Here is a 54,337-nt window from a genome sequence, read left to right on the forward strand (position 1 = left end):
ATTTCGCCGCGCTCGACGGAGAACGTGACGTCGTCGTTGGCGAGCACCTCGCCGTAGTCCTTCGTCAGCCCCTCGAGTTCGATTGCTGCCATGACGAAGGATTGGATTGCAGATCATATGTATCCCCGCTGGATCAGAGGCGTCGAACGGGGACCTGGCGGCGCGTACAGCCCGGCAGTCTCAGAACTCGGTACAGACCGGGATCCCCATCGTGTCGTACTCGCCGAGGCGCTCCATCACCTCGGGGACCTCCTCGAGCGAGCAGGTCTCCGTGACGATCTTTCCGGGATCGATCTTCCCGCCGTCCATCATCCGAAAGATTTCGTCGTACTCGTTGGGCGGCATGCCGTAGGAGCCGTAGAACTCGCGCTCCTCGGTGACCATGGTGTCGACCGGGATCGAGACCTCGCCGCCCTCCTCGGCGGTCGTCATCCCGATCTGGAGGTGTTGGCCGCCCTTGGCGAGCGAGTCGATCGAGTTGCGGACCGTGTCCGCGATCCCGAGCGCGTCGACCGAAACGTCGACGCCGCGACTCATCTCGGTGACACCCTTTACGGTCTGGGAAACGTCGTCGACGGCCTCGGGATCGACCGTCTCGACGGCACCCAGCTCTCGAGCCAGCTCGAGCTTTTCGGGGATCACGTCGACGGCGACGACGTTCGCGCCGAGGGCGCTGGCGACGTGGACCGCGGAGAGGCCGACGCCGCCGCAGCCGTGGACCGCGACCCAGTCGCCGGGCGTGACGTCCACGCGGTGGACCACTCCGTGGAAGGCGGTCGCGAACCGACAGCCCAGCCCCGCGACCTCGGCGGGATCGACCGACTCGGGCACCGTCACGAGGTTCTGATCGGCGTTCCGCACGGGGTACTCCTCGGCGAACGCGCCCTGCTGGAACGGAACGAACCCCATCGGAACCGACTTCTCGCAGATGTTCGCCCGCCCCTCGCGACAGTACGGACAGGTTCCGTCGCTCAGGTTGAACGGGTTCGTCACGAGGTCGCCCTCGCTGAAGCGCTCGATGCCGTCACCGACTTCGACGACGCGACCGACGGGTTCGTGGCCGAAGATCAGGCCCGGCGTGGGGATCAACCCGATCCAGTCCCAGTCGCCCTGCCAGGCGTGCCAGTCGCTGCGGCAGATGCCGCAGGCTTCGGTTTCGACGACGACCCCGTTCTCCTCGCACTCCGGTCGATCGACGGCTTCGACCTCGAGCGGTTCGTTCGCGCCCTGGAATACCACGGCTTTCATGACCGATCAGACGACGGCGCCCGCCATAAAATTAATTATTGATGGTTATATTTATTCGAGTGGCTATCGCTGCACGGGGGCAAATTTCGCCCGAGATCGGCGCTCAACCGAGCTTCGGCACCCCGTCGAAGTTCACCTTGACCGTCTTCACCTGCGAGTAGTCCTCGAGCGCTTCCTCGGCGAGTTCGCGTCCCATCCCGCTCTCGCCGTAGCCGCCGTGGGGAGCCGGATCGAAGAGGTCGTTGTAGGTGTTGACCCAGACCGTTCCGGCCTCGAGGCCTGCGGCGAACTCGTGGGCGGTCCGGAGGTCGTCGGTCCAGATACCCGCGGCGAGCCCGTAGCTCGTGTCGTTCGCTCGCCGGAGGACATCCTCGGGGTCGCTCCACTCGAAGACCGAGAGGACGGGGCCGAACACTTCCTCGCAGCCGACGGGGTCGTCGTCGCCCACGTCGGTCAGGACCGTCGGCCGGACGAACGGGGCCCCCTCGAGATCGTCGTCGACTGCGGCGTTCTCCCCGCCGGCGAACGGCGTCGCGCCGTCCGCGACGGCAGTATCGACGTAATCACGAACGGTCGCCGCGTGCGAGTGGTCGATCATCGGTCCGATATCGGTCGTCGGCGAGAGCGGGTCGCCCACGGTCAGGCCCTCGATCGCCTCGTCGAGTCGCTCGAGGAACTCGTCTCGAACGTCCTCGTGGAGGTACAGCCGCGAGCCGGCGGTACACTGCTGGCCGGAGTTGAAGAAGATGCTCACGAGCGTCCCCTCGATCGCCCGCTCTACGTCGGCGTCGGGGAAGACGATGTTCGGGCTCTTCCCGCCGAGTTCGAGCGACGTCGGCGTGATCGTCTGGGCGGCGTTCTCGAGGGTGGCGACGCCCGACGCGTGCGAACCGGTCAGGGTCAGCTTGTCGACTCCTTCGTGTGCGGTCATCGCGGCTCCCACCTCCTCGCCGAAGCCCGTGACGACGTTGACCGTCCCACGCGGGAGGACGCGGTCACAGATGCGTGCGACCTCGAGCGTCGACAGCGCGGCTCGTTCGGAGGGTTTGAAGACGACGGTGTTACCGGCCGCGAGCGCCGGGCCGAGCTTCCACGCGACGAACATCGCGGGGAAGTTCCACGCGGAGATGGTGCCGACGACGCCGTAGGGCTCGTGGCGCGTGAAGACGTGCTTCTCGTCGCCCGTCGGGACGACGCGGCCCTTGTCAACCGAGCGCGCGAGCGACGCGAAGTGACGGAACTGTTCGATCAGGATTTCACAGTCGACGAACAGCGCGTGGAGGTTCGGCTTCCCGGTCTCGAGGCTGTCGAGTTTCGCGATGTCCGTCTTGCGATCCTCGAGGCGATCGGCGATCTCCTCGAGGCGTTCGGCGCGTTGCCTCGGCGAGAGTTGGCCCCAGTTTCCCTCGAAGGCCTCGCGTGCGGCCTCGACGGCCCCGTCGACGTCCTCGGCCGTTCCGATCTGTACCGTCGCGAGCGACTCACCCGTCGTCGCGTCGATCACGGCACCCTCCTCGCCCTCGGCGGTGTCGACCCACTCGCTGTCGATCAGGTGGCCGTACCGGTCGCGCGAGAGGACCGTGTCGGCGGCCGACCGGTGGCGCTCGAGGACGTCGTCGCTCACGTCGTAGCGGTCCCGGTCGTAGTACTCCTCCTGCATGGGATTACTGCACCTCCGTCGCAGTCCGGCTACGGTCAGCAATCGGATCCGGTTTCGGCGAACGCACGACCGTTACTCCGGTGAGGTCGCCCGTCGACTCGCTGGCAGCGACTCCCAGTTCCGACGCTTCCACAGGCCGTGTGGAATTGGCACACATTGGATATGAACGTCCTATCATCTCCGGAAATCGTTAGTGTGACCCCTCGGAAACGCGGTTATCTTTAAGCGGTGGTCAAACACGTCTCGATAATTCTCGATGCGGAGCGAAGACACAGATCGGTCAGTAAGTGGTAACCAGTTATCGGAGTGACCGCTTCTGTCTCCGGTAACTGCCAGTAGTGAGACCTGCGAGATACAGAGATTGTACTCAGGAGAGTCTCGGAGGAAGCCGACTATGTCCGCGGCGTATACCCAGACGTTTATGCCATCTCTTGGTGAATGCTAACACGTCTAAATCACCCAGAGATGAGCTTACCGTTCGAAGACCTTCAGTCGCCGCTCGAGGAAATCGAGTTTCTCGCTCGGTCGCCGAACCGCGTCAGGGTGCTCGACGCGCTGAGAGCGGGGCCGATGAATCGACACGATATAGAAGAGGAAACCGGCGTTTCGAGAGCGACCCTCGCTCGGATCCTCGGCGACTTCGAACAGCGAGGGTGGGTAACACGAGATGTTCGGCGATACGAGACGACGCGCGTCGGCGACTACGTCGCGCGGGAGTTCACGGACCTCTTGCAGCGCTTCGAGCCCGTTCCGGGACTCAACGAGGTGGTCGAGTGGTTCCCCGAAGAGGGGCTGGATTTCGACCTCGGCTGTCTCAGCGGGGCGGAGATCATCCGCCCAACCAAGAGCGACGCCCTCGCACCGACGACACACATCACCCAACGACTCCGAACGGCCGACCGCGTCCGAGTCGTCTCCTATTCGCACCTTTCCGACGTCATGGAGGAATGCCGGCGAGGAACCGTCGAGGGATCCCTCAAACTCGAAAGCACTGTTGACCGGGAAGTGCTCAATCGAATCGGAACCGACCCGCGGATGATAGACTACGCGCGGGAGATGGTCGAGTCGGGACGGGCCGAGTTCTATTGGTACGAAGGCACGATCCCGTTCACCGTGTTCCTCGTCGACGACAGGGTGCTGCTGTGCTTGTCTGGTGGGGAGGGGGCTCCACGCGCGGTGATAGAGACTACGGACGAGACGATCCGCTCGTGGGCCGAATCTACCATCGAGACCTATCGCTGTGAGAGTGAAGTACTCGATCCGAGGTCGTTCACCGAGTGAGAGTCGGTTACGCTGTGGGAACTTCTCAGCGCGAATCTATACCACGCTACATCGCCTCCTTTCGATCGAGATCATGACGACTTCGACAGACCGGTGGACGGCGTACGCGAGAGAGCGCTGTATCACAGTTCGTGGGAAAGCGCAGTGGCGAGCGAACGCTGTCGACGGTGTCGAACGAGCAGGATCCAAAACTCCGTGAGGTAGTAACATGCAATCGAAATCCCAGATAGATCACACCTTGGAGAAACGGGACGAAAACGTCCATTCCGACTGGAACAACGACCGAGATCCCGCACTCGTCGTCGATTCCGGCGACGTGATACGAGTGGAATGTCGAGAACCGCTGAACGACCAGATTACACCGGAGAGCGACGTGGAGGACCTTTTAGCGGTGAATATGGAACACGTACACGCTCTCACCGGACCTATTTCGGTCGCCCAAGCATCGCCCGGAGACGTTCTATCGGTCGAATTACTGGAAATCAGCCACGAGGGCTGGGGATGGACCGGGTTCTTCCCGGGAGAAGCGGGAATCGGTCTCCTGTCGGAACGATTCCCCGAACCCGAGCTGTTCGTCTGGGAGCTACAAGACGACACCGGCATCTTTAAAGACGGAATAGAAGTGCCGTTAGCCCCCTTTCCTGGCGTCGTCGGGCTGGCTCCCGAAGCGAACGGGCCGCATACGACGATACCCCCGAGGTCCGTCGGCGGGAATATTGATATAAAACACTTGATAGAAGGAGCGACCGTGTACCTCCCTGTCGAGGTCGAGGGAGGCCTGTTGAGCATCGGGGATTGTCATGCTGCACAGGGGGACGGTGAAGTGTGTTCGACGGGCATAGAGGCGCCGATGGACGTCACGATCAGGGTACACGTCCACCACGACAAGGAGATCCGGCAACCCCAATTCGAATCGACTGGCCCGTACACGCCGAGCGGCGAAGACGAGTTGATGTATGGAACCGCTGGCATAAGCGACGACTTGATGGACGCCAGTAAAAAGGCAGTCTGGCACATGATCGAGTACCTCTCCGAGGAATACCACTTGTCGAAGAGCGAAGCGTACATCCTGTGTTCGACGTGTGTCGACCTGAAGATTAACGAACTTGTCGACGAACCGAACTGGGTGGTGTCAGCGTACGTATCGGAGGGATTGTTCCCGTGAGACCGTCGACGCCGGCGTCGGACATCGACTCTCGGACAATGAGCTCGAAACGTTGCCGACCACGACCGAACCGGAGGGTGATCCGTCTCCGACCGCAATCCGCTTCGAGAGCGTGCACTCGCCGGATTGGCAGCTGGAGACGGAGTAATCCAGCATGACTCCAGAGGCACCGTTTCCAGACGAGCGGGCAAAACGGGTGTGGTCCCTCGGATTCTATTCTGAGATCGCCCCGAATTTTCTGGGTATGGCGGCGCATCTCGTCGAGGCTGCCGAAATCAGTGCGACCGACACTGTCCTCGATGTCGGCTGTGGGACGGGAAACGCCGCAATCACTGCTGCGCGCCGTGGAGCGAGCGTTACGGGGTTCGACATTGTCCCGAAGATGCTCGACGAAGCCCGTGAGAACGCACGGATTGCTGACGTCGAAGACGTCGCCTGGCGGGAAGGTACCGCGACGGATCTTCCATTCGAAGATGACGCGTTCGACGTCACCCTCTCGTGTCTCGGCCATATGTTCGCAGAGCCGCCCGATGTCGCCGGTCGAGAACTGCTCCGTGTGACACAGCCGGGTGGTCGGATCGCGTTCACCTCGTGGGTGCCCGAGGGCCCCGTTCCCGCCATGGGCGCAGTCTTGGCCGACTATCTTCCGCCGGATCCCGATACGCCGGAGCCGCCGTACCTGTGGGCCGACCCTGATGTTGTGCGCGAGCGGTTGGATGACGGAGTCGGAGATCTTTCGTTCGAGACCGGAACGATCCTGACTCCGGTACTCTCACCGGCGCACTATTGGGAGAAGGCAATCACGGAATCCGGGATATTCATCGTGGCGCTTGACGCCATCAATGAGGCCGATCACCCGTCACTCCGCGAAGAGATGATCGAGACGATCGAGCACTTCTTTGTCGGGAGTCAGAATGCGATTCCCATGAGGTACCGACTCACGAAGGCGACGGTCAACTAATCGAATCGATCTCTATCTCTGTTGATTAGGGACGCAATTGGGGTCGTCTGTCCCTATCGATCTTCCGTCCTCGATGGAACGATCAGAGATCGAGAGATATGCGCTTCGGATTCAGAACCACTCCATCAATGGTCTCTCTATGTGCCAGGATTTAGAGGCAACGACGTCGCTGTTCGAGAAAACGGCGGCCGAACCCCGTCCGAATTGACGGCGATCCCGTCTCAGAGCGCGTCGAGGCCGAGCAGGTCGTTCTGTACCCGTTCACCGACCCGGATCTCGCTGTCCGCCCGCGGGTACGAACAGCAAAGCAGCACGTAGCCGTCGGCCTCCTGTTGGGGGGAGAGCGCCGTCCCCTCGCTCCCGTCGAGTTCGCCCTCGAGCAACTCGCCGGCACACGAGGTACACATGCCGTTCCGACAGGAGTGGGGAAGCTCGAGGCCGGCGCGTTCGGCCGCGTCGAGGACGTACTCGTCCGGGGCGACCTCGACGGTTTCCGACCGGTCCTCGAAGTGAAACGTGATCTGGTACATCGTGACGTTAGATTCGCTGGCGGAGTTTGTACAGTTCCAGCGCCTCCAGTCGCGGGTCGCCGGTGCCGACTTCGTCGTGCTCGAGGCTGGCGCCGCTGATGCTCTCGTTGAACGAGGTGCTGACGCCCTCGTCATCGAACGTCGAGTCCATGATGTAGGCGACGTTCTCGCGGACCTCCTCGAAGCTCTGCCCGAGTTCCTCGGCGGCGTCTTCGATGGCCTCGACGACCTCGTCCTCCGAGGCGGTGAACTCCGCTCCACGGGACAGCTCTTCGAGTTCTGTATCGTTCGTCGCGCCAGTGTCGTTCGTCGTGTCTACGTCGTCGCTCATGTTATCGCCCTCCATCGACCGCGACGCCGCGTTTGCGCTGGTAGATCTCCTGGTACTCCCGGACCTCCTCGTCGATGTCTTTCTCGAGACACTCCTGGTGTCGGTCGGCGACGACCCCGATGATCTTGCGGTGATCGATGTCGAGGTCGAGCGCCTCGTTGAACTGACCGTCGATGAGGTGGCCCACCCGCATCAGGAGGTCGTTGAAGTCAATCTCGAGGGGGTCTTCGACGGCGTCCGTGAACATGTAGCCGAAGTCAGCGACCGACGCCACGTTCTCGTAGAGGACGTTCTCGATGGCCCGGCCGACGCCCTGAAACTCGGGCTCGCCGGCGCGTTCCTTCGCGAGGAGTTCGCCCAGCGCCTCGACGCCGTGGGTCATGTGGCGCCCTTCGTCGGTGCTGATGAACTTGAACCCGTGGTTCAACAGCGGTAACGGGGCGTTCTGCGAGAGTTTGTTGATCGCGTAGAAACCGCCGCGGGCGAGCAGCCCCTCCACGATCATGTGGTACACCGTCAGCGCCTTCGCGATGTCGACCGGATCCTGCGAGTGGGCCGCTCTGGCGGTCAGCTGTCCCTGTCGATCGAAGATTTCGCCCAGCCCGGTCGCCTGTACGATCGGGATCCGAGCGCCCCCGCGTTTGGGGTTCAGGTCGGCGAAGACGTCCTGATCGCCCATCACCTCGTGCATGTAGACGTCGAGGAACTGCGTGTGTTTGTGTTCGGTCAGGGTGAACATCGTCATGTACATCTCCATCTCCTCGTTGTCATCGAAACACGGCGCGCCCACGATGCGCTGGAGGTGGTGACTCGCGTCCTCGCCGACGGCGAACTCGCCGTCGAGAAAGCCCGATACCAGATACCGAATCTGCTTTTGCTCGACCGGTCCGAGCGAATTCCAGATCTCGCGATCCTCCTCGAAGCCGACCTCCTCGAACAACTTCTCGACGTTCCACGTGCCGAGTTCGACCCCCTTCTGGAAGAGGTCGTACCACTTGCTCTGCGTGTCGATCCGTTCGGCCTGAAATCCAGGAGTTGTGCTAACTTGTGACACAAAAGGAGTTCGACAGTCCTAGCAATGAGCGTATCCGTTCGAATAACCGGTCATTGAAGGCACGCGGCCGTGGCCCTACCGCGACCCGCCGCTCAGAACAAGTACCGCGCGTCGGTTTCGCCGGCGACGTCACCCATCGCCCCCGCGGCGTCACCGTAGTGGAGGATGCGAGTGATCTCACCGTCGAGGTCTATCTCATTCGACATCACCGACGCGACGACGTCGGCGCCCTCGAGGAGTTCCTTCCAGGTCTCGTAGGGAGCCGCGAGTTCGAATCCCGGATCGCACCCTGACGGATCTTCGACGAGTTCCGCCCGTTTACAGTCGCCGTCTTCCAGTTCGAGATACGCGTGGACCCGCATGTCGTCGGTGACGTACGTCTCCAGTTGCTCGAGCAGCGACGCGAGGTCGCCCCGAATCAACTCCTCGAGTTCCGGCCAGACGACGGTCGGCACGTCGGCGAGCGCCACTTCCGAGAGGGCGCGCCGGAACCGTTCTCGTTCGCACTCGCCCGCCGTCGACTCCAGTCGTTCGTCGAACGCCGGCGTCGCCGTCTCCCGCAGGCGATCGAACTCGTCGTCGGAGAGCGCATCGATTCGGGCGTAGAAGTCGTCGGTCAATTCGTCGGGGAGATCCCCGAACGCCGTCGCCTCGAGCGGAAGGTTCGTGAGGACGAAGCGGAAGTCGCCGTCGAAGTCGACGCCCCACCCCTCGCTCTCGGCCGCGTACGTCTCGTCTCGATCGAGATTCGCGCGGTAACTCGCTAACCACTCGCCGGACGGAAACCAGTCTGTCATGCATTGAACAAACTGGATTCGACGGCATTAGCGTTCGTTCGCGCATCCGAGGCGATATATGTGTGTGAGGGACGCGGCGAGCCGCGAGAGGAACGGAACGTTCTCGAGCGGACTGCCCGTCCGGATACCAATTCCTCATAAACACCCTCGGATGACGGGAGAAATCACAACAAGAGTTCACAATGAGCACAGTTCTATACCGGGTCCGCAGAGACCCAGTTCCGACAATGAGCACGCAACAACGCCGATCCATCGAACGGTACTTCCCGACCGAACCGTGGCTCGAGGAGTATCGAGAAGCGATCAACGAGAACGACGCCTACGCCGAACACTCGGCCGGCTGGGGGGTCAACTTCGACGGCTCCTTCATCTTCCAGATCGAGGACGTTCCGCTCGAGTCCACCGCGATCGCCGACCTCCCGCCGGAGATCGTCGAGGCCGTCGAGGACGAACTCTCGGCGCTCGACGCCGACCGGATCGAAACGATTCTCGAGGAAGCGCCGGCGAACGTCTGCGAGAGCATCGAGGCCCGCGAGGGATCGCTCGAAGACCGCGTCGCCGCCGAAGTAAAGGAGACGTCGATGGCGGAGATTCCCGATCGGATCTGGCCGGAACTCCGGCCGGAACTGCCGGACCTCCTCGACGAACTGATCACGCAACTCGAGGAGAACGTGGCCGACGACGGCACCATCTACGCGTATCTCGACCTCTACGACGGCGAGTGCGAGGCGGTGGACACGGTCACCGACCTCGACGACCAAGAGTGTGGGTTCCGCCTCATCGGCGAGTACGGCAAGTGGACGAAGCTCGTCCGCGGCGACGGCGACGTCATCGACATGCTGATGTCCGGCGAGTTCGAGATCGACGGCGACATGCAGAAGATCCTGCAGTACTCCGACGCGGCGGTCGACCTCGCGGAGGTCGCCGCCGACGTCGACTCCCGATTCATCTTCTGAGGCCGTCTACACGACGTACGGTCTCCAGCCACTGGTCGACGGTGATCCGGTGGCGACCTCGTTCGTGGGAGAGACGAGACGTCTCTCTCGAACCGATCGTCTCGAATTTTCGAGCGAGTCTCAACGGCGGGTTTTTCCGGGCGGTGGCTTGCCGGCGCAACCCGAGTGGTCAACCGAACTCCCGCTCCACCTGCAGACGGAGATCACAATGGCATCACCACAGGGCCGACCGGACTCCTCGAGTCTCGCCGAGGTACTCGATCGTATCCTCGACAAGGGCGTCGTCATCGACGTCTGGGCGCGCGTCTCCGTCGTCGGAATCGAACTGCTGACGATCGAAGCCCGCGTCGTCGTCGCCTCGGTCGACACCTTCCTGCACTACGCGGAGGAGATCGCAAAAATCGAGCAGGCCACTGCCGAGGGCGATATGGAGCAACTCGAGCAACTCGAGGTCGATACTCGACCGGAGTCGTCGCCCCAGTCAGCGACCGAGTAACGCTCGAGAGCCACCGTAATCACCGCGATCTTTTTGCGAACCGACGCGGATCAGTACTCGAGGATCAATCCGTACACCAGCCCGAGCGTTCCGCCGTACAGCGCCCACGCGAGGACGCCGAAGAGTCCGTCGCCCGTGAGATTCGGGATCATCGTCGGGACGCCCATCCCGAACGTCAACCAGACCGGCATCACGAACAGGGAGAAGACGACGCCGACGGCGATTCCGTACCCGTTCCCGAGCGCGAGCGTCGTCGTCGTGAGCGCGGACCGCTTGAGCAGCGGGACGAGGACTTTCCGGAGGTAGTCGTTGCGACTCGAGAGCGCCATCACCTTCGAGACGAACGAGTCGATCGAACTCGAGACGAACGCGCTAAACGGCAACGCGAAGAGGACGCCGAGGGCGAACATCGCGAGCCACCCGCCGTCGAGCGTCGGCACGCCGAAGACCGCACCGACCCGTCTGATGGCGTCGGTGTCGTGAACCTGGATCACCAGCGCCGCCTGGAAGCCGCCGGCGAGTCCGCCCGCGATGGCCGCTTCGAACTCTCGAACGTCTACCTCGAGCGCCTCGACGGTCTCGACGAGAGAGTCCAGTGCGTTCCGAAACGACGACGCGTCGGCGTCGTCGCTCGAACCGGCATCGGCTCCGGTAGTGGCGTCGGTGTCTGCCATAGTGGTAGTTATTGACAGTGTTCGCCGCTCGCGCGCCTCAATATTGTTCCGGGGATCCGCGGCGCTTTATACGATCAGCGACAGCCGTACGCGACGGAAACGGGGAGGCGAAAACGAGCCTCGAGCGAGCCGCGCGGTCAGTAGGCGCTCATACCGGTCAGCTCCTTGCCGACGATGAGCTTCTGGATCTCGGTCGTCCCGTCGGGGATCGTCATCACGCGGGCGTCGCGGTAGTACCGTTCCATGCGGTTCTCGAGATCCAGCCCCGCTGCGCCGAGGACCTGGAGCGCGTCGCTGGTCGCCTCGATCGACCGCTCGCAGGCGTAGCCCTTCGCGAGCGACGAGAGCAGTCGCGCGTCGGGGTCGCCGTCGTCCAGCGCCTCGGCGGCGCTCCGGGAGATCCCCCTCGAGGCCTCGATCGCCGCTCGGACGTCGTAGAGCTTCTCCTGGACCAGCTGGTGCTGGCCGATCGGCTCGCCGAAGGTCTCCCGATCCTGGGCGTACTCCAGCGCGTCCTCGAAGGCCGCCTGCATGATCCCGACAGCCATGTACGCCATCCCCGTTCGCATGAACGAAAACATGACGTTGAGGGGCTTGTGTTCGAAGAACAGTTGACTGACGTTCTCGGGGAACGGGACGATCTCGGAGATCGAGTGTCCGTCGGCGATGGCGTCGCCGAAGATCGTCGAGAACCGGTTCTCGACCGGAATGCGGACGTCGTCGAAGACCATCCGTCCGTTCGGGACGCCCTTCCAGCCCAGTTTGTTCATCTCCTCGGTCTCGAAGGAGGCGTTCTCGCGGTCGATCAGGAACATGTCCTGGACGTCCTCGGACGCGTCGCGGGCGATGACGAGGGCGACGTCGGCGATCTGAGCGTTGCCGACCCAGACCTTCTCGCCGTTGAGGACGAACTCGTCGCCGTCTTTTCGCGCGACGGTGTTCGGGTGGGCCGTATCGGAGCCGCCTTCGGGTTCGGTCACGGCGAGGCAGCCGACACACCGGTTCTCCTCGAGTTTCGGTACCATCGCCTCGCGCGTCTCGTCGGCGGCGAAGCGGACGAACAGCGACGGGAACGACATCTGCAGGGCGACGTTCAGACTCGGCCACACGCGGCTGATCTCTTCGGAGGCGATGACGAACCGCCAGACGTCACCGAAGTACCGGTGGACCGTATCCGGCGTGAAGCCGATGCCGAGGTCCTGTAAGTCGTCGAGATACCCCACGAGGTCGTCGCGCGTTATCGGGCCGTTGCGATCCTTCTCGTCGACGATCGGTTCGATTTCGGTCTCGAGGTACGCCCGAAGCTCGTTCCGAAACGCCCGCTGGTCGTCGGTCAAGCGCATCCTAGGACTCCGCGGGGACCTTCTCGGACAGCGAGTTCATGATCGGTGCCAGACGCGTGCCCTTCTGGACCGGGCCGTCCATCTCGTACTTCTGTTGCATGAAGCCCTGAATCGGGTCGACGGTGCCGACGATGAGGCCGACGAGCGTGTCCGCCGGACCGGTGATCTCGAGCATCGGATCGTCGAGTTTCCCCGCACCGCCGTGCATCGTCTGTGCGTCCTTGTCGACCTCGAGGTGGCCCTCCATCGGACAGTCCTCGGCCTCGAAGTTGACGGTGATGTCCTCGGTGATGACGTCTTTGACCTCGGGGGACGTCTCGACGAGGACGTTCATGCCGGCCCAGAGCAGTTCCTGGAACTGGTCCGCGGTCTCGGGGTTCTCGGAGACGAACGACGCGACGTCCATCGACTCCATGCGCGTTACCACGCGACCGAACGTCTCGGGGTTCTCGCGAACGAGGTCCTCGGTCCGCCCCTCCATCGCCGCGAGCAGCTCCGGCAGGTCGTCTTCGAGTTCGTCGTCCGATTTCTCGAGCGATGCTTCGATGTCCTGAATTACGTCGTCTGTCATAGGTGTCGATTCGGGCTCACCGGGGTGAGTCCCGCTGAGAGTGAATAGGGAGCAACCGACGAACAGTTTGATCCGTGGAATACGCGGAGGTTTATATGGTATCTCGTGACAATCGCCGATCGGTACCGACTCGGGACGCGAGTATCGACGGATTGTGTGGATTCGGGTGCGGGTTCCGCCCGCCCGTTCAGTACGGGGACCGACGTCCGGTTATCTCGAGACCTGATTTCGAATCCGGCGGATACTCGGTAAGTGGGTCCCACCGATCTCGATGGCGCCGACGGTGTGCGCTGCGAGATAGACGAGAAGGGCCCCGAAGAAGGTCGCAGGAGTCAACACGAGATGCCAGAGAATCGTGTTTTCGACCGGGTAGCCGGCCGTTCCCAGCAGCTCGCCGGCCAACTCGAGCGCGAACAACACCGCGGGGTGTGTCACGTAGATGCCGACGGCGTACGTTCCCCACGACGGTAACGGAGTGGACCGTCCGAGATCGGGTCGCGAGAGGAGGAAGACGAACAGCGAGAGCGTCAGCAGCGCGGTGGTAATCGAGTAACTCGACGCGTAGACGGTCTGACCGACGCTCTCGCCGGTTAGCACGTATCCAAGTACGTATCGTTCGCCGAGGTGGAGCGCGCCGAACAGGACGGTCGCGCCGAGATACAGCGCGCTTCGTTCGGGCTTCGGGCGCCATTCGCGCGAGGCGATGTGGAAGCCGAGGCTCGTATAAAAGAAGCCGAAGAACAGCGCGTCTCTGACTTCGAACGGGACGTCCACGAGCATCGTATAGCTCGCCCCGAAGAGACCGACGACGTGGAACCCGAGCGAAATCGGCAACAGGTAGTCGGTCTTGTCGAAGACGATGAACGAACAGATGAGGCCGAGCGAAAACAGGAGCGCCGGGAGGAACCACAGGATCTCGGAGACGGAGTTCCCGTAGTAAAGGAGTTCGAGCGGGGTCGTGAACTCCGTCAGTTTCGTACTGACGATGCTCACGAGCGGTCGATTTTCGGCGCTCGAGCGCACGATGGCGCCCGCGAGAAACACCGGGGCGGCGAGCGACAACCCGAACACGTAAATCGAAGCGATCGTGGCCGCTCGTTTGGCGAAGTAGGTAGTCGCATTACGGCGGGTGGTTTTCCGGGCGAAGAAATACCCAGCGGTCACGAAGAAGAACGGAACGGCAAAGCGCGCAGACGAATCTATCACGAAGTTGAACATGTTTCCGTAGAAACCGATTCCGCGAAACAGGTCTGTATGGATCGAGACGACGAACACCATCGCGATGATTCGCATCGAATCGATACTATAGATACGATCGCCCATGACTCGAGGCCACCTTATTTCTGCGTATGATTCTTTCGCCTCAGTTAATTGGTTCGCCGGCGAACAAAAGTGTCGTTGAAAACACAATATCCAGAATATAGTATCTATTTGAGGTGATTGGCAGGAGCCGATTCCTCGAGAGAACACCGCGGCTGGCGTCGGTTCCGCGTCGCTCAGTACCGACGCAGAGACGGCGAAACGTTCAGTCGGCCGGATCGGCCGTTACACCCTCTCGCAGCGCCTTCTTGTCCGTCTTCCCGACGTCGGTCACCGGAATCGTCTCGACGAACGTCACGTCTGCGGGAATCGCGTGTTTCGGCACCTTTCCCTCGAGGTGGTTAATCACGTCCCCCTCGGTCAGCTCCGCACCCGGTTCCGGTTCGACGAAGACGCGCACGCGCTCGCTGCCCGGGCGCTCCGGGTCGGGAACGCCGACCGTGGCCGGTCGCTTGACGCCCTCGAGTCCGTACAGCACCTCGTCGACCTCCTCGGAGTACACCTTCAGCCCCGAGACGTTGATCATGTGCTTGACGCGGTCGACGACGTAGAACCGTCCCTTCTCGTCGACTCTCGTGACGTCGCCGGTGGCGACGTAGCCCTCGTCGTCGAAGGGGTTCTTCTCCGCGTCGAGGTAGCCTTTCATCCGTTGAGGGCCGTCGACCAGCATCTCACCCTCGAGGCCCTCTTCCGCGGCGCGGTCGATCGGAATCTCCTCGCCGGAGTCGACGTCGCGGAGTTTGACCTTCGTGTCGGGGACCGGGAGCCCGATGGTCGGATGATCCAGTCCGTCGTCACCGTCGGACCCGGCGAGGAGTTCGTAGAGGCCGTGGACGTCGAAGTGGGTGATCGGCGACATCTCCGAGAGGCCGTAGCCCTGGGAGACGCCGCCGGCCTCGCGTTCGAACTGGGACTTCGTCTCGTCCGCGAGCGGTGCGGAGCCGGAGATGCCGATGACCTCGGACTCGAACGTCTCGTTGACGAGTTCCATGAACTGGGTCGGCACGCCGAGCATGATCAGCGGCTCGTGAGTCTCGACTAACTCGCTCATCCGGGCCGTATCGCGCGCGTCGGGGACGATCAGCACGTCGAGTGCGAGTTCGAGCAGGCTGTTCGTGATCGAGTAGCCGTAGGCGTGGTACATCGGGAGCGCCATCACGCCGGCCTCGCTGCCGCGCATCATCTGGGCCATCCGCGACTGCGCGGCGACGCCCTGAAGCGCGTTGGCGACGAGATTGCGATGCGTCAGCAGACACCCCTTCGGCAGCCCCGTCGTCCCACCGGTGAAAAGCAGCGTGTGAACGTCCGTCTCGGCGTCGAACTCGACGTCCGGCGGATCGGGATCCGCCGTCGCGATGACCTCGGGGAGCCACTCGACGCCGTCGATCGCTTCGTGGGCTTCCGGCGGGTTGTCCGAGTAGTCGTCGAGCGACGTGAGGATCACGTGTTCGAGGCCGAGTTCGTCTTTGAGCGACAGGATGAGGTCGCGGTGTTCGTCGTGGCCGATCAGCACCTCGGGGTCGCCGCGCTCGAGTCGATAGACCAGATCCTCCTCGGCGTCGAGGAAGTCGTTCGGGATGTGGACGCCTCCGGCCCGCGAAATGGCGTTCGTGGCGACGACGAACTGCGCGGAGGTCGGCAGGATCGTTGCGACCCGGCTCCCGTTCTCGACGCCGCGCTCGCGCAGCGCCGTCGCCAACCGTTCGACGTCGTCGCGTACCTCGGGATAGGTGAACCGACGACCGAACTGGACGATTCCCTGCTCGGGGTGTTCGTCTGCCGCCTCGTAGAGGAAGTGGTGGACCGGTTCGTCCGGATACGGCTCGAGCGACTCCGGGATGCCGAACCGTTCGTACTCCGCGGACCAGCGTGGCGCGTCTCGGGACATTCGTTCTCGTTACCACTCTTGATTCGCTAAAGCGTACTCACTGGGATACGCGGTGGTTGAAGGTCGACGCCGTCGGATTCGCGCTCACCGTCTGCGAGGCCCGCGGACCCGTCGGACGGCGCGGTGTGGAATCGCGACCCCGTCGTCGGCCTCGACATAAACGGCCTGCTATCCGTCGAGCAACGTCCTTCGCCGTCGCCGCTATCCCACGAGATATGGACTTCGGACTTGACGACAAGACCGCGCTCGTCACGGGAGCGGGCGGTCGTATCGGCAGCGTCGACTGTGAAGTACTCGCCGAGGAAGGCGCCGAGATCGTCGCGCTGGACGTCGACATCGACGCGGCCGAGACGGTCGTCGACGACATCGAAGACGCGGGCGGCACGGCCCACGCCCTCGAGTGCGATCTGACCGATCGCGACGAGGTCGCGGAGACGATTTCGGCCGTCGAAGAGGACGTCGACGGCATCGACGTGCTGATCAACAACGCCGGGATGGTCGACGCCCGCGACAGGGTCGAGGACTTCGACGACGAGATCTGGGATCGCGATGTCGCGGTCAACCTGACGGGGACCTACAACGTCACCCGCGCGGTCTACCCCGGGATGAAAGAACGCGAGTGGGGCCGGATCGTCAACATGTCCTCGGTGGCCGGCTGGCAGGGCGGCTTCGGGCAGGCGTCCTACAGCGCGACGAAGTCGGCCCTGATCGGGTTCGGGAAGACGCTCGCCCTGGAAGGCGCCCAACACGGTATCACGAGCAACGTCGTTGCCCCGAGCATCGTTGTCGGCGCGCTCGCGGACCTGCCGGTCGAACAGTTAGCGCAGGTCGACGAACACTTCGCCCGAATCGCCAAGGCGACGCCGCAGCGGCGACTCGGACGCGAGGAAGACGTCGCGAACCTGATCGCGTACCTCTGTTCCGAACAGGCCAACTACGTTACGGGGCAGGTCGTCGGCGTCACCGGCGGCGTCGACCTCTTCAGTTTCTAACCGGCCGCGCCCGGTGCGTTCGGCCCTCGAGACGAACTGTAGCGCGCGCTCGTTGTACGGTTCGAGTACACTAACGTGAGAGATGCAGTTATCCGTCCCCCGTCGCACTGCCGCGGTAGCAGCCGACAACCCTCGTTCTCGGGTCTCGGTTCGCTCGAGCGTTACGGAACGATCTGTGCGAGAATTTTCGCTTCGATCTTTCGCAAGTGGCCGCCGACGGTCCCCCCGGTACAGCCGAGTTCCTCGCCGATGTCTTCGTGTGTTACCGCTCGGGGGACGCCGTAATAGCCCATATCGACGGCGGTCTGGAGGATCTCCTGTTGTCGTTCGGTCAGCTGAGAGAACAATCGGTCCGTGTCCGGTTCGTAGGTGCCCGTCTTGAGGAGCTTGAATCTGATTCCGTCCGGGACGTCCGGAATGGCCTTCTGGAAGCTCCCCACGTCGCCGATCATCGTGACGCGCAGTCCGCCACGACGCGTGTACTCGAGGGGCGTATCGAAGATGAACTCGAACTCGCGGAGCATGCCCAACAGCCCCACGAGCCGTTCGTGAGCCTTGACGTGAGCGTAGGCGTGTATGACGTCGTCGTCTCCCGAGAGCTGATACATGTTGACCATCGACGACTCCTCTAGAATCGTCTCGAGCGCCTCTCGGTCGCCCGATAGCTGGTAGAGGACGACGATCGTGTCGTCGTTGAGGAGATTGATGTTGTGAAGGAGGTCACGCGAAACGTCGGCGTGTTCGGCGATTTGCTGGTCGACGGGGTGCAGTCCCTCGTCGTCGGGAATGATGATGCATTTTGCGTATCTCATCTCGCGACAGTCACCACAATACGAACGTACTTCTTGTTACCGTTTGTCAGAGACATTACGGGCCGTACTGACAGACGTCGACCATTTTTCGGCTACAGTTCCCTCGAGGACGGCGGCGGCGCCGTTTCGTCGAATCAGTAGCGAGTCCGCTCTCACTACTCCGGCAGCGTGGCAGTGAAATCACCGTGGACCGCGATTCCCCGCTCGATGACGTCGTACTGGTGATAGAGCGTCACCCCCTGATCGACCGACGACTCGCTCTTGATGCCGAGTGCGGACGCGACTTTAAGGAGCGGCGTGACGCCGAGGGAGAGCCACCACTGGCGTCGAGCGGACGGGATAATTCGATCGTAGTGGTCGTCGAACGCCACGTCCGCGAATCCGAGGTCCTCGAGTAGCTCTCGAAACTCGCTGACGTGAGCGAGGTCGGGGACGGCCCACCCGTCGAGTACCGTCCGCATCTTCTCCGCTTCCGGCTCCGTCAGGTCGGTTCGGCTCATGTACCCGTCGGAGATCATGAGTCGGCCGCCCGGCTTGAGCACGCGCCGGATCTCCTCGAGTACGCGGTCCTTGCGGTCCGAGTGACACACCGTTTCGATACCGGAGACCGCGTCGAACGTCTCGTCGGGGTACGGTATCTCGTGGTAGTCTCCGACGCCGAACTCGGTATTCGCTGAGACGTCGCGTTTGCGCGCATTCTCCCTGGCTTCACTGACGTGAAGCGGATCGATGTCGATACCGTGAACCTCGGCTCCGCGGTCGGCCGCGACGTGCGTCGGAAAGCCCCCGCGTCCCGTGCCGATATCCAACACCGTGTCCGTCTCGTCGACGTCGAGTTTGTCGGCGTAGACGCTGTTGGAGTTCGTCATAGCCGCCCGATGGCCCGTGTGTTCGTCGTCGTAGAACCCGTAGTGAAGGTTGACGTCGCTCCAGAAGAAGCGATACTCCCACGCGGTTTCGTTGTAGAAGTCGACAATCTCATCCGGTCTGAACGATCGTGCGTGCATGCTCCAACACGCTCCGTTCCGTCCAATAGGCGTTATCCCGCGTTTACACGTCTATTTATATTACAGTTCGCTCGAGCGGCGAACCGTTCGGCCGCGTTCTCGCCGTCCCGACGGTCCGAGTCGGAGGTGTCAAACGGCGGAGATGGTGTCAATGTAGTACTATTTACGGCCGTTTTCAATATAAACAGCCCCGCATCAAAGGAGGAAAAATGATTATAAACCGTGTTGGGTGTGTTCTTGTGTCATATACGATGGACCAGTTACGAGGCCAGTTCGTGAACGAATCGGGTCCAGACCCCGCGAATCGACGTCAGAACGCGAAAATATCGGGCGGTAGGAGGGAGAACGATGTATAGCAAGAAGCGTCTCGTGACCGGCACCGGTGCATCGTTCCTCGTCGTCGCGTTAGTCGGACTCATCGTCCTCTCGTCGGGGACGGCCTACGCGACGGCGATGGCCAGCGCTGGCGGCAGCGGATTCACCGTCGAGGCCGACGAGATCCGATCCGACGAGTTCCTCCTCTATCCCAGCCACGGAGAGGACGACCAGGGCTCGACACCGGTCGTCGTCGTCGAACAACGCGGCGTCGAAATCGACGGACTGGTGCTGACGAGAGAGCAGGAAGTGCCCGGACTCGGAGGGACGATGGAAATCGCGTTCACCGCCGACGAGACGGTCGAAGCCGACGAGCAGTACATCAAACTCACCGGATTAGAAGCGGAGGAAGCGACGTTCGACGGTCAGGTCATCAACGCCCAGCAGAGCGACAATCCGGAAGTGCAGTTCGAGCAGACGGCCGGTGAGAACGCGGACCCCGAAGAGGGACGCCTCACCGACATCAACGGCGAAGGTCCCGGAATGGTACAGGAAGACGTCGAAATCGACATGGTCTATCTCGCCTCCAACGAGATTAGCCTCCCCGGTCTCGAGGTCGACGCCGATTACACTTCCGGCGGCTCCGACGACGGGTGATAACTGATGGCCACTCAAAACGGTCAGGACGACTCCGGACACCTCCCCGACGGCCTCGAGCGCCGATGGGATCGGGCCACCGAGTGGACCGGGAGCCGATGGAGCCGATTCAACGGCTGGCGATCCCAGCGTCCGTTCCTGGGCGGCGTCCTGCTGTGTCTGGCCGGGATACTCATCACCTGGGTACCGATGCAGATCCTGCCCGACCTCATCTTCATCGGCGGACGGATGGCAGGGCTTCTCGCCATCGGCGCCATGTTCGGCGTGTTCGTCTTCGTGTCGGGCGTGTTCGCGCTGACGAAACCGGAACACTCCGACATGATCGGCGTCGTCGGCGTCGTCCTGTCGATCTTCTCGCTGTTCGGCTCACTCGGTGGGCTGTTCCTCGGGATGCTCCTCGGCATCCTCGGTGGCAACCTCTGTCTCGCGTGGAAGCCCGACGACGAAGCGGCCGACGAGGGCGTCTCAGAGCCGAGCAGAGTCGACAAAGCGAGCGCGCGAGTGCGCGAGAGCGTACAGCACCTCGTCGGGAAATCGATCGTCCGACTGCGCGAGGGAGTCGATACCGTCAACCGAAGCGGAACCGACGAGAACACCGGCGAGACCACCTCGAGCAGCGACGGCTCCTGAGAGATGACCCGAACCAGATCACTCCTCGCCGCGGCGCTGGTCGTCCTCGGGAGTCCCGTCGCAGGAGTCGGGGTGGCACCAGCCGCCGCCCAAGAAGACGCACGCGAGAGCGTCACGCTCGAACTAGGTGACATCGAGGGAGCGACCGTCTGTGTTCAGCAGCTCGCGTCTGATACCAATCAGGTGGTCATCCGGGACGCCGGCTACGAAGACGTCACGATCTACCTCGACGAGAACAGACGGGTCGAACTCGAGCAGACGCAATCCGACGCGACGATGATACTCCACACCGACCGGCAAAACGAGGGACTCAACGACCTCTCGGAGGTCGGCGACTGTCTCACGACCGACGAGACGAACGCCGTCGTCGATGCCAATTCGGTCTCCGTACAGGGACTCGCAGCGAGCGGATATACGATCGAAGTCGGTTCGAACGGTGAGATCCCCGAGACCGGTGGGTTCGACGCCGAACGCAACAATAGTACCGAGGAGGACACCGACCGAACGGTGATCGATATCGGTGAGCCGGGCGAGAGCGAGGACGAGCGCGTCGGCAACGCGACCGAACCGGTCGACGAAACCGTCGAGGAAACGGAAGCGGCTGTCAACGAGACCGCCACCGAGGAGGCCGTCGACGACACGCTTGAACACACCGAGGAGACCGTCGACGAGACCGCCAACCATACCGAGGATACCGTCGACGAGACGGGTGATCACCTCGAGAACACCACGGACGACGTGACCGAGACACTGACCGAAAATCCGGACGAGACCGACGACCAACTCGCGGAGACGACCGAGGAGACGGTCGATCACACTGAAGAGACCGTCGACGATACCGTCGACCACACCGAAGAAGCCGTCGACGACACGACGGACGACCTTCGAGAAACGACCGCATCGACGCTGGGCGTATTGGCCCCGTGATAAAACGCCGCGTAATCGGCGCGCGAACTTCTTTCGGAGAGACGATGACTGTCACCCATGGCTGAATACGAAACGTACGACGGTGAAACGTTCGAACTCCCGCTCGAGGCGATCGACGGCTGGATCGTCCTCGGGGCCGTCGTCGCCGGGGCGCTCGTCAATCTCAACGCACTGATGGTGCCGCTGCTCGGTCGTATCGGTGGCGGCGTCGTCGCCGGATTCATCGCTGCGTACGCCGTCGGACGAATCGCGTCCGGCATCGCTCACGCGGCGATCGCGAGTGCGATCGTCGGCGGCGTCGCGGGGACGATCACGGCGTTCATGGGCGTGACGCTCGGCCTGTACAACGAGCCACCGCTGTTGGTACTCGCCTCGCTCGGCCCGATCAGTCCGCTGTTCTCGGGGCTCGGATTACCGAGCGTCGTGCTGATCGTCCTCACGTTCTCAGTTCTGACCGTCGTCGACGGCCTTCTCGGCGGGTTGCTGGGCGCCGGACTGCGAGCGCTGCTCCCGTGGTGATCGGTCCCGTCGTACGCTCGAGGCGTCGCCGAGGACTCGAGACTACGGCAGGCGACCGACCGTGACGAAAAACGGGACGGCCTCCTCGCGACGGTACTCCCGTGACTCCATCTGGTCGATCACGTCGCGGCCCATCTCCCGCCACGCACTCCGAAGGTCGTCGTACGCCGATTCGGTCAACGCTCCCGAGAGCATCGTCTCGCGGTCGTCGGCCAATCCGGCCCCGATCGCCTTTCGCCGCGCCGCGAGTAGCGACGCCTCGCTGTAGGGCGGTGCAACCGTCCGAACGTGGTCGTACCGTCGCGTCTCGCACACCTCGAGTCCCGCCTCCTCGAACGCCTCGCGAGCGCCGGCTCCGAGCGCGACGTCGGTCGAGACGCCCTCGAGGTAGGCCCGTCGGGCCCGCCGTTCGAGTCGGTCCTCGCTCTCGACGCTCGAGTCGATCTCGACGGCGGCGTTGTCGGGTTCGACGGCCGCGACGAGGTCGGTCGAGACGCGTGCGAACTCCTCGAGGGCGGCCGCTGGGTCGGGCAGGTTGATCAACAGCGCCTGACAGACCACGAGGTCGAACGCGTCGTCGGGGAACGGCAGGCGGAGGGCGTCGCCCGCGACGAACGGTGTCGAGTCGTCGCCCGCGTCGTGTCTGGCCGCCACCGCGAGCAACTCGCGGTCGGCGTCACAGCCGACCACCGTAGCGTCATCGGCCGCCTCCTCGCGGAGGACGCGGCTCAACTCGCCGGTCCCGCAGCCGACGTCGAGAATTCGGCTGTGAGCGTCGAGTGCGAGCGGCTCGAGGGCCTCGCGGGAGTCGTCCCACATGCCCTTTCGGGTCCGGTGCAGGTAGTCCTCGGAGAACTCGCGCACGTTCCGAAAAGACGGAGCCAAGCGTAAAAACGGGTCGTTTACCGTCTCGAACGTGTGTGGCTACCACAGGTCACGGAAATTGTGCGTAGCAGTTAAGTTACTGATACGTCGAATCAAGGCGTGGCGGAATTCGAACTCGAGACGACGATCCGCGCGCCGATCGGTCGGGTGTTCGACCTCTCCAGGAGCGTCGACGTTCACGTCGAGACGATGTCGGAACACGACGAGTCAGCGGTCGGCGGCCCGCCGAGCGGACTGCTGGCCGAAGACGACCGCGTGACCTGGCGTGCCCGTCACTTCGGCGTCCCCCTCGAGATGACGGTCGAGATAACCGCCTACGAGAATCCGACGTTCTTCAGAGACGAACTCGTCGATGGTCCGTTCGCTCGCCTCAGCCACGACCACCACTTCACGGAAATTTCACCCGGCGTGACGCGAATGCGAGACGAATTCGCGTTTTCCGCACCCGGCGGCCCGATCGGTACGCTCGCCGCTCGTCTCTATCTCGAGCGATACATGCGTCGATTACTGACGCGGAGAAACGCACGATTGAAGCGCGTCGCGGAATCCGAAGCGTGGAAATCGTTCCTGGACTGAAACCGGTATTTCTGCCTCCGCAAACCGACGAACGAACCTATGCTTCGCGAAGCGCTTTGACCTTCTCGATGTTCCACGCGAAGCCGCGGCCGTCTTCGGTGGGCGTCTCGAGCGCGAACGGCAGGTCCCGCAGGTCGGGGTGGTTCACGATCGCCTTCATCCCGTCCTCGCCGATGTAGCCCTCGCCGATGTGGGCGTGTTCGTCCTTGTGGGTCCCCACGTCGTGTTTCGAGTCGTTGAGGTGGATGTACTCGAGATACTCGAGGCCGACCTCGTCGTCGAAGCGCTGGACGGTCTCGTCGACCGCTTCGGGCGTCGTCAGATCGTTGCCCGCGACCAGCGTGTGGGCGGTGTCGATACAGATGCCGATGTCGGTCTCGGTGCGGTCGATGATCCCCGCGAGGTGCTCGAACTCGCCGCCGAGTTTCGTACCGCTGCCCGCGTCGGACTCGATGAGAATCTGGACGCCCTCGGGGACCTCGAGCTCGTCGATCAGACTCGCCGCGTTGTCGAGGCCGCCCTCGACGCCGGCACCCGTGTGGGCTCCGAGGTGGACGTTGACGTACGGAATCCCGAGACGCTCGGCGGCGTCGAGTTCCGCCTGCATGCTCTCCTTGGACTTTCGTCGGAGGTCGTCTTTGGGGGTACAGAGGTTGACCAGGTACGCCGAGTGGATCACCCACGGCCCCTCGAGGTTCTCTTCGGTCTCTTCCCGAAAGCCCTCGGCTGCCTCGTCGCTGAGTTCGGGTTGAGCCCAGACCTGCGGGGAGGTCGTAAAGACCTGTCCGCAGTTGCCGCCGAAGGCGAGTTGTCGGTGAACCGCGTTCCGCATGTCGTCGTACGGCGGTGTTTCGTCGTCGGACGAGACGCGCGAGCCGGAGATTGAAACGTGTGCGCCGACCTTCATGGACTCCCGTCAGTACCGATTCGTGATAGGGATACTGATTTCGGAGTCGAGAACGAACGCCGCTCGAGTACGCGTCTCACAGCCGGCGCTGCCCGACGGATCACGACTCGAGCGTCGCAATCAGCAGTGGCTGGAAACGTAGCGGCGCGAAAAATGAAGTAGTAGTCAGCGTCGCCCTGAGGCGACGTGAAGCCGATATTATAGACGCTCGACGTTCGTCGCGCGCGGACCCTTGGGGGCCTGTTCGATATCGAATTCGATCTCTGTGCCTTCCTCGAGGTCCGGACCGCCGACGTCTTCCATGTGGAAGAACACGTCGTCGTCTGCATCGTCCGTCTCAATGAAACCGTAGCCGCCTGTGTCGTTGAAGAAATCAACTTTGCCGTTCGCCATTACAACCAATCGTAGGGACACTGCAGGGATAACAGTTGCGAGGGTCGTGGTACCACGGTTGGGGTGTGGACCCACGACCGCGGTGTGGACAGGTGATTCACAGGAACACCGTCGAGCGATGGTGGTCAGATATCCAATAGTATGCCCACGAGTCGATTCTATCGGCGTCCGTCGCAGTAGGATGGGGTGGACAGGCTGTGTCCGTTGCGCGACCGAGTATCGGGAGTGCAGGGCAGTGCGGAGAATGCCGTACAGTGCAGCAGTACAGGGCGACGACGGTGCCGATGAATGCCGATGAACGGTGATCTCGAGCGGCACGTAACCGACCGAGTTCCGTGCTACGTCTTCCCACCACACTGCGAGAGCGGAAGGAAAACCCGTTTAATCGCCCCACTCCTGGGACGGATAATGAGTACGAGTTACCGGATCGGACTGGTCGGCAAACCCTCCGTCGGCAAGTCCTCCTTCTTCAACGCCGCGACGATGAACGACGTCCCCGAAGGCGCCTACCCCTTCACGACCATCGACCCCAGCGTGGGCGAGGCTTACGTCCGCGTCGACTGTGCGGCCCCCGAGTTCGACGAAGAGTGTACCCCCAACGTGGGCTACTGCGACCACGGCACCCGGTTCGTCCCGACGAAACTCGTCGACGTCGCCGGCCTCATCCCCGGCGCCCACGAGGGCAACGGCCTGGGCAACCAGTTCCTCTCGGACTTAAACGAGACCGACGTGCTCGTCCACGTCGTCGACTTCTCGGGCGAGACGGACCTCGAGGGCGAACCCACCGAGGGCCACGATCCGCGCGAGGACATCGCCTTCCTGGAGGAGGAACTCGACCAGTGGTATCTCGGCGTTTTAGAGAAGGGGATCGAACGCTACGCCTCGGGCTACACCACCGAAGACGATGCCATCGAAGAGGAACTCGCCGTCCAGATGAGCGCGTTCAAGACCAACGAGGACGAGATCAAACGGCTCATCCGACGGACCGACGTCGGCTTCGACCCCGAAGAGTGGGAGGACGACGACAAACTCGAGTTGGCCCGGGAGATCCGCAAAGAGACCAAGCCGATGGTCATCGCGGCGAACAAGATGGACACGCCCGAAGCGCAGGCGAACTACGAGGAGATCACGAACGATCCCGACTACGAGCACCTGACGATCGTCCCCTGTAGCGCTCACGCCGAGAAGGCCCTGAAATCGGCGGATCAGGCCGGCGTCGTCGACTACCGGCCCGGCGACGACGACTTCGACATTACGGGCGATATCTCGGGCGAACAGGAACAGGGCTTGGAGCAGATCCGTGAGTTCCTCTCCGAGTACGGAGCGAGCGGCGTTCAGGCGGCCATCGAGACCGCGTTATTCGACGTCCTCGAGGTGACGCCGGTGTTCCCCGGCGGCGCGAACGGCCTCGGGAACGAACGCGGCGAGGTGCTGCCCGACTGCTATCTGATCCCGCCGAACGCGACCGCGGAGGACTTCGCGTACAGCCTCCACTCGGACATCGGCGACGGGTTCCTCCACGCCATCGACTGCCGGTCGAACCGGCAACTCGGCAAGGACTACGAGGTCGAGTCCCGGGACGTGATCGAGGTCATCACGACCAACTAACGGGTGACTCCCCGTCTCGAACGACGTATCGGGTCTCCAACTGGTTGCGGGTCACGGGTACGTAATCGTCACTCCGAGCGGCGACACCGGGTGCGACGGTCGTTCGAACGAGACGAACGAGTTGCGTGACGGCGATCCCGATAGCGCGACGACGATCGTTCATTATTAATTCATCAATTGCGCTCGGCTGTGATCTTCGCAGTACCAACCCGGCTCACCCTCTTCCTTTCCTCGGTGAATTGCTAATTATAAGGCATACCATCGTATTTTGGCGAAAATATGATCGCATCCTCCGGAGACTGCAAAATCGTGATTCATGGAGCTAGATGACGTCAATAAGGCGATTTTGTTCTTACTCCAACAGGACTCCCGTCGGATCACGACACACGAGATGGCGGAACAAGTCGGTGTCTCGGCCAGTACCGTCCGAAACCGGATCGAAACGATGGAATCCGAAGGGATCATTCGGGGCTACCATCCGGAGATCGATTACGACAAAGCGGGTCTCCAGCTCCACATGCTCTTCATCTGTAGCGCACCCAACCTCGAGCGAGAAGCGCTCGCGAATCAGGCTCGAGGCGTGAGTGGTGTCGTTCGTATTCACGAAGTGCTCAACGGAACGGAGAACATTCAGATCGAAGCCGTCGGGACGGACACCGACGACATCGGCCGCGTCGGCGACGAGTTGAGCGAACTCGGTCTTACGGTCGTCAACTCGAAAGTACTCAAGAGTTCCCACATCCAGCCGTTCGATCACTTCGGTGAACAGATCGTCGAGGAGACCAATGACGAAGATGTCAGTTAACGCCGTCGAGATGCTCGAGTACAACTCGGATACCGAAACGTACCGGATCGCGTACGACGCTTCCACGGTGTCACCGAGTCTGGCCGTCGTCGCAGCCCTCGAATCGCTCGGCGACGAGTTCGACCACGAGGTGCCGTTGTACGACGCGATCGATCCCGACGCGCTCGACGGACTGCTGGCACCGTCCGCACCGGATCACCGGTCGGTCAAGTTCTCCTACCTCGGTTTCCGAATAACCGTTTCCAGTCAGGGGTTTCTCGAGGTGCGGTCGAGCGACACCGAGGAACGGGAGGGAGCGTCGAGATGACCGGTCGTCGAACGGTCGCGCGCCGGTTCGCGACGGACCGACAGAATCGGGATGGCCGCGAGCGGCGTCCCTTCAGTTTCGCCGCCGTCGCCGCCGCGTATCCGAGAGACGGTGCGTGGAAGAGCGGTATCTCCTGACCGATCGGCGGCCGACGCCGACGTGTCGGCGGCCTCCCGCTGGCGATCGGGAAACGCGTTCGACCTGTCGCGTTGTATCCGAGAGACATCTATATAATATCTATAATTAAAAGTAATACAAAAAAGCTTACGTAGGTCTGAGTCCCCCACTCGGTCGAGTAGTATGGCGACCTCAAACCGCCCCGTCCACGCCTCGTACGCGCCCTCCAGCGCGACAGCAGTCGAAGTATCGACGTGCCTCTCCGACGACGACGTGTTTCATCTCCTCCAGACCTTCCGACGGCGGGAGACGATCCGGTACCTATTGCACGAAAACGGTTCCGTCAGGATGCGCGATATCGCCGAACACGTCGCAGCGGAGGAACACGGGACGACCGTAGCCGACTTGACCTCGACACAGCGCCAGCGCGTCTACATCCCGCTCTACCAGTCGCACCTCCCGAAACTCGACGAAGCGGGCGTCATCGAGTACGACAAGGCTCGTGGACTCGTTCGTCCCACCGACGACCTCCAACTGTTCCGACCGTCTCTCGAGGCGCCGACGATTCCACTCCGAAAACGGATTTCGAAGGAGCGGACAGTGAGGGGCACGGCAATCAGCCGTATTACGTTGCGGCGCTCGCCGCGAGCGTCAGTTTCCTGCTCGTATTCGCAGTGGGGGAACTGCCGTTTTCCGGGCTGACGCTCGGCGCAATCGTTACGGCGCTATTCGTCCTCGCGACGGTGCTGGATCGAACGCGGGCCATCCGACGCGTCGTGGGTCGCCGCTATCGCTGACAATACCGGAACGACGACGCGGTCCGGAACTGCGTCCAGCGATCGAAACCGCTGCCGATCGTATCCGCAGACTCGGTTCTGCTGCCGGTCCGAACGGCCCCCTCGCGCGATTCGACTGATCGATACCGCCCGTCTCAGTACGCGCACTACCGCCGCCAGATCACGCGCTGGGCGACGTCGTCGAGGCGACTCGAGACGTCCGAAAGCCAGCCGCTCGGCGAGAACGATCGCAACTGCCCTTCGTCGACCTCGATTCGGTGCTCGCCGTAGGGGTCCCGATCGGCTCGCTCGTCGGCGGACCGGTCCGCGTTCGCGACGTCGGTGGCGACCGACATCGAGCAACGGCCGCACGCTTCGCGATCTTTGGTCATGGTCGTTCAGTAGGTGTTACCGATCCTTAAGTGCTATCACGGCCCAAGCAACTGGAGTCTCGTCCCGACGGTGCCGACGGACTTTTGGATACGTCGTGCCATCAGCCCACATGGACCGGCCACGCGCCGAGTCAGCACCGCTCGGCTGGCACGCCCCGGAGGACCGAATCGGTGACAGATATATATGAGTGACCGCACGCGCGACCCCGACGACAGCGATACCGCCGTAGAGCCACCCGAGGACACGGTACCCGGCGCTAATGCCGAGCCCTCCCCGAACGAGATGCTCGAGGCGGTCCCCGACTGGGACGACGAGTACGTCGACCGGGTGAGCGACCGGCTCATGCACAACTACGACCTCGAGAAGGAGTACGCCGTCGAGGGCGAACGGTTCACGCTGTACGGGCAGATGGCGCTCTCGAGTAAGAAGCACTTTCTCCACCCCGCGCTGTCGCTGGCCGAACACGAGTCGACCGAGCACCTGTTCGTCAGGCGGGTCGACCGAGTCGACGATCGGACCCTCGACCGATTCGTCAATCTCGGCGAGCGGCTGGCCGACAAGTGGATCGATCCCGACGAAGAACACTTCTCGACGGACTTTACGTTCGTCGCGGTCGCGCCCTCGATCCCCGAGGCGATCCGCGACCGCGTCTCGGGATTCGACGGCCGAACGCTGCTGAAGTACGGCTACCACGGCCACTACGAGATCAATCTGGCCGTCGTGTCGCCCGAGAACGAAGCGCTAGTCGCGAGCGAGAACGCCGACGTCGCGACCGCCTTCCGGCTCTGGGATCCGATCGAGCGGAACGAGCCCGGCATTCTCGATCTGATCTCTCGACGGTTACAGCTGTAGTCGGTATCCCCACAGTCGAGGTCCGCACGGGCGGATTCTCACTCCTCCTCTCGTTCCAGATACCACAGCCGACGGAGCGTGAGCTGATCGGATTCGAATCGACAAAAAACGGTATCGCGGTCGGAAATCGCAACCCCGGGTCGCGATCGGTTTCAGTCGTCGTCCGAACTCACGTCGGCTGCGACGCCGCCGCCGGTCTCTCGAGCCGACTGCATGTTGTCGTAGCCGATCTTGAACAGCGACAGCGCGAGGTAGATGAGGATCGCGATGATGGCGATCTGAACGACGGCCGAAAGCTGGCCGATCAGTCCCGTCTCCGCCTCGGCGGTGATTCCGAGCAGCCGTCCGGCGAGGATCTGATAGATCCCGACCCAGCTGAGACCGATCACCGTGATGAATCCCATCAGCGCCATCGGACCGCCGGTGGAGAGCAGCTGTTTGGACTTGCTCCAGTTGGCCAGCCAGACGGTGCCGGAAAGCAGCGCCAGCGAGGCCAGCAGCTGATTCGCACCGCCGAACAGCGTCCAGAGGTCCTCCCATCGGCCGCTGCCGAGCAGGAAGAACGCGACGACGGCGATGATCGACGTGTTGACGTAGCGGTTGGCCGCGTACTCCTCGACCTGCGTCTCCGGCGTGCCGACGATCTCCTCTAACATGTACCGTCCCAGTCGGACGGCCGTGTCCATGCTCGTCAGCAGGAAGCTCGCGAGCACGAGCGCCATGAACGGCGCGGCGTACTCGAACGGGATGCCGAGTGCCGTGAGGATGGCGCCGCCACCGGTCGCGAAGTTCGGCAGTGCGAGCCCGATCCCGCCGCCGGCCGCCGGAATCGCGACGACCGTCACCGCACAGAGTGCGACTGCCGCCAGCAGCCCCTCGGCGAGCATCCCACCGTATCCGATCAGTTTGGCGTCAGTTTCTTTGTTCAACTGCTTGGACGTCGTCCCCGAGGAAACCAGCGAGTGGAAGCCGCTGATCGTCCCACACGCGATGGTGAGGAACAGCAGCGGGAACAACGGCATGAGCGGAAGCATCTCCGCGAGCGGGCCGCCCTGGCCGAGGAAGCCGTACCACGCACCGGTCGTGATTTCGAAGCTCAGTTGATTGCCGGTATCGGGGTGAATGGCGTCGCTGCCCATCCCGGTGGCGAACGTGCCGACGATGACCGCGAGCAGACTCCCGCCGACCCCCGTGTACAGGAGGAACGACGAGAGGTAGTCACGCGGCTGCAACAGCATCCACACCGGCAGGATGCTCGCGGCTGCGCCGTATACGAGCATCACCAGCACCCACGCACCGATGTTCGCGCTGTCGAGCAGTTCCGGGAAGAACGCCGCCGAGTCGAGCAACACGAGCGTTCCCTCGGGGTAGTCGCCGGGGACGATCGCGAGCGGGTACTGGATACCGATCCAGACCGACGCGAAGACGCCCGCGACGAAGACGACCGTACCGACCGAGAACGGAAGTCCCAGCTGGTACAGCCAGATCCCGAAGACGAACGCGAGCGTGATGTACAGCAGACTCGCGGTCGCCGCCGACGGGTACGCGTTCAGCACGACCCCGATGACGAGTGCGAACACTGCCACGACCAGGATCGTCAGTAAGAACGCGAACCACAGGAGCATGTTTTTGCCCCGTTCACCGATGTACTCGCCGATGATGTAGCCGATCGACTTCCCCTCGTGTCGAAGGCTGCTCGACAGCGAGATGAAGTCGTGAACCGCGCCCATCAGCGGGTTCCCGATCGCGACCCACAGCACGGCCGGCACCCAGCCCCAGACCAGTGCCGCCGTAATCGGGCCGACGACGGGTGCGCCGCCCGCGATACTCGAATAGTGATGCCCCAGTAGCACCGGCTTCTTCGCCGGTACGTACTCCTGTCCGTCCTGGTACTTGTGTGCTGGCGTCTCCCGACTGTCGTCTAACCCCACGAACTGTGAAAGGTACCGCCCGTACCCGATGTACGCGGCAGTAAACGTCGTCAGCACCAGTGCCACGATCCAGATTACTCCTGCCATGGTATTGTCTCCCTAACCATCTGTTGAACGGGAGCAATATAAATATAATTTATTGTGGTTTCTACTAGCCCTGATCATACGCCCAATCACGGGCGAAACCGGCGATTCGTATAAACGGTCGCGGCAGATGGGGCTGAATATTAGTGCGCTGGCGAGAACGACCGGTGCGCTCAACTCGTCCGCGGCCGATCGTCCCCCACCGAAATCTCGAGGTCACTCGCGACATCCTCGAGAATAGATCCGCGGACCTCCTCGACGCGCGTCTCGATCGTCGCCACGACCGGCACGTCGAACTCCCGCTCGATGTACTCGAGACGTTCGCGCTCCGTCTCGACCCGATCGCGGAGGTAGGTGGCACCGCGTCCCTCCTCGTGGGACTCCGGCTCGGGCGTCAGCCGGTTGACGACGAGGCCGCGCACGGGCAAGTCGGCCTCGCCGAGCGTCTCGAGCGAGCGGCGCGTCTCCCGGATCGAGAGCTCGTCGGGGTTCAACACGAGGTAGAAGGCGGCGTCCTCGCGCAGCACCTCGCCGGCGAACTCGAAGCGCTCCTTGCGTTCCTCGAGTCGCGCGAGGATCGGGTCACCCTCCATCACGCGTCGGGGCTCCTGATTCCCGATCGCGGCCTTCTCGAAGAGATCGATGCTGCGCCGGCGTTTGTCCATCAGCCGGTCGATCCAGCGCTCGAGGAGTTCCGGCAGGGCGAGCAGCCGGAGCGTCGAGCCGGTCGGCGAGGTGTCGAAGACCACTCGATCGTAGGGGTCGGCGTTTCGCATGACCTCGACGAACCGGTCGAAGAGGGCGGCCTCGTAGGCGCCCGGCGTCTGGTGGGCCATCTCGAGTTGGATGTCGACCTCGTTGACCATCGCCGCGCTCAGTTGGGAGTCGAGCTGTCGGCGCAGGTCCATCAGGTGGTCCTGGACCTCCTGTTCCGGATCGATCTCCATCGCCGAGAGCCCGTCGTACCCCTCGACCGGTCGCGGTTCGTCGCTGAACTCCTGGTCGAAGACGTCGGCCGTGCTGTGGGCCGGGTCCGTCGAGACCACGAGCGTCTCGAGTCCGGCCTCGACGCACTCCAGTGCGTAGGCGCTCGAGACGGTCGTCTTGCCGACGCCGCCCTTGCCGCCGAAGAATGTGAAGGTCGCCATCGGCTCAGAAGTGGTACTGGTGGCCCTTGCGTTCGATCACGGATTGCCGGTCCCACATGCGCCGCTCCCAGGCCTGATACTCGTCCTCGAGGTAGGGCAGCAGTTCGGCCGTGTAGTAGGAGACGGGACTCGGAATGCCGAAGGCGTCGGGGAAACACGAGAGCATGAACGCGTCCTCCGTATCTTCGGCCTCGGCCTCGATCTTCTCGTAGGCCGGGTGCGTGAACATCCCGTGAAAGAGCCCGCGAAGCCACTCCTCGAGTGTCTCCCGGAACGAAGCGATCCGATCGGCGAGTGTCATCGTCGGTCATGCTCGGGCCCGAAGGCAAAAAGCTGTCGCGTCTGACACCCCGTCCGCGGGACGCGTCGGCCGCAACACGACGCTTCTTGACCCTCGAGTCACAACCTCCCCGGTATGTCATCAGCATCCGGTGGAATTCCCGTCACCGTGCTCTCGGGGAGCCTCGGTGCGGGCAAGACGACGCTGGTCAATCACCTCCTGCGCAACGCGGGCGAGCGCGACCTCGCCGTCCTGGTCAACGACATGGGCGCGGTGAACGTCGACGCCGAACTGGTCGCCGAGGGCTCCGACCTCGATCTCGAGGACGGCGTCGCCGAACTCTCGAACGGCTGTATCTGCTGTGAACTCCAGGACGACCTCGAGACAGCAGTGGTTCGACTCGCCCGCGAGCGCGACTTCGATCACCTGCTCGTCGAGTCCTCGGGCATCTCGGAACCCGAACCGGTCGCGCGGCTCTTTACGACCACCTCGCGAGTGGCCGCCAGCTACGAGATCGACGCGCTCGTTACCGTTCTCGATACCCGCCTCTTTCTCGACCACTTCGCCGGCGAGGAGGTACCCGAACGGCAGGGGGAGACCGCGGGTGACGGGGACGACACGCGACCGCTCTCGGACCTCATGATCGAGCAACTCGAGGTCGCGAACCTCGTCCTGTGCAACAAGGCCGATCTCTGTGAGGCAGCGGAACTCGAGGAGGCGGAGGCGCTCGTCCACGCGCTCCAGCCCGACGCCGAGATCGTCCGAACGGAGTTCAGTACCGTCGATCCAGACCGCGTGCTCGGCGTCGACCTGTTCGATCCCGACCGGATGGGGGAGATCGCCGGCTGGCAGCGCGCGCTGGCGGACGAGCGCGAGAACGGAGCGGGTGGGGACGAACACGACCACGACGACGGAGATAGCGGCCACTCGCACGCTCGCGGAGCGGACGATCACGAACACGACCTCGGAGAAGACGGACGCGGCCACGATCACCGCCACCCCGACGAGGTCTACGGCGTCGACTCCGTCGTCTTTCGCGCGCGACGGCCGTTCCACCCCGGGCGGTTCGCGTCGTTCCTGCGGGAGCTCCCCGACGGGATCGTCCGCTCGAAGGGAATCGTCTGGATCGCCGGACGGGACGTCAAAATCGACGTCTCCCACGCGGGCCCGTCCGTTCGCGCGAGCACCAGCGGCCCGTGGATCGCCGCCCTTCCGGAGATGCAACGGGATCTCTACCGCTCTAATCGACCCGACCTCGCGTGGCACGACGAGCACGGCGACCGACGGACGGAACTGGTCTTCATCGGGACCGAGACCGACGACGAGCGACTCGAGGCGGCGCTCGAGAACTGTCTGGTCACGGACGAGGAGTGGGAGACGGCGGCGGACCTCGAGAACCCGTTCCCGAGCGGCGAGGACGAAGACGTGGTGGTCCGAGCACCCTGATTACGTCCGCCGTCCGCGATTTACCCGCTCTCTCCGAACTCGTCCGCGAGCGAGTCGAGCGCTCGCGTCAGCTCCCCTTTGCGTTTCCAGGCGGCGATCCGGTCGCCGAAGGGCAGCGGTGCGGCGAGCGAGACCGACGACCGGATCGTGACTCGCGTGCCGTCGGGCACGTCCTCGAGGTCGATCCACGTCTCCATGTGGGAGAACGGCCCCTGCTCTCCCTCCTGCGTGTAGTATATCGATTCGTCGCGGTCCTCGAATCGCAGCGGCAGTCGCATTCCGGGGCCGCTGGCGACGACGACCGTCGCGTCGGCCCGCTCGTCGATCGTCTCGACGGTGAAGCTTCCCTCCGCCTCGACGATGGTCGGCGGATCGAGCCACCGGGATACCACGACCGGCGACGCATCGACGACTCGGGAGACCGTCACCTCGCGCATACCGGTGACCTTCGTGGGGACCGAGATAAATGCCCGTGTCGCCGGAGCCGCGACGGCCGCTTCCGGCAGGGAAACGGATAAGTGGGCGACGTTCCCGTATTCAGCCATGGCAGACCCCGACGCCGAGCCGAACGGGTTGCAGGAGGGACTCGAGTCGTCAGAGGGTGACCCGCGGGTGCTGGTCCTGCTGAACGCGGTGCTGTCGACGCTGTTCGCCGCCATGTTCGTCTGGGGTGCGGACCTCGTCGGAGCCCTCGAGTTCGGCGCCGTGACCGTCGCAGTCGTGGCGGTTGCGGTGTTCGTGCTCACTCACGTCATGACCCGGCCGTGACGGTATGACGCGGCCGTAACGGTATCAGCGCAGACGGGACTCGTGACCGCGACAGCAGCAGAAGGGCCCCGACTCCCGGACCGATACCGAGACGACAAGTACTCACCGCGGGACCTATTTCGGTCGGCTAATGGACGTGCGGACCGCCGCGAACTATCGGCCCACGAAACCCGAACTCGCCGTCTTCGTTTCGGGAGTCACGAGCATGGGTCTCGAGATCTTGGCCGTTCGACTCATCGCCCCGCAGTTCGGCAGCCACATCTACACCGTCGGTGGGATCCTCACCGTCGTTCTCGCCGCGTTGAGCCTGGGCTACTGGCAGGGCGGGAAGCGAGCCAGCACCGCGACGAACCGGGAGATGACGTGGCTGTTGCTCGGAACGGCGATGTACGTCGCCGTCGTGATCTACGCGAGCGACCTCCTCCTGCGATATACGGCGACGATCGCACTGCCGCCGCGGTACGCCGCGCTCCCGGCGGCGATCATCCTCTTCGGGCCGCCGACGTACCTGCTCGGCTTCATCAGCCCCTACGCCGCCGAACTCTCACAGAAGAACGGGATCGGTGAAGCGTCGGGACACGTCTACGCACTGGGGACGATCGGCAGCATCCTCGGCTCGGCCGCGACCACGTTCGTCCTCATCCCCGCGATGAGCATCGACACCATCGGCCTCCTGTTCGGACTCACGCTCGTCGGAACGGCGTTCGCGCTCGACGTTCCCTCCCTCTCGCGGAAACCGGTCCTCGCGAGCGTCGTCGCCGTTCTCCTGCTCGTCGCCGCGACCGGTGCCGGTCCGGTCGCGATCGACCACCGCGGCGACGTCGTCTACCAGACTCAGACCGCCTACCAGGAACTCGAGGTCGTCGACGACGGCGACGTCCGGACGCTGTACTTAGACGGCGCGCGACACAGCGCGGTGGACCTCGAGGATCCCGACCGACACGTCTTCGAGTACACGACGTACTTTCACCTGCCGATGCTCATGACGGACGACGTCGAGGACGTCGACAACGTGCTGTTCATCGGTGGCGGCGGCTACTCCGGCCCGCAGGACTTCGAGGACCACTACGACGCCGACATCGACGTCGTGGAGATCGACCCCGAAGTCACCGACGCCGCCGAGGAGTACTTCGGACTCGAGCACGACGACAACATGACCTCTCACGTCTACGACGGCCGGCAGTTCCTCCAGCAGACCGACGAGACCTACGATCTGATCGTCCTCGACGCCTACAAACAGGATCAGGTGCCGTTCCACCTGACCACCGTGGAGTTCATGACCCTCGTGAGCGAGCGGTTGGCCGACGACGGCATCTTCCACGCCAACGTCATCGCCGCACCGAACGGGCCGGCCGCCGAATTCTATCACGCCCAGCAGAACACGATGGACGAGGCCTTCGGCGACACGTACGCCTTCCGGACCTCCGACTCGAGCGCCATCCAGAACATCCAGATTGTGGGGACGAACGACGCGACCGGGTTCTCCGAGGCCGATTTGGCCGAGCGGAACGAGGAACGCAACCTCAGCGTCGACCTCGCGGACCAGATCGACAATCACCTGGGCGATCCCGATCCCGACGCACCCGTCCTCCGGGACGACCGCGGCGAGGTCGACAGTCTGCTCGATCCGATGCTGGGCCAGCGATACGTCGTCGAGGAGACCGACGGCGGCGCCTCGAGTGCCGGTGGCGAACCGGCTGGAGAATCCCCCTCGATCGCAGTCGATTCGGTGCCGCTCGCGCTCGAGGCCGAGACGGCGACGACCGAGTCACCCGAACTCGCGTCGTAGCCGTCTCGTTTCGAGTCGACACCAGCCGGTGGCCGTCACTCCGGGCGACTGTATTCGGGATCGAACAACTGCGCCGATCCGGGCGCCGGATCGCCCTCGGTCAGATTGTAGCGCGAGAAATCGTCCACACCGGCTTCTCGAAGCAGTTCCTCGTCGTAGACCGCATTCCCGGTGAACTCCGCGGGGTCGCGGCCGAGAATCTCGAGGACGGTGTCGCTGACGATCTCGGGCGTTCGCCAGTCGTCTTCGGTCCCCATCCCGAAGTACCGCGTCGCGCGGGTATCGATCGCCGTCACGGGCCAGAACGTGTTACAGCCGACGTCGTCGCCGCCGAGTTCGCTCGCCAGCGTGAGCGTGACGAACGACATGCCGAGTTTCGACCACGCGTACGGTCCCGACCCGGGGGATCGGTCGATGCCGACCGGCGGCGCGTTGGTGAGCAGCCAGGCGTCCTCGACCTCGCGGAGGTGGTCGGCGAACGCTCTCGAGGTCAGGTACGTTCCCCGCACGTTGACGTCCGTCAGGAGATCGAACCGCTTGGGTGGGAGGTCCTCGACGGACGCGAGCTGGATCGCGCTCGCGTTGTTGATGACGATGTTGACCTCCCCGAACTCGTCGATTGCGCGGTCGGCTGCGGCCTCGACGGCCGCCTCGTCGCGAACGTCGAGTTCGATCGGCAGGGCGTCGACGCCCCGTTCCTCGGCCTCGCGGGCCGTCCGCTCGATCGATCCCTCGAGGTCGCGGTCTTCGTAATCGTCGTCCGCCTCGCTCGTTTTGCCGGTCGAGACGATATTGCAACCCTGGTCCGCGAGGGCGAGTGCGATCGACTTGCCGATGCCGCGTGTCGTCCCCGTAATGAACGCCGTCTGACCGGAGAGATCCGGTTTCTCGAGTGCCATGCGTCCACATCTACCGTCGGACGGATAAGGGTCAGCAAACGGGCAGGTGAAACGCCGGAACCAGTCATACTCCGGCTCGAGTCGTCATCACAGCCGCAAACCCGGACCATCGAACGATGCGGAGAGCGTTCGACAAGCGGCCGGACGCCATAGCAAATCGGCGGACGGCACGACGAGCAACGTCCGCGTGAAAGCCGATTAGGGTGCGAACTCGAGGAGACGATACTCGACCGGAACGGCCACTCGCGCGTCTAACGGTCGGGAATCGCAGAACCAGTCGCGACGATCCGACTCAGTCCTGCCCGCCGCCCGTGACGACGACCGGCCGATCGGTCTCGAGGATCACCGACTGCGTGACGCTGCCGAACACCGCCTTGCCGACCGGCGAGCGTTTCCGGCCGCCGAGCACGATCGAGTCGACGTCGTACTCCCGGGCCGTCTCGAGAATTCCCCCTTCTTCGACCCCGCCGCTTTTCTCGAGGACGGTGACGTCGACGGAGGCCTCCTCGAGTCGCTCCTTCGCGCGGCGGACGGAGCCGATTCTCGAGGCCGACTTGTACTGCTCGAACTCCTTGGGCAGGTTCGCGCTCTCCTCGTCGAAGATGAACAGGACGTACGCTTCGACCGATTGCTCCGCATCCGGCAGCGAGGCGACGTACGTCGCCTGTTGGATCGCCCGACTCTCGTTCGTGTCGACGGGGAGTAGCACGCGGTGCATAGTGTGGATTTCACGCGGTGGACTGATAAAACCGACTTTGACTGTCGGTTCGTTGGAACCGGTTTCGTCGGAAACGACGCGGTGTGACTCGAGTCGGTCGGTTCGAACGCTGACCGAACGCTCGGCCGTACTAGTCGTCGGTCGCGTTCGATGTTTCCTCGCGATCACGGAGCGATCGGCGCCGGATCTTGCCGGTGGTCGTCGTCGGGAGTTCGTCGACGAACTCGACGTGCTGTGGGTACTCGTACTCGGCGAGGCGCGCTCGGACGAGGTCGCGAATCTCCTCCCGGAGTCCCTCGGGGTCGTAGTCGTTCGTGGTGGGCTGAACGTACGCTTTGATCGCCTCGCCGCGAGTCTCGTCGGGGACGCCGATGACGCCTGCCTGTTCGGCTTCGGGATGGTGGAGAATCGCCTCCTCGACTTCCATCGGGCCGACGCGGTAGCCGCTCGTCAGGATCACGTCGTCGGTCCGGGAAACGAACCAAAGATAGTCCTCGTCGTCGCGTTTCACGAGATCGCCGGTGAGGAACCACCTTCCGGAAGAGCGTCGCTCTTCCGACTCCCTGCTCGCTTCGCTCGCGGGGACGACTTCGGTCTGCTTTTCGGCCGTCTTTTCGGGTAGCTTCCAGTACTCGTCGAAGAAGACGCGTCTATCGCCCGGCCTGACCGCGAGTTCGCCCACCTCGCCGGTCGCGAGTTCCTCGCGGCTGTCGGGGTCGAGCACTCGCACCTCGTAGCCGGGAAACGGCTTCCCCATGCTCCCGGGCCGGGTGTCGAACCAGGCGTCCGAGTTGCCGACGACGAGGTTGAGTTCGGTCTGGCCGTAGAACTCGTTGATCGCGACGTTCTCGAAGGTGTCGTCGACCCAGTCGACGACCTCCGAGGTCAGGGGTTCGCCCGCCGACGCGAACGTCCCGAGGGAGAGATCGAACCGGTCCTCGGGGTCGTCGACCGACATCAGCATCCGGAGCGCGGTGGGCGGCATGAACGCCTTGTCCACCTCGTGGCGCGCCATGAGGTCGTAGGCCGCTTCGGGATCGAACCCGTCGCGCGGCCAGCCGACGATCGTACAGCCGTGGTGCCACGCCGCGAACAGCGTCCCGCCCAGCGCGGCGCCCCAGGCCCAGTCGGCGGGCGTCCAGAGCGTCGTTTCACCGGCCTCGAGGCCCTGATCGAAGTAGTTGTACGCCGCCGCGGCCCGGCCGAGCCAGAGGGCGTGGCTGTGGCGGACGCCCTTCGGCGGTCCCGTCGACCCGCTCGTGTACATGATCGCCGACGGCGTCTCGGGGGTAGCGTCGTAGACCTCGAGACCGGGGTCGTGGGTCTCGATAAGGTCGTCGAAGGCGTGGGCGTCCCCCGAAACCGAGTCGTCGGTTCCGAGTTCGATCACGTGCTCGAGGTCGGGACACTCCTCGCGAATCTCGTCGACGGTCTCGCGAACGCTCGGATCGACGACGACGGCGGCGGCCTCGCTGTCCGCGAGCCGATACCGCAGCGCGTCCCGCCCGAAGAGCACGGTGAGCGGAACGGAGACGGCACCGAGCTTCCAGTTCGCTAGATGGGTGATCGGATTCTGGGGTTTCTGCGGGACGACGACGCCGACGCGGTCGCCCGCCTCGACGTCGAGGCTTGCGAGCGCGGCCGCGAGACGATCGGATCGGTCGTCGAGGTCGTCGAAGGAGTAGGTCTCAAGGCCGTCGTCGGGGTCCTCGTACCGGAGCGCCGTCCGACTCGTGTCGTCGTGTTTCCGGAGGAAGTCGACGGCGGGGTTGAACTCGTCGGGGAGGTCCCACTCGAACGCCTCGCGCGCCTCCGCGTAGTCGTCGAACGTCGGCATCACCGTCCAGGTCATGGTCGCGTGTACTGGAGCCACCGCATAGCGTTTTTCGCCGCGTTCCGTCGGCGGTCGATTCTTCGCTATCCGACTGCAATTCCGGCACGAGTACCGTTATGTAGTCCGAACCCCACGGTGGAGTCATGTCAGAGAACACCCTCGAGCGCGCCGTTCTCGAGCGAGCACCGGACGATCGGATTCGGGTGCTCGACGCCGACGGGGCCGTCGTCGCGCCGGACCTCGAGCCGGATCTCGAGGACGAGACGCTGCTCGGGATGTACCGCGATATGCGCTTTTCGCGCCGATTCGACGAGCGGATGATCAGCCTCCAGCGACAGGGGCGGATGGGGACGTACTCCTCGCTGGCCGGCCAGGAGGGCTCACAGATCGGGTCGACCTACGCGCTCGCGGACGACGACATGATCTCCTACCAGTATCGGGAACACGGCGCGCTCGTCGCGCGGGAGTTGCCCTGGGAGTACCTGCTCTACTGGATGGGCCACGAGGACGGCAACGCGGCGATCGACGAGATCAACGTCTTCCCGCTGAATATCTCGATCGGCGCACACCTTCCCCAGGCGGTCGGCTGGTCGTGGGCCGCGAAGCTAAACGACGACGAGCGCGTGAGCGTCGTCCACTTCGGCGACGGGTCGACGTCGGAAGGCGACTTCCACGAGGCGATGAACTTCGCCGGCGTCTTCGATACGCCGACGGTCTTCTTCTGTAACAACAACCAGTGGGCCATCTCCGTGCCGCGAGAGAGACAGACGACGAGCACGACGCTGGCACAGAAGGCCGACGCCTACGGGTTCGAAGGGGTGCAGGTCGACGGGATGGACCCCCTCGCGAGCTACGCCGTCACGAAAGCCGCGCGGGAGAAGGCGCTCGAGGCCGACGGCGACCGGGTCCGGCCGACGCTGATCGAGGCCGTCCAGTACCGCTACGGCGCGCACACGACCGCCGACGATCCGTCGGTCTACCGGGACGACGAGGAGGTCGAACGCTGGCGCGATCGGGATCCGATCGATCGGTTCGGCGCCTATCTCCGGAATCGAGACCTCCTCGACGACGAGCGAATCGAGTCGATCGAGGCGGAGATCGAAGCAACACTCGAAGGCGTGATCGACCGCGCCGAGGACGCCGATGCCGACGTCGACCCCCGAGCGATGTTCGAGTACACGTACGCGGAACCGACACCGCGACTCGAGGAACAGCGAGCGGACCTCGAAGCGCTGCGAGAACGTCACGGCGACGAAGAGTTACTCGATTACGAATGAATATAACAGTTCGCGTATAAAGCGAGCACTGAGACAGCCCAACGACTACCGGGGAGTCCCCGACAGACGTAGACAAGATGCAACTCGAGCAGCCGACTCAGGCTCAGGCCCAGGCCCAAGAGGCCGGGTGGAGCGGAACGATCCCCAGCGCCGTCGACGCGCGGGTCCTCGGACTCGTCGTCGTCGTCGGAGGACTCGCCGCGTCGGTGAACGTTCCCTACGGCGGGCTGTCGATGGCACTCGTCGCGTTCGTCGTCCTCGTGGGCGGCGGCGCCGTCGTCCACCTGCTGGGCGAACGGAAACTGCGCCGGATCACCGACGGCCTCGTCGAACGGTGGGTCGCGGCCGGCGGCCGGATCGACGACGTCACCCGCTCGTCGGACGGCATGCGAACGGAGTGGACGGTTCACACCCCGGACGGCGAGATCACCGTCGGCGGTGTCGCACTGGTCCCGGTCGCCCAGCTCTTCGTCGAGTGGCAGGGCGTCGGCGACACGATGGCCGCCAGCGAGGCGGAGGAGAACATCGACGCGCTGGCTGAGAGCCTCTACGCGGAGATATTCGAGATCGGATCGGCACCGCAGCGGTCGTAATTCACGGTTCCGTTTCGGGACGGAGACGAAGAATACGGGGCAAAATGCGCGTTCTGTCAGCCACACGTGAAGAGCAGCTTTAGTAGCCGCGCCGACTAGTTTGTCGTATGGCAACGAAGTACACCCCATCCGAGCTGATGGATCGGGAGTCGCGATCGAACCGATACTACCGGAACGCGGTCGAGCGACACTGGGATCCCGGCGAGATCGATCTCGAGGACGATGTCGAGAACCTCCTCGAGTACATCGAAGGGGCCGAGGACTACGACGAACGGGCGTGGGACCGGACGCTGAACGGGATCGCCAAGTTCGGCGCGGGCGAGGACGCCGTCACCGAGGACCTCGCGCCGCTGGCGACGGTCCTTGAGAACATCGACGATCAGCTGTTCCTGACGACTCAGCTGTACGAGGAGGCCAAACACGCGGACTTCTTCGACCGGTACTGGCGCGAGGTGATCTGGGCGGTCGAGGACGAACTCGGCTGGGAGCGGTCGAACCCCCGCGCCGACAAGTGGTTCAACGAGCCCTACATCGAGCTGTTCGACCGAAACAAGCGGGCTCAGGACCGGCTGCTCGAGGCGGACACGCCCGAAAACCGCGCGAAGGCGTACTGCCACTACCACCTCACCGTCGAGGGGATCCTCGCACAGACCGGCTACTACGGGATGCAGACGTCCTACGGCGGCGAGTTCGATGAACTGCCGTATCTGCCGGGCCTCGTCGAGGGCTTTACGAAGATCCGCAGCGACGAGGGCCGCCACGTCGGATTCGGCATGAATCAGCTCAAGACGCTCATTCGGGAGGAGGGCGTCGATCCCGAACTGATCGAGGGGACGGTCAACGAACTGCTGCCGCTCGTCCAGGGCATCACCGAGGACGACCGGTTCCAGCCCGACGCCGGCGAGGAGCGCGTCGGCCTGCAGGACGGCGAACTGGCCGGCTACGCGGTCGGAAAACACACCGATCGGATGCACCAGATCACCGACGCCGCGGCCGACATCCCCGACGTCGACGAACTGGTGCGGTTAGAGGGCGACGACTGACGATCGAGGAGTCGTCTCGGCGGCATTCTCACCGGGGTACGATCGGCCGAACAGTTAACTGTTTGACCGTCAATATTTGCCTCAACCATGATGGGTGTACAGTTAACACTTGACAAGATCCTCGAGCGCGCGGTCGACCTCTTTCCGGAGCGAGAGCTGGTCACGAAGCTCCCCGACGGGAGTACGCACCGGTACACGTACGCCGACGCGTACGGGCGGATCTGCCAGCTCGCCCACGCGCTCGACGAACTGGGACTTGAGGACGGCACGCGAGTCGGCGTGGTCGCGACGAACCACTACCGGCACTTCGAACTCTACTTCGGCCCGGCCTGCTCGGAGCGATCGATCCACATGTGCAACATGCGGCTGCCGGATCACCACTTCGTCCACACGATCGACGACGCCGAGGACGAGGTGCTCTTCGTCGATCCGGCGTTCGTCGAGAAGGTCGAGGCGAACGCCGACGAGTTCGAGACCGTCGAGCAGTACGTCGTGCTCGGGAGCGAGGAGGCGGTTCCGGAGACCGACCTCGAGCCGGTGACCGACTACGAGTCGCTGATCGCGGACCACCCGACCGAGTACGACTGGCCCGACATCGACGAGGACGCGGAGTACGGCATGTGCCACACGTCGGGCACGACGGGTCTCCCGAAGGGCGTTCCCTACACCCACCGGGCGATGTACCTTCACAGCGTCATGGGCGGCCACGTCGACGCCAACGCGATCGGCGAGCGCGACACCGTGCTCCCGGTCGTGCCGATGTTCCACGCCAACGGCTGGGGAATCCCCTACGGGGCGACGTTCGTCGGCGCGAAGCAGGTGTTCCCCTCGGTCCACACCGATCCCGAGTCGATCGCCCACCTGATCGACGAGGAGGCGGTGACGTTCTCGGCGGCCGTACCGACGATCTGGCTCGAGATGGCCGAGTACCTGGACGACAATCCCGAGGTCGACATCTCGAACATCGACCGGCTGACGGTCGGCGGCTCCGCACCCCCGGAGTCGCTCATCCGCCGGTACGACGAGGAGTACGACGCGCCGATCCTCCAGGGCTGGGGGATGACCGAGACGTCGCCGTTGGGTACGCTCAGCACCCTCCGAAAGGAGGTCGCGGAGCTGCCGGCCGACGAGCAGTACGAGTACCGCGCGATGGCCGGCTTCCCCGTGCCGGGGATGCAGGTCCGCGTGATCGGTGACGACGGCGAGGAGGTCCCGCGGGACGGCGAGACGATGGGCGAACTCGAGGTTCGCAGCCCCTGGGTGACCGACCACTACCACAACCGTCCCGAGGAGAACGAGCACGCGTTCACGGAGGACGGCTATCTTCGGACGGGAGACGTCGCCGTGCGGAACGAACTCGGCTACGTCGACGTGGTGGATCGGGACAAGGACATGATCAAGTCCGGCGGCGAGTGGATCTCCTCCGTGCAACTCGAGAACGAACTGATGGCCCACGAGGGCGTCGCGGAGGCCACGGTCGTCGCGGTCGAACACGAGCGCTGGCAGGAACGGCCCCTCGCCGTCGTCGTCCCGACGGCGGGTGCGGAGCTCTCCGAAGACGACCTCGAGGCCCACCTCGCCGAGACGTTCCCCGACTGGTGGCTCCCCGACGCCTACGAGTTCATCGAGGAGATTCCCAAGACCTCGACCGGCAAGTTCGACAAGAAACGACTGCGCGACCGCTTCGACGTCGTCCTCGAGGCAGAAGCGGAGGGGGACGCTGAAGCTTAAGCCGTTCCACACGGTCGTCGATGTATGTCAACGAACACCACTAGCGGCGTGAGCTTCGCCGTCGACGGCGAAACGCAACTGATCCTCGACAGTCTCGACGAGTTCGTCGCACAGGAGGTCGAACCGATCGTCGACGACCTCGGCGACACCTACACCAACCCGCGAAAGGGCCACCGCGAGGACGGTCGGTGGACCGACGAGTTGCTCGAGGCCCGCGACGAAATTCGACGCCGGTCTGCAGAGGCCGGCTTCTACGCGATGAACCTGCCCGAGGACGTCGGCGGCGAGGACGTCTCACCGGTCACCTGGTATCGGGCGAAAAAACGCGTCGCATCCCACGGTCCCGGAATGGCTCGCTACGTCCTCGCCGGGCCGGAGGGCCCGAAGCCGCTCCTGTTGCAGGCCGAGGGCGAGCAGCGAGAGCGGTACCTCGAGCCGACCGTTCGGGCGGAGAAGTCCACGGCGTTCGCCCAGACCGAACCCGGTGCGGGCTCCGACTCGCCGAACATGGAGACCACTGCTGAGAGAGACGGGGACGAGTGGGTGCTCGACGGTCGCAAGCAGTGGATCACCAACGCGCCGTACGCGGACTTCGTCCAACTCTTCGCGCGAACGACGCCACAGGAGGAGGCTGGCCGGTACGGCGGCATCACGTGTTTCATCCTCGAGCGCGGGGAGTACGAACTCGGCTCGTTCAACAACGCCGTCGGCTCGGTCGGCTCGCAGGCCGAGATCGTTCTGGACGAGGTGCGGATCCCGGAGGGGCGCGTGCTCGGTGAGGTTGACGGCGCCTTCTACGCGGCGATGGACTTTCTCTCGCTCGGGCGGCTCGAACTAGGTGCAGAAGCCGTCGGCTACAGCGAGTTTTTGCTGGAGAAGACCACCGAGTACGTCACCGAGCGCGAGGCGTTCGGCCGGTCGATCGGGGACTTCCAGCAGGTCTCGGCGAAACTCGCTCGCGGAAAGGCGAAGACGTACGCCGCCGACGCGGCGGGGCTCAAACTGGCCTGGAAGATGGCGCAGGATGAGCGGACCGTGATGGACTCGTCCGTGTTGAAGTGGTTCGCCACGAACGTCATGTGGGAGGTCGCCGATGCCGCCGTCCAGGTCAACGGCGCGAACGGGCTGGCCGAGGAGAACCCGTACATGGACCTGCTCCACCAAGCGCGGATCCTGCGGATCGTCGAGGGCACCGACGAGATCCAACTCAACACGATCGCGAAGTCGATGGGGATCACGGACTGATCGGCTATTAGCAGTTCAGTGGTTCAATTAGGTGTGCGTTCAGCGATCCGTCGAAATCCCACTCGCCGGATGAGTTTTGCTGCAACGACTGTCTACTATAGGGACCTACTGGGTCCCACTGGTTCTATTAAAAGAGACGTATCCGAGAAGTGTTCCAAGCGTTAAGAATAGCCCACCCAAAATCATCAGAAACGGGATAGCACTTTGTTCTACGCCGCTCAGGTGCTCCTCAATTGTCAGCAACCCACCTACTAACGAAATATGTAGTCCGATAAGACTAATATGTATTTTCTCCATGTAATGGGATAGAATAGTAACAAATAAAAATTCATCTGCTTCCGAGGGAACTGCAGGATTCAGATTCGATGATGAGGAGACCTATACAAACTGGGAAAATTCTATTCGTGACGATTTCGATTGTTGGGATGACGATACTACAACACGCAAAATAGTGCCCTCAGAAACTAAAGAGGTCGACGCCGCCCGTGACGCCGATCACCTGGCCGGTGACGTACGACGCCTGCTCTGAACAGAGATAGGTGACCATGTTGGCGACGTCCTCCTCCGTCCCGAGGTGGCGCATCGGGGTCGCTTCAGCGATCCGTGCGTAGTACTCGTCGACGTTCTCGCGGAGTTCGTCGGGATCCATGTCGGCCCAGTCGCCGACGACGATGTTCGGCGCGATGACGTTCGACGTGACGCCCGACTGGGCGCCCTCGAGCGCCATCGTCCGACCCAGCCCGATCATCGCGGCCTTCGTCGCCGAGTACGAGAGCTGTCCGAACCCGCCGTACCAGCCGGCCATCGAGGACATGTTGACGACGCGGCCCCAGCCGCGTTCGCACATCTCCGGAAAGACTTCCTTGCTGACGTTGTACGTGCCGGTCAGGTTGATCTCGACGTCGCGGTTCCAGATGTCGTCGTCGTAGTCGCCGATCCGCGAGCGGGCGTCGACCATCGCGGCGTTGTTGACCAGCACGTCGACCCCGCCGAACTCGTCGCGTACCGCGGCCATCGAGTCGCGGACGTCGTCCGCGTCGGTCAGATCGCACTCGAGGGCCATCGCGTCGCCCGCGTCTGCCGTCTCCTCGATCTCGTCAGCGACCTCGCTCGCCCCGTCGGCGTCGACGTCGAGGACGACGACGTTCGCCCCCTCGTTCGCGAGGAGTCGGCAGTCGGCGCTTCCGATTCGTCCGGCACCGCCGGTGACGACGGCGGTTCTGTTCTGTAATCCGAAGTCCATAGATCGCTGGGTATTCCACCGACGGAGGTAATACTTTGGGAGAGAACGACACGCGCGCTGCTGTTTCGCGAAGCCCTCGGGCCATCCCATACGATGAAGTACCGGTACATCGAGGACTCGGCCATGAGACTCGATGGCGTTCGCGTGCTCGATCTCTCGCGGCTGTTGCCCGGGCCGTACGCGACGCAGTTACTGGCCGATTCGGGCGCCGAAGTCGTGAAAGTGGAGGATACCGATGCGGGCGATTACGCTCGGTCCATGGGTCCACAGGCATCCCGTGGGTTCGGCGCGATCTTCGAGATGGTGAATCGGGGCAAGCGTAGCGTCGCGATCGACCTGAAGAGCGAGGACGGCCGGAACGCGTTCTACCGCCTCGTCGAGGACGCCGATGTCGTCCTCGAGGGGTTCCGCCCCGGCGTCGTCGATCGACTGGGGATCGACTACGAGACCCTCTCCGAGTACAACGAGGAGGTGGTCTACTGTTCGCTCACTGGCTACGGACAGGAGGGTCCCTGGGCGGACCGCGCCGGACACGACCTCAACTACGTCGCGCTGGCCGGACTGCTCGACATGACTCGAGAGTCGCCGGACGAAAAACCGCAGATGCCCGGCTACCCCATCGGCGACATGGCCGGCGGCCTGTTCACGGCGTTCGCCGTCGTCGAAGCGTTGCTCGCTCGCGAACTCGGAACTAGCGGCGGCGAGCACATCGACATCGCGATGGCCGACGTGGTGGCGTCGTTCGCCCAACCGGTCGCCCACCAGGCCCTCACCGGCGACCCCGCCGAACCGCGGCCCGGAGCGACGCCGCTGACGGGCGGCGTTCCGTGGTACGACAGCTACGAGACCGCCGACGGGAAGTGGGTGACGCTGGCGGCCCTCGAGCCCCAGTTCTGGCAGGCATTCTGCGACGCCGTCGACCGGGACGACCTCGTCGACGAACACGGATCGTCGGATCCCGACGTCCTCGAGGCGCTCGAGGACGAACTCCGCGACCTCTTTCGCGAGCGCACGCGAGACGAGTGGGAGACCCACCTCGCGGACGTCGACGCGGCGTTCGCCGGCGTCTACTCGCCCGCCGAGATGGTCGATCATCCCCAGTTTCGGGCCCGAGGGATCGTCGAGCGACCGGACGACGCGCCGTCGCGGATCGGATACCCCGCACGCCATCGCACCGATTCGGAGACCACTGCTGAAACCGTTCCAGCACAGGGCGAACACACTCGCCAGTACCTCGCCGATGCGGGGTACGACGACGGGGAGATCGAGGCGTTGCTCGAGGCCGGCGACGTTCGGTGACCCGTCGCCGCGTTTGCGCGGCACGGTGATCCGCCACAGCAGCCATCACCTTCTCATCGAGTTTTGACCAGGAAAATATTTAATATGTGCCACAACATCGCATTCTCTGGTGAACAGTGAATGAAACGGTACGAAAAACACTACGAGTGTAGAGATTGTTTAACTGAAGTCCATCCGGTTTCCTATCGGGCAAACTGTCCCGACTGCGGTGGGTCGCTTCGCTCGACGACGGCACGGTACAGTGGTTCCACTGGAAACTAGCGCTACCCCCGTTCTCGTGCCCGCTTCTCCGTGAGGACCGCTCGAGTAGTGACGGCCGGTTGCATCGGCGTCTCCGTCCGACAGTCGGTAATAACGTATTACACCGATTAGGGACAAAAGTGGATATGTAAACTAAAGAGGGCGGATTAACACCACATACACCATCTATATTAGGGAATATAGAGCGTATGTGCACAGCAATTATATGGTGCCATTCGGTACCAGTAGTCAAACGATGATCGAAACACCGATCGAACGCGTGCTGACCCGGACTATCCGAGCGATCCAACCGGCGACGTCCGTGAGCGAAGCCGCACAGCGACTTCGCGATCCCGACGTGTCGGTGCTGGTCGTCCTCGAGGACGAAACCGTGGTGGGTATCGTCACCGAATCGGATATCGTCGCCTTCGTGGCCGAAACGCTCGAGCCGCATCCGGTCGAGGCGGTCATGTCCACACCAGTGACCACCATCTCCCCGAGCGAATCGGTCACGACCGCCGCCGAAACGATGCGAGCGAACGGCGTGAAGCATCTGCCTGTCGTCGAGGGCGGGACCTACTGTGGCCACGTCTCGATTTCGACGCTCGCGCCGTACCTCTCGCGTCACCGACTCGAGATCGACTGGCAAGACGACCCGATCCGAATCGGTGCCGACGACAGTTCCGGAATTCCTGTCAGTGAATAGCGAGCGCGTCGGCTTCTCGTCCGCATCTCCTCGTCTTCTCGACGTTCTCTCGTTGCCTTCGTCCGCGAGACGTCTCGAGCGCGACCCGTTCCGCGCGTTTCCCTCTCGAGCACTCACTCGAACAGGTCCTCGTGTCGCCCGGCGAGGTTCGTGTACTCGCCCGACGCGAACTCCTCGAAGATCGCTTCCGCGTCGATCCCCGTCTCCTCGAGCGGCGTGCTCCTGGCGGGGACGCCGCGAGCGAACGACTCCGGCGGGATGTCGTACTCGTCGGGGATCACCGTGCCGGCGGCGACGACGCTGCCCGCCCCGATCGTCGCCCCGGTGTTGACCGTCGCGTTGAAGCCGACCAGCGCCCGCTCCTCGACGGTCGCCTCGTTGAGGACGGCGCCGTGTCCAACCATGACGCGCTCCTCGAGCGTCGACGCGTGGATCGTGGCGTTGTCGCCGACGTGTGCCTGATGACCGACCCGGACGGGACCGATATCCCCCCGGAGGACGACGCCCGGCCAGACGCTCGCCTCGCTCTCGATCCGGACGTCGCCGACCAGCGTCGCGTCTCGACTCACCGACGCGTCGGCGTCGATCGTCGGCCGTTCGCCCTCGAACTCGTAGGTTCGGCTATCGACCATAGGTGGTCGAACCACGATTCCGCTCATAATACTGAATCACGGTCGTCCTGACAGTCAGTCTCGAGTGAGGGGTGGGCGGAACGCAGTGCCGGCGATAGTTCATTCGGCACCATCTAATACCATACAGATACATTTGAGGGTATGCAAGCCCGGCACTTATCCCCTATCGGCCGCCACCTCTACTCGAGAACATGAGTCAGTCACAATCCCCGATTCGAGCGATGTTCGACGTCCAGCGAACCGCAGTCAAACAGAGCCAGCAGCTGTTCAAGCAGGGACTGGCCACCCAGCGCACCGTCGACACGATGGCGCTCACCGGCCTCAAAGGCCAGGAGTCGCTCCAGCGCCAGCAACTCGAACTCGCGCAGGCGGCCACTCACGGCTACGTCAACACGACGGCCGCACTGTTCCCCAGCGACGAGCCCGCCGACGCCCACCGAACCATCGACGAGACGTTCGCACAGCTGAAAACGACTCACGCCGAGTTCTACGACGCCATCGAGCAGGAACTCGAGCGAGACGTCGACTCCGCGACCGAGCTCTCCGGCGAGTTCGTCGACGTCCTCGACGAGCAGACCGAGCAGCTCCTCGAGATGTCCCACTCGATCGAAGACCAGACGGTCGAGAACGTCGACGAACTCTCGGAGCAGCTCCGCGAGCAACTCGAGCAGACCCAGGAGCTCCAGGACGAACTCGAGGACCAGCTCGAGCGCCAGACCGGCGACGTCGCGGACCTGCTCGAACGGCAGGCCGAACAGGTCGAGCAGTTCCAGCAGCAACTCGAGGAGCAAGCCGAAGAGGTCACCCAGCAGCTCCAGAGCCAGCAGCAGGTCGAGGCGCATACGAAGATCGACACCGACGCTGAGCACACGCTCGAGTCCATCGAGGGTATCGACGCCGAGACCCGTGACCAGCTCTCTGACGCCGGTATCTCGACGATCGACGACCTCGTGCGCGCCGACGCGGAGACCGTCTCCGAGGCCGCCGAGGTCTCGACCAGCGACGCCGAGGAGTGGATCGAACAGGCGGAAGCGTAATCGGAGTGAGGAAGACGGTTTCGTTATTCTGATTCTGTTTTGAGGGTCGGATGGTGTAGTTCGTCGGCACTCGTCAGCGTTTTCGGCCCCCAGATCGCCGTAATGAGAACGACGAATCCGATCAAGAGGACGGTGAAGATGACCTCCGCTCGCGGCACCGTCTCGATGGTCTGGACGGTGAAATTCGTCCACGAGTGCAGGAGGATACTGGCGAGGATGCTGAGTCCCGTCCCGTTGTGCACCCACGTGAACGCCACCGAAAGCGGAACGACCCCAAGCATGAACATACTAGTTGCACGCACTTAACACGGCGTGCTGAACAGGGGCTGTTTGCGGTGTTTTCTGTAAAGACGAGCGTTTTGCTGTCGTGGCGGCCTTGATTTTCACACCCTCCCCAGCCAATTTCCCGCTCGAAACCGTTCATCCAGCCATGCTCGTCCTCGGTGACGTCCACGCGTCCGATCCGGACCGTCGCGAGACCCTGCTCGAGCTGTATCGGTCCCTCGAGCCCGATCACGTGTTACAGGTCGGCGACCTCGAGCACTACGACCTGCCGGCGCCGACGTGGTTCGTCGCGGGCAACAACGAGGACCTCGACGTCGTCGAAGCGATGCGGGCCGGCGAGGAGCCGCCGGGAGCGGCCAACGTCCACCTGCTGGCGAGCACCGTCGCGACGGTCGACGGCTGTCGCGTCGCCGGACTCTCGGGCAACTACGCGCCGACGAAGTACGAGTGCTCGCGGGCGGAACTGGAGGGCGGTAGACGTCGCCACTTCACGCACGAAGACGTCGAACGGGCGGCCGAGCTCACCGATATCGACGTGCTGCTTACCCACGAAGCACCGACCGGTCTCCTCTCGTACGGCTACGATCCCGGCTGCGAGCACGTGAACGGCCTCCTAGAGGCGCTTTCGCCGTCGCTCTGTCTGGTCGGCCATCACGAGCGTCACCGCGAGGCCGAGATCGCGGGGACGACCGTCGTGAGTCTCGCTCCCGCCTGGGAACGGTACTACACGCTCGACGGACACGCACTCGAGGGCGAGACGATCCAACTCGAGGCCCACGACGACGATTTCGCCCCTCCGGACTCCCGGTGACCGGACGGCGAGCGTCGAAAATACGCGCCGTACCGACGCGTATAATTACACGTCGGACGGATGATACCAGTAATGTGGTTCGAGTCGGCGTACGTCGAAGCCGTGCGGGACGCCTTTCCCGAGTGGATGGCGTTCTGTTTCGCGTTTCTCTCGTATCTCGGTAGCGTCTGGTTCGTCGTCCCGATCACGGTGTCGCTGTACTGGTTTCACGACCGACACCGGTTCGGCCCGTGGCTGGGCGTCGTCGTCGGGTGTTACGGCCTCATGCACGCGCTCAAAGGCCTGTTCGAGACGCCGCGGCCGGGCGTCGGTCCCGCGATCGCCCCCGATAGTCTCCCGACGCTCGTTGCGGTGGTGTACGCGCCGCTCGTCGAAGTCGGGACGACCAGTTTCCCCAGCGGCCACGTCCTCGCCGCGACGGTCGTCTGGACGATGCTCGCCCTCGAGATCGGCGTCGGCACGACGCGACGATCGCTCGTCAGCGCGGCCGTGATCGTCGTGCTCGTCGGGATCGCTCGGATCGGTGCGGGTCTCCACTTCCCGATCGACGTGATCGCCGGGGCGGTCGCCGGCGTCTGTTACCTGCTCGTCGTGCTGGCTGTACGGCGTCGGGAGCGAGAGTGGGGGAGTCGCGCGACGACGAGTGCGACGTTCGCCATCGGTGCGGGACTGGCGCTCTTGTCGTTCGCGATCGACCCGTACTCGACCCCGGCGGCGCTGTTCGGCGGCGGTCTCGGCGGGTTGGCCGTCTGGCGATACGCGCCGCCGCCCCGGGGTTCCTGGTCAGTGACCGGACGAACCGTCGCTGCCGTCCTCCTGGGACTGACGGCGCTCGCGCTCGTCGGTACCGTGGGAGCCGTCGTCGACGTCACGCTCGGCTGGATGGGCGTCGGATTCGCTGCCGGCGTGATCGTCGTCGGCCTCCCGCGGGTCGTCGCCGCGCCGAACGCACCACTGAAACGGAACCTCGCCGACTTCCGGCGCTGACTGGGGTCCTCGAGTCACGAGACGGACCGCGAAGAACGGAGAAAAACCGCAGATCGCCGAATCGACGTCGTACGCCGCGTGGCCTCAGAACGTCTCGAGGTAGCGGTCGAGTTCCCAGTCGGAGACGTCGACGAGGTAGTCCTCGAACTCCTGGCGCTTGGCTTCGACGAACTTCGACGCGATGTGTTCGCCGAGCGCGCTGGAGATGGCCTCGTCCGCCTCGAGGGCCTCGACGGCTTCGCCGAGGTTCGCCGGGAGGGTATCGATGCCGTACTCGTCGCGTTTCGCCTCGTCGAACTCGTAGATGTTCTCGCGAACCGGGTCGGGCGCCTCGAGGTCCTGCTGGACGCCGTCGAGACCGGCGTGGATCATGACGGCGAGTGCGAGGTAGGGGTTACAGGACGGGTCGGGCGAGCGCAGTTCGACGCGCGAAGCGGCCGGGACGCGAGCGGCCGGTTTGCGGATCAGGGCCGAGCGGTTGCGGTCGGACCAGGCGACGTAGACGGGTGCCTCGTAGCCGGGAACGAGACGCTTGTAGCTGTTGACCGTCGGGTTGGC

The 54,337-nt window shown here is 63.6% G+C and carries 60 protein-coding genes (2 of these 60 only partly in view); 31 read left to right on the forward strand and 29 right to left on the reverse strand.

The window, feature by feature from the left end; genetic code table 11:
- The 3 genes from ACSFC7_RS22225 to ACSFC7_RS22235 form a co-directional block, all read right to left on the reverse strand.
- A protein-coding gene (locus ACSFC7_RS22225) for an ABC transporter ATP-binding protein (protein WP_436344996.1) crosses the window boundary here: on the reverse strand, window positions 1–92 show its 5' portion. It extends 922 nt beyond the left edge of the window; the window shows 92 of its 1,014 coding nt (coding positions 1–92); the start codon lies at window positions 90–92; the stop codon falls past the left edge of the window.
- A gap of 88 nt (window positions 93–180) precedes the next feature.
- Entirely contained in the window at window positions 181–1,248 is a 1,068-nt protein-coding gene (locus ACSFC7_RS22230) for a zinc-dependent alcohol dehydrogenase family protein (RefSeq protein WP_436344998.1), read from the reverse strand.
- Window positions 1,249–1,351: 103 nt separating this feature from the next.
- A complete protein-coding gene (locus ACSFC7_RS22235; protein WP_436345000.1) occupies window positions 1,352–2,908 on the reverse strand; it encodes an aldehyde dehydrogenase family protein in 1,557 nt (518 codons plus the stop codon).
- Window positions 2,909–3,373: 465 nt separating this feature from the next.
- Between ACSFC7_RS22235 and ACSFC7_RS22240 the strand changes: the two genes are divergently transcribed.
- The 3 genes from ACSFC7_RS22240 (at window position 3,374) to ACSFC7_RS22250 (ending at window position 6,315) form a co-directional block, all read left to right on the forward strand.
- Window positions 3,374–4,189: a helix-turn-helix transcriptional regulator gene (locus tag ACSFC7_RS22240; protein WP_436345001.1), complete on the forward strand. Its 816-nt coding sequence runs from the start codon at window positions 3,374–3,376 to the stop codon at window positions 4,187–4,189.
- Window positions 4,190–4,397: 208 nt separating this feature from the next.
- The gene (locus ACSFC7_RS22245; RefSeq protein WP_436345003.1) at window positions 4,398–5,354 is read left to right on the forward strand and encodes an acetamidase/formamidase family protein; all 957 of its coding nucleotides are present in this window, start codon (window positions 4,398–4,400) and stop codon (window positions 5,352–5,354) included.
- Between the two features lie 154 nt (window positions 5,355–5,508).
- The gene (locus tag ACSFC7_RS22250; protein WP_436345005.1) at window positions 5,509–6,315 is read left to right on the forward strand and encodes a class I SAM-dependent methyltransferase; all 807 of its coding nucleotides are present in this window, start codon (window positions 5,509–5,511) and stop codon (window positions 6,313–6,315) included.
- 221 nt (window positions 6,316–6,536) lie between these two features.
- Here ACSFC7_RS22250 and ACSFC7_RS22255 read toward each other — a convergent pair whose 3' ends face one another.
- The 4 genes from ACSFC7_RS22255 to ACSFC7_RS22270 all read right to left on the reverse strand — a co-directional run bounded on the left by ACSFC7_RS22255 (window position 6,537) and on the right by ACSFC7_RS22270 (window position 9,027).
- The gene (locus ACSFC7_RS22255; protein WP_436345007.1) at window positions 6,537–6,845 is read right to left on the reverse strand and encodes a 2Fe-2S iron-sulfur cluster-binding protein; all 309 of its coding nucleotides are present in this window, start codon (window positions 6,843–6,845) and stop codon (window positions 6,537–6,539) included.
- Between the two features lie 7 nt (window positions 6,846–6,852).
- Window positions 6,853–7,176 (reverse strand): hypothetical protein, encoded by a 324-nt coding sequence (locus ACSFC7_RS22260; RefSeq protein ID WP_436345009.1) that lies wholly within the window; start codon window positions 7,174–7,176, stop codon window positions 6,853–6,855.
- Between the two features lies 1 nt (window position 7,177).
- A complete protein-coding gene (locus ACSFC7_RS22265; protein ID WP_436345011.1) occupies window positions 7,178–8,230 on the reverse strand; it encodes a ribonucleotide-diphosphate reductase subunit beta in 1,053 nt (350 codons plus the stop codon).
- A 92-nt stretch (window positions 8,231–8,322) separates the two neighbouring features.
- Window positions 8,323–9,027 (reverse strand): sterol carrier protein, encoded by a 705-nt coding sequence (locus ACSFC7_RS22270; RefSeq protein WP_436345013.1) that lies wholly within the window; start codon window positions 9,025–9,027, stop codon window positions 8,323–8,325.
- Between the two features lie 227 nt (window positions 9,028–9,254).
- On the opposite strand from ACSFC7_RS22270, the gene ACSFC7_RS22275 reads away from it, so the two are divergent.
- Together ACSFC7_RS22275 and gvpA are read left to right on the forward strand one after the other, a co-directional pair.
- Complete coding sequence (locus ACSFC7_RS22275) at window positions 9,255–9,983, forward strand: SCP2 sterol-binding domain-containing protein (RefSeq protein ID WP_436345015.1); 729 nt, start codon at window positions 9,255–9,257, stop codon at window positions 9,981–9,983.
- A gap of 208 nt (window positions 9,984–10,191) precedes the next feature.
- On the forward strand, window positions 10,192–10,479 hold the full coding sequence (gene gvpA, locus ACSFC7_RS22280; protein WP_436345017.1) for a gas vesicle protein GvpA: 288 nt from the start codon (window positions 10,192–10,194) through the stop codon (window positions 10,477–10,479).
- Between the two features lie 50 nt (window positions 10,480–10,529).
- Here gvpA and ACSFC7_RS22285 read toward each other — a convergent pair whose 3' ends face one another.
- The 5 genes from ACSFC7_RS22285 to ACSFC7_RS22305 all read right to left on the reverse strand — a co-directional run bounded on the left by ACSFC7_RS22285 (window position 10,530) and on the right by ACSFC7_RS22305 (window position 16,275).
- A complete protein-coding gene (locus ACSFC7_RS22285) occupies window positions 10,530–11,153 on the reverse strand; it encodes a hypothetical protein (RefSeq protein ID WP_436345018.1) in 624 nt (207 codons plus the stop codon).
- Between the two features lie 137 nt (window positions 11,154–11,290).
- Complete coding sequence (locus ACSFC7_RS22290; RefSeq protein ID WP_436345019.1) at window positions 11,291–12,496, reverse strand: acyl-CoA dehydrogenase family protein; 1,206 nt, start codon at window positions 12,494–12,496, stop codon at window positions 11,291–11,293.
- A gap of 1 nt (window position 12,497) precedes the next feature.
- Window positions 12,498–13,067: an SCP2 sterol-binding domain-containing protein gene (locus ACSFC7_RS22295; RefSeq protein WP_436345021.1), complete on the reverse strand. Its 570-nt coding sequence runs from the start codon at window positions 13,065–13,067 to the stop codon at window positions 12,498–12,500.
- A 210-nt stretch (window positions 13,068–13,277) separates the two neighbouring features.
- Window positions 13,278–14,390, reverse strand: a complete 1,113-nt coding sequence (locus ACSFC7_RS22300) for an acyltransferase (protein WP_436345023.1) — start codon at window positions 14,388–14,390, stop codon at window positions 13,278–13,280.
- A 202-nt stretch (window positions 14,391–14,592) separates the two neighbouring features.
- Window positions 14,593–16,275, reverse strand: coding sequence for an AMP-binding protein (locus ACSFC7_RS22305; protein WP_436345025.1), 1,683 nt, complete (start codon window positions 16,273–16,275; stop codon window positions 14,593–14,595).
- Between the two features lie 215 nt (window positions 16,276–16,490).
- Here ACSFC7_RS22305 and ACSFC7_RS22310 point away from each other — a divergent pair, with 215 nt between their 5' ends.
- Window positions 16,491–17,267: an SDR family NAD(P)-dependent oxidoreductase gene (locus tag ACSFC7_RS22310; protein WP_436345027.1), complete on the forward strand. Its 777-nt coding sequence runs from the start codon at window positions 16,491–16,493 to the stop codon at window positions 17,265–17,267.
- Between the two features lie 161 nt (window positions 17,268–17,428).
- Here the strand turns inward: ACSFC7_RS22310 and ACSFC7_RS22315 are convergent, their stop codons facing one another.
- Window positions 17,429–18,079 carry a helix-turn-helix domain-containing protein gene (locus ACSFC7_RS22315; RefSeq protein ID WP_436345029.1) on the reverse strand — a complete coding sequence of 217 codons (651 nt, stop codon included), beginning with the start codon at window positions 18,077–18,079 and terminating at the stop codon, window positions 17,429–17,431.
- A gap of 155 nt (window positions 18,080–18,234) precedes the next feature.
- Entirely contained in the window at window positions 18,235–19,086 is an 852-nt protein-coding gene (locus ACSFC7_RS22320) for a class I SAM-dependent methyltransferase (protein ID WP_436345031.1), read from the reverse strand.
- A gap of 348 nt (window positions 19,087–19,434) precedes the next feature.
- Here ACSFC7_RS22320 and ACSFC7_RS22325 point away from each other — a divergent pair, with 348 nt between their 5' ends.
- The 4 genes from ACSFC7_RS22325 to ACSFC7_RS22340 are packed head-to-tail and all read left to right on the forward strand — an operon-like array spanning window position 19,435 to window position 22,134.
- Window positions 19,435–20,058, forward strand: coding sequence for a DUF6230 family protein (locus ACSFC7_RS22325; protein ID WP_436345032.1), 624 nt, complete (start codon window positions 19,435–19,437; stop codon window positions 20,056–20,058).
- 6 nt (window positions 20,059–20,064) lie between these two features.
- Entirely contained in the window at window positions 20,065–20,688 is a 624-nt protein-coding gene (locus ACSFC7_RS22330; protein WP_436345034.1) for a DUF6114 domain-containing protein, read from the forward strand.
- Between the two features lie 3 nt (window positions 20,689–20,691).
- Complete coding sequence (locus tag ACSFC7_RS22335) at window positions 20,692–21,615, forward strand: hypothetical protein (RefSeq protein WP_436345035.1); 924 nt, start codon at window positions 20,692–20,694, stop codon at window positions 21,613–21,615.
- A gap of 57 nt (window positions 21,616–21,672) precedes the next feature.
- Window positions 21,673–22,134 carry a hypothetical protein gene (locus ACSFC7_RS22340; protein WP_436345037.1) on the forward strand — a complete coding sequence of 154 codons (462 nt, stop codon included), beginning with the start codon at window positions 21,673–21,675 and terminating at the stop codon, window positions 22,132–22,134.
- Window positions 22,135–22,176: 42 nt separating this feature from the next.
- On the opposite strand, the gene ACSFC7_RS22345 is transcribed toward ACSFC7_RS22340, so the two are convergent.
- Window positions 22,177–22,998, reverse strand: coding sequence for a class I SAM-dependent methyltransferase (locus tag ACSFC7_RS22345; protein WP_436345039.1), 822 nt, complete (start codon window positions 22,996–22,998; stop codon window positions 22,177–22,179).
- Between the two features lie 120 nt (window positions 22,999–23,118).
- On the opposite strand from ACSFC7_RS22345, the gene ACSFC7_RS22350 reads away from it, so the two are divergent.
- Window positions 23,119–23,595, forward strand: a complete 477-nt coding sequence (locus ACSFC7_RS22350; RefSeq protein ID WP_436345040.1) for an SRPBCC family protein — start codon at window positions 23,119–23,121, stop codon at window positions 23,593–23,595.
- Window positions 23,596–23,632: 37 nt separating this feature from the next.
- Here the strand turns inward: ACSFC7_RS22350 and ACSFC7_RS22355 are convergent, their stop codons facing one another.
- Together ACSFC7_RS22355 and ACSFC7_RS22360 are read right to left on the reverse strand one after the other, a co-directional pair.
- A complete protein-coding gene (locus ACSFC7_RS22355) occupies window positions 23,633–24,502 on the reverse strand; it encodes a deoxyribonuclease IV (protein ID WP_436345042.1) in 870 nt (289 codons plus the stop codon).
- Window positions 24,503–24,700: 198 nt separating this feature from the next.
- The gene (locus tag ACSFC7_RS22360) at window positions 24,701–24,895 is read right to left on the reverse strand and encodes a cold-shock protein (RefSeq protein ID WP_006090124.1); all 195 of its coding nucleotides are present in this window, start codon (window positions 24,893–24,895) and stop codon (window positions 24,701–24,703) included.
- Between the two features lie 408 nt (window positions 24,896–25,303).
- Between ACSFC7_RS22360 and ACSFC7_RS22365 the strand changes: the two genes are divergently transcribed.
- The 5 genes from ACSFC7_RS22365 to ACSFC7_RS22385 all read left to right on the forward strand — a co-directional run bounded on the left by ACSFC7_RS22365 (window position 25,304) and on the right by ACSFC7_RS22385 (window position 28,434).
- Entirely contained in the window at window positions 25,304–26,503 is a 1,200-nt protein-coding gene (locus ACSFC7_RS22365; protein ID WP_436345044.1) for a redox-regulated ATPase YchF, read from the forward strand.
- Between the two features lie 316 nt (window positions 26,504–26,819).
- On the forward strand, window positions 26,820–27,308 hold the full coding sequence (locus ACSFC7_RS22370; protein WP_436345046.1) for an Lrp/AsnC family transcriptional regulator: 489 nt from the start codon (window positions 26,820–26,822) through the stop codon (window positions 27,306–27,308).
- Window positions 27,289–27,615, forward strand: a complete 327-nt coding sequence (locus ACSFC7_RS22375) for a HalOD1 output domain-containing protein (RefSeq protein ID WP_436345048.1) — start codon at window positions 27,289–27,291, stop codon at window positions 27,613–27,615. The genes ACSFC7_RS22370 and ACSFC7_RS22375 overlap by 20 nt, the downstream gene beginning before the upstream one ends.
- On the forward strand, window positions 27,612–27,752 hold the full coding sequence (locus ACSFC7_RS22380; RefSeq protein ID WP_436345050.1) for a hypothetical protein: 141 nt from the start codon (window positions 27,612–27,614) through the stop codon (window positions 27,750–27,752). Before ACSFC7_RS22375 ends, ACSFC7_RS22380 begins: the two co-directional genes overlap by 4 nt.
- Before the next feature lie 163 nt (window positions 27,753–27,915).
- A complete protein-coding gene (locus tag ACSFC7_RS22385; RefSeq protein ID WP_436345052.1) occupies window positions 27,916–28,434 on the forward strand; it encodes a DUF7344 domain-containing protein in 519 nt (172 codons plus the stop codon).
- Window positions 28,435–28,675: 241 nt separating this feature from the next.
- Here the strand turns inward: ACSFC7_RS22385 and ACSFC7_RS22390 are convergent, their stop codons facing one another.
- Entirely contained in the window at window positions 28,676–28,900 is a 225-nt protein-coding gene (locus tag ACSFC7_RS22390) for a hypothetical protein (protein WP_436345054.1), read from the reverse strand.
- A 184-nt stretch (window positions 28,901–29,084) separates the two neighbouring features.
- Here ACSFC7_RS22390 and ACSFC7_RS22395 point away from each other — a divergent pair, with 184 nt between their 5' ends.
- Window positions 29,085–29,753, forward strand: coding sequence for a hypothetical protein (locus ACSFC7_RS22395; RefSeq protein ID WP_436345055.1), 669 nt, complete (start codon window positions 29,085–29,087; stop codon window positions 29,751–29,753).
- Window positions 29,754–29,905: 152 nt separating this feature from the next.
- Here the strand turns inward: ACSFC7_RS22395 and ACSFC7_RS22400 are convergent, their stop codons facing one another.
- The 3 genes from ACSFC7_RS22400 to ACSFC7_RS22410 all read right to left on the reverse strand — a co-directional run bounded on the left by ACSFC7_RS22400 (window position 29,906) and on the right by ACSFC7_RS22410 (window position 33,217).
- Window positions 29,906–31,771: a carbon starvation CstA family protein gene (locus tag ACSFC7_RS22400; RefSeq protein WP_436345057.1), complete on the reverse strand. Its 1,866-nt coding sequence runs from the start codon at window positions 31,769–31,771 to the stop codon at window positions 29,906–29,908.
- A gap of 170 nt (window positions 31,772–31,941) precedes the next feature.
- A complete protein-coding gene (locus ACSFC7_RS22405; protein ID WP_436345059.1) occupies window positions 31,942–32,916 on the reverse strand; it encodes an ArsA family ATPase in 975 nt (324 codons plus the stop codon).
- 4 nt (window positions 32,917–32,920) lie between these two features.
- Complete coding sequence (locus tag ACSFC7_RS22410) at window positions 32,921–33,217, reverse strand: hypothetical protein (RefSeq protein ID WP_436345061.1); 297 nt, start codon at window positions 33,215–33,217, stop codon at window positions 32,921–32,923.
- A gap of 114 nt (window positions 33,218–33,331) precedes the next feature.
- Between ACSFC7_RS22410 and ACSFC7_RS22415 the strand changes: the two genes are divergently transcribed.
- Window positions 33,332–34,642, forward strand: coding sequence for a CobW family GTP-binding protein (locus ACSFC7_RS22415; protein ID WP_436345063.1), 1,311 nt, complete (start codon window positions 33,332–33,334; stop codon window positions 34,640–34,642).
- A 20-nt stretch (window positions 34,643–34,662) separates the two neighbouring features.
- Here ACSFC7_RS22415 and ACSFC7_RS22420 read toward each other — a convergent pair whose 3' ends face one another.
- Window positions 34,663–35,079 (reverse strand): SRPBCC family protein, encoded by a 417-nt coding sequence (locus ACSFC7_RS22420; protein ID WP_436348018.1) that lies wholly within the window; start codon window positions 35,077–35,079, stop codon window positions 34,663–34,665.
- A 106-nt stretch (window positions 35,080–35,185) separates the two neighbouring features.
- Between ACSFC7_RS22420 and ACSFC7_RS22425 the strand changes: the two genes are divergently transcribed.
- Both ACSFC7_RS22425 and ACSFC7_RS22430 read left to right on the forward strand, forming a co-directional pair.
- Entirely contained in the window at window positions 35,186–35,410 is a 225-nt protein-coding gene (locus ACSFC7_RS22425; RefSeq protein WP_436345065.1) for a hypothetical protein, read from the forward strand.
- 130 nt (window positions 35,411–35,540) lie between these two features.
- Complete coding sequence (locus ACSFC7_RS22430; protein WP_436345067.1) at window positions 35,541–37,199, forward strand: spermidine synthase; 1,659 nt, start codon at window positions 35,541–35,543, stop codon at window positions 37,197–37,199.
- Between the two features lie 35 nt (window positions 37,200–37,234).
- Here the strand turns inward: ACSFC7_RS22430 and ACSFC7_RS22435 are convergent, their stop codons facing one another.
- The 3 genes from ACSFC7_RS22435 to ACSFC7_RS22445 all read right to left on the reverse strand — a co-directional run bounded on the left by ACSFC7_RS22435 (window position 37,235) and on the right by ACSFC7_RS22445 (window position 40,668).
- Entirely contained in the window at window positions 37,235–38,098 is an 864-nt protein-coding gene (locus ACSFC7_RS22435) for an SDR family oxidoreductase (protein ID WP_436345069.1), read from the reverse strand.
- 292 nt (window positions 38,099–38,390) lie between these two features.
- Window positions 38,391–38,816 (reverse strand): universal stress protein, encoded by a 426-nt coding sequence (locus tag ACSFC7_RS22440; RefSeq protein ID WP_436345071.1) that lies wholly within the window; start codon window positions 38,814–38,816, stop codon window positions 38,391–38,393.
- A 130-nt stretch (window positions 38,817–38,946) separates the two neighbouring features.
- The gene (locus ACSFC7_RS22445; RefSeq protein WP_436345073.1) at window positions 38,947–40,668 is read right to left on the reverse strand and encodes an acyl-CoA synthetase; all 1,722 of its coding nucleotides are present in this window, start codon (window positions 40,666–40,668) and stop codon (window positions 38,947–38,949) included.
- Window positions 40,669–40,793: 125 nt separating this feature from the next.
- Between ACSFC7_RS22445 and pdhA the strand changes: the two genes are divergently transcribed.
- From pdhA to ACSFC7_RS22470, 5 genes are all read left to right on the forward strand, one after another.
- Complete coding sequence (gene pdhA / locus ACSFC7_RS22450) at window positions 40,794–41,927, forward strand: pyruvate dehydrogenase (acetyl-transferring) E1 component subunit alpha (protein ID WP_436345075.1); 1,134 nt, start codon at window positions 40,794–40,796, stop codon at window positions 41,925–41,927.
- 77 nt (window positions 41,928–42,004) lie between these two features.
- Window positions 42,005–42,520: a hypothetical protein gene (locus ACSFC7_RS22455; RefSeq protein ID WP_436345077.1), complete on the forward strand. Its 516-nt coding sequence runs from the start codon at window positions 42,005–42,007 to the stop codon at window positions 42,518–42,520.
- Window positions 42,521–42,627: 107 nt separating this feature from the next.
- Window positions 42,628–43,563, forward strand: coding sequence for a ribonucleoside-diphosphate reductase (locus ACSFC7_RS22460; RefSeq protein WP_436345079.1), 936 nt, complete (start codon window positions 42,628–42,630; stop codon window positions 43,561–43,563).
- A gap of 87 nt (window positions 43,564–43,650) precedes the next feature.
- Window positions 43,651–45,294, forward strand: a complete 1,644-nt coding sequence (locus ACSFC7_RS22465) for a long-chain fatty acid--CoA ligase (protein ID WP_436345081.1) — start codon at window positions 43,651–43,653, stop codon at window positions 45,292–45,294.
- 24 nt (window positions 45,295–45,318) lie between these two features.
- Window positions 45,319–46,539: an acyl-CoA dehydrogenase family protein gene (locus ACSFC7_RS22470; protein WP_436345083.1), complete on the forward strand. Its 1,221-nt coding sequence runs from the start codon at window positions 45,319–45,321 to the stop codon at window positions 46,537–46,539.
- A gap of 457 nt (window positions 46,540–46,996) precedes the next feature.
- On the opposite strand, the gene ACSFC7_RS22475 is transcribed toward ACSFC7_RS22470, so the two are convergent.
- Entirely contained in the window at window positions 46,997–47,782 is a 786-nt protein-coding gene (locus ACSFC7_RS22475; protein ID WP_436345085.1) for an SDR family NAD(P)-dependent oxidoreductase, read from the reverse strand.
- 123 nt (window positions 47,783–47,905) lie between these two features.
- On the opposite strand from ACSFC7_RS22475, the gene ACSFC7_RS22480 reads away from it, so the two are divergent.
- From ACSFC7_RS22480 to ACSFC7_RS22490, 3 genes are all read left to right on the forward strand, one after another.
- Entirely contained in the window at window positions 47,906–49,081 is a 1,176-nt protein-coding gene (locus ACSFC7_RS22480; protein WP_436345087.1) for a CaiB/BaiF CoA transferase family protein, read from the forward strand.
- 120 nt (window positions 49,082–49,201) lie between these two features.
- Window positions 49,202–49,342 carry a rubrerythrin-like domain-containing protein gene (locus ACSFC7_RS22485; RefSeq protein ID WP_436345088.1) on the forward strand — a complete coding sequence of 47 codons (141 nt, stop codon included), beginning with the start codon at window positions 49,202–49,204 and terminating at the stop codon, window positions 49,340–49,342.
- Between the two features lie 235 nt (window positions 49,343–49,577).
- Window positions 49,578–50,027, forward strand: coding sequence for a CBS domain-containing protein (locus tag ACSFC7_RS22490; RefSeq protein ID WP_436345090.1), 450 nt, complete (start codon window positions 49,578–49,580; stop codon window positions 50,025–50,027).
- A 113-nt stretch (window positions 50,028–50,140) separates the two neighbouring features.
- On the opposite strand, the gene ACSFC7_RS22495 is transcribed toward ACSFC7_RS22490, so the two are convergent.
- The gene (locus tag ACSFC7_RS22495; RefSeq protein WP_436345092.1) at window positions 50,141–50,659 is read right to left on the reverse strand and encodes a gamma carbonic anhydrase family protein; all 519 of its coding nucleotides are present in this window, start codon (window positions 50,657–50,659) and stop codon (window positions 50,141–50,143) included.
- A 221-nt stretch (window positions 50,660–50,880) separates the two neighbouring features.
- On the opposite strand from ACSFC7_RS22495, the gene ACSFC7_RS22500 reads away from it, so the two are divergent.
- Complete coding sequence (locus ACSFC7_RS22500) at window positions 50,881–51,696, forward strand: helix-hairpin-helix domain-containing protein (protein WP_436348019.1); 816 nt, start codon at window positions 50,881–50,883, stop codon at window positions 51,694–51,696.
- A 23-nt stretch (window positions 51,697–51,719) separates the two neighbouring features.
- On the opposite strand, the gene ACSFC7_RS22505 is transcribed toward ACSFC7_RS22500, so the two are convergent.
- Complete coding sequence (locus ACSFC7_RS22505) at window positions 51,720–51,983, reverse strand: hypothetical protein (RefSeq protein ID WP_436345094.1); 264 nt, start codon at window positions 51,981–51,983, stop codon at window positions 51,720–51,722.
- A gap of 143 nt (window positions 51,984–52,126) precedes the next feature.
- On the opposite strand from ACSFC7_RS22505, the gene ACSFC7_RS22510 reads away from it, so the two are divergent.
- Both ACSFC7_RS22510 and ACSFC7_RS22515 read left to right on the forward strand, forming a co-directional pair.
- Window positions 52,127–52,792, forward strand: coding sequence for a metallophosphoesterase family protein (locus ACSFC7_RS22510; protein ID WP_436345096.1), 666 nt, complete (start codon window positions 52,127–52,129; stop codon window positions 52,790–52,792).
- 72 nt (window positions 52,793–52,864) lie between these two features.
- Window positions 52,865–53,779 carry a phosphatase PAP2 family protein gene (locus ACSFC7_RS22515; RefSeq protein ID WP_436345098.1) on the forward strand — a complete coding sequence of 305 codons (915 nt, stop codon included), beginning with the start codon at window positions 52,865–52,867 and terminating at the stop codon, window positions 53,777–53,779.
- Window positions 53,780–53,863: 84 nt separating this feature from the next.
- On the opposite strand, the gene glnA is transcribed toward ACSFC7_RS22515, so the two are convergent.
- Window positions 53,864–54,337, reverse strand: partial view of a type I glutamate--ammonia ligase gene (glnA, locus tag ACSFC7_RS22520; protein ID WP_436345100.1) — the 3' portion only. It continues 882 nt past the right edge of the window; only the last 474 of its 1,356 coding nucleotides appear in the window; its start codon lies off the right edge, out of view — the gene reads right to left on this strand; its stop codon occupies window positions 53,864–53,866.

This window comes from Natronorubrum halobium (genome assembly GCF_051351675.1).
Classification (GTDB): Archaea; Halobacteriota; Halobacteria; order Halobacteriales; family Natrialbaceae; genus Natronorubrum.

Coding starts and splice junctions, on each gene's coding strand:
- ACSFC7_RS22250 (WP_436345005.1), top strand. CDS start 5,509: ATGACTCCAGAGGCACCGTTTCCAGACGAGCGGGCAAAACGGGTGTGG.
- gvpA (WP_436345017.1), top strand. CDS start 10,192: ATGGCATCACCACAGGGCCGACCGGACTCCTCGAGTCTCGCCGAGGTA.
- ACSFC7_RS22245 (WP_436345003.1), top strand. CDS start 4,398: ATGCAATCGAAATCCCAGATAGATCACACCTTGGAGAAACGGGACGAA.
- ACSFC7_RS22230 (WP_436344998.1), bottom strand. CDS start 1,248: ATGAAAGCCGTGGTATTCCAGGGCGCGAACGAACCGCTCGAGGTCGAA.
- ACSFC7_RS22375 (WP_436345048.1), top strand. CDS start 27,289: ATGACGAAGATGTCAGTTAACGCCGTCGAGATGCTCGAGTACAACTCG.
- ACSFC7_RS22290 (WP_436345019.1), bottom strand. CDS start 12,496: ATGCGCTTGACCGACGACCAGCGGGCGTTTCGGAACGAGCTTCGGGCG.
- ACSFC7_RS22510 (WP_436345096.1), top strand. CDS start 52,127: ATGCTCGTCCTCGGTGACGTCCACGCGTCCGATCCGGACCGTCGCGAG.
- ACSFC7_RS22235 (WP_436345000.1), bottom strand. CDS start 2,908: ATGCAGGAGGAGTACTACGACCGGGACCGCTACGACGTGAGCGACGAC.
- ACSFC7_RS22405 (WP_436345059.1), bottom strand. CDS start 32,916: ATGGCGACCTTCACATTCTTCGGCGGCAAGGGCGGCGTCGGCAAGACG.
- ACSFC7_RS22315 (WP_436345029.1), bottom strand. CDS start 18,079: ATGAGATACGCAAAATGCATCATCATTCCCGACGACGAGGGACTGCAC.
- ACSFC7_RS22365 (WP_436345044.1), top strand. CDS start 25,304: ATGAGTACGAGTTACCGGATCGGACTGGTCGGCAAACCCTCCGTCGGC.
- ACSFC7_RS22430 (WP_436345067.1), top strand. CDS start 35,541: ATGGACGTGCGGACCGCCGCGAACTATCGGCCCACGAAACCCGAACTC.
- ACSFC7_RS22425 (WP_436345065.1), top strand. CDS start 35,186: ATGGCAGACCCCGACGCCGAGCCGAACGGGTTGCAGGAGGGACTCGAG.
- ACSFC7_RS22460 (WP_436345079.1), top strand. CDS start 42,628: ATGGCAACGAAGTACACCCCATCCGAGCTGATGGATCGGGAGTCGCGA.
- ACSFC7_RS22435 (WP_436345069.1), bottom strand. CDS start 38,098: ATGGCACTCGAGAAACCGGATCTCTCCGGTCAGACGGCGTTCATTACG.
- ACSFC7_RS22330 (WP_436345034.1), top strand. CDS start 20,065: ATGGCCACTCAAAACGGTCAGGACGACTCCGGACACCTCCCCGACGGC.
- ACSFC7_RS22415 (WP_436345063.1), top strand. CDS start 33,332: ATGTCATCAGCATCCGGTGGAATTCCCGTCACCGTGCTCTCGGGGAGC.
- ACSFC7_RS22360 (WP_006090124.1), bottom strand. CDS start 24,895: ATGGCGAACGGCAAAGTTGATTTCTTCAACGACACAGGCGGCTACGGT.
- ACSFC7_RS22380 (WP_436345050.1), top strand. CDS start 27,612: ATGACCGGTCGTCGAACGGTCGCGCGCCGGTTCGCGACGGACCGACAG.
- ACSFC7_RS22355 (WP_436345042.1), bottom strand. CDS start 24,502: ATGAAGGTCGGCGCACACGTTTCAATCTCCGGCTCGCGCGTCTCGTCC.
- ACSFC7_RS22455 (WP_436345077.1), top strand. CDS start 42,005: ATGCAACTCGAGCAGCCGACTCAGGCTCAGGCCCAGGCCCAAGAGGCC.
- ACSFC7_RS22340 (WP_436345037.1), top strand. CDS start 21,673: ATGGCTGAATACGAAACGTACGACGGTGAAACGTTCGAACTCCCGCTC.
- ACSFC7_RS22390 (WP_436345054.1), bottom strand. CDS start 28,900: ATGACCAAAGATCGCGAAGCGTGCGGCCGTTGCTCGATGTCGGTCGCC.
- ACSFC7_RS22295 (WP_436345021.1), bottom strand. CDS start 13,067: ATGACAGACGACGTAATTCAGGACATCGAAGCATCGCTCGAGAAATCG.
- ACSFC7_RS22240 (WP_436345001.1), top strand. CDS start 3,374: ATGAGCTTACCGTTCGAAGACCTTCAGTCGCCGCTCGAGGAAATCGAG.
- ACSFC7_RS22485 (WP_436345088.1), top strand. CDS start 49,202: ATGAAACGGTACGAAAAACACTACGAGTGTAGAGATTGTTTAACTGAA.
- ACSFC7_RS22440 (WP_436345071.1), bottom strand. CDS start 38,816: ATGCACCGCGTGCTACTCCCCGTCGACACGAACGAGAGTCGGGCGATC.
- ACSFC7_RS22300 (WP_436345023.1), bottom strand. CDS start 14,390: ATGGGCGATCGTATCTATAGTATCGATTCGATGCGAATCATCGCGATG.
- ACSFC7_RS22260 (WP_436345009.1), bottom strand. CDS start 7,176: ATGAGCGACGACGTAGACACGACGAACGACACTGGCGCGACGAACGAT.
- ACSFC7_RS22490 (WP_436345090.1), top strand. CDS start 49,578: ATGATCGAAACACCGATCGAACGCGTGCTGACCCGGACTATCCGAGCG.
- ACSFC7_RS22395 (WP_436345055.1), top strand. CDS start 29,085: ATGAGTGACCGCACGCGCGACCCCGACGACAGCGATACCGCCGTAGAG.
- ACSFC7_RS22275 (WP_436345015.1), top strand. CDS start 9,255: ATGAGCACGCAACAACGCCGATCCATCGAACGGTACTTCCCGACCGAA.
- ACSFC7_RS22505 (WP_436345094.1), bottom strand. CDS start 51,983: ATGTTCATGCTTGGGGTCGTTCCGCTTTCGGTGGCGTTCACGTGGGTG.
- ACSFC7_RS22495 (WP_436345092.1), bottom strand. CDS start 50,659: ATGGTCGATAGCCGAACCTACGAGTTCGAGGGCGAACGGCCGACGATC.
- pdhA (WP_436345075.1), top strand. CDS start 40,794: ATGTCAGAGAACACCCTCGAGCGCGCCGTTCTCGAGCGAGCACCGGAC.
- ACSFC7_RS22325 (WP_436345032.1), top strand. CDS start 19,435: ATGTATAGCAAGAAGCGTCTCGTGACCGGCACCGGTGCATCGTTCCTC.
- ACSFC7_RS22320 (WP_436345031.1), bottom strand. CDS start 19,086: ATGCACGCACGATCGTTCAGACCGGATGAGATTGTCGACTTCTACAAC.
- ACSFC7_RS22310 (WP_436345027.1), top strand. CDS start 16,491: ATGGACTTCGGACTTGACGACAAGACCGCGCTCGTCACGGGAGCGGGC.
- ACSFC7_RS22255 (WP_436345007.1), bottom strand. CDS start 6,845: ATGTACCAGATCACGTTTCACTTCGAGGACCGGTCGGAAACCGTCGAG.
- ACSFC7_RS22480 (WP_436345087.1), top strand. CDS start 47,906: ATGAGACTCGATGGCGTTCGCGTGCTCGATCTCTCGCGGCTGTTGCCC.
- ACSFC7_RS22400 (WP_436345057.1), bottom strand. CDS start 31,771: ATGGCAGGAGTAATCTGGATCGTGGCACTGGTGCTGACGACGTTTACT.
- ACSFC7_RS22465 (WP_436345081.1), top strand. CDS start 43,651: ATGATGGGTGTACAGTTAACACTTGACAAGATCCTCGAGCGCGCGGTC.
- ACSFC7_RS22335 (WP_436345035.1), top strand. CDS start 20,692: ATGACCCGAACCAGATCACTCCTCGCCGCGGCGCTGGTCGTCCTCGGG.
- ACSFC7_RS22370 (WP_436345046.1), top strand. CDS start 26,820: ATGGAGCTAGATGACGTCAATAAGGCGATTTTGTTCTTACTCCAACAG.
- ACSFC7_RS22475 (WP_436345085.1), bottom strand. CDS start 47,782: ATGGACTTCGGATTACAGAACAGAACCGCCGTCGTCACCGGCGGTGCC.
- ACSFC7_RS22385 (WP_436345052.1), top strand. CDS start 27,916: ATGGCGACCTCAAACCGCCCCGTCCACGCCTCGTACGCGCCCTCCAGC.
- ACSFC7_RS22500 (WP_436348019.1), top strand. CDS start 50,881: ATGTTCGACGTCCAGCGAACCGCAGTCAAACAGAGCCAGCAGCTGTTC.
- ACSFC7_RS22445 (WP_436345073.1), bottom strand. CDS start 40,668: ATGACCTGGACGGTGATGCCGACGTTCGACGACTACGCGGAGGCGCGC.
- ACSFC7_RS22410 (WP_436345061.1), bottom strand. CDS start 33,217: ATGACACTCGCCGATCGGATCGCTTCGTTCCGGGAGACACTCGAGGAG.
- ACSFC7_RS22270 (WP_436345013.1), bottom strand. CDS start 9,027: ATGACAGACTGGTTTCCGTCCGGCGAGTGGTTAGCGAGTTACCGCGCG.
- ACSFC7_RS22515 (WP_436345098.1), top strand. CDS start 52,865: ATGTGGTTCGAGTCGGCGTACGTCGAAGCCGTGCGGGACGCCTTTCCC.
- ACSFC7_RS22285 (WP_436345018.1), bottom strand. CDS start 11,153: ATGGCAGACACCGACGCCACTACCGGAGCCGATGCCGGTTCGAGCGAC.
- ACSFC7_RS22470 (WP_436345083.1), top strand. CDS start 45,319: ATGTCAACGAACACCACTAGCGGCGTGAGCTTCGCCGTCGACGGCGAA.
- ACSFC7_RS22420 (WP_436348018.1), bottom strand. CDS start 35,079: ATGCGCGAGGTGACGGTCTCCCGAGTCGTCGATGCGTCGCCGGTCGTG.
- ACSFC7_RS22305 (WP_436345025.1), bottom strand. CDS start 16,275: ATGTCCCGAGACGCGCCACGCTGGTCCGCGGAGTACGAACGGTTCGGC.